Source organism: Enterobacter sp. 5-4 (assembly GCF_000612205.1).
GTDB lineage: Bacteria > Pseudomonadota > Gammaproteobacteria > Enterobacterales > Enterobacteriaceae > Enterobacter > Enterobacter roggenkampii.
The window spans coordinates 57365-115035 of the sequence record NZ_JFHW01000025.1 but is presented as its reverse complement, the minus strand read 5'-3'; the positions used below and the strand labels follow the sequence as shown (position 1 = coordinate 115035).

Genomic DNA, 57671 nt, shown 5'->3' with positions numbered 1-57671 from the left:
GAAGCGTCACGACCTCTACCTGAGTACGCTGGTGGTACGTCCCGGAGATAAATCCAAATCCGCCACGCCGAAACGTGCGGTCGGTCTGCTGCATCTGCCGATGGGCGATGAAAATCGCCGTCTGAATATTGCGCTCGATAACCCGCAGAAAATGCGTCCAAACCAGACGCTCTCGGTGAAGGTGAAAGCCAGCGTGAAAGAGGGGGCCGTGCCGCAGAAGGTGAACGTGCTGGTCTCGGCGGTGGACAGCGGCGTGCTGAACATTACCGATTACGTCACGCCGGATCCGTGGCAGGCTTTCTTTGGCCAGAAGCGTTACGGCGCGGATATCTACGATATATACGGCCAGGTCATTGAAGGGCAGGGCCGTCTGGCCGCGCTGCGCTTCGGTGGCGATGGGGATGAACTGAAGCGCGGCGGCAAACCGCCGGTGAACCACGTCACCATCATTGCCCAGCAGGCACAGCCGGTTACGCTGGATGTCAACGGGGAAGGCACGATTACGCTGCCGATTGGTGATTTCAACGGCGAACTGCGTCTGATGGCGCAGGCCTGGACAGAAGACGATTTCGGCAGCAGCGAAAGCAAGGTTGTGGTGGCCGCGCCGGTTATTACTGAGCTCAACACGCCGCGCTTCCTGGCAAGTGGAGACACCTCACGCCTGACGCTGGATCTCACCAACCTGACCGACCAGCCGCAAACGCTGAACGTTGCCCTGACCGCGACAGGCAAACTGTCGCTGGAAGGTGGACAGCCGCAGCCGGTGCAGCTGCCTCCGGGGGCGCGGACCACCCTGTTTATTCCGGTGCGTGCGCTGGAGGGGTATGGTGACGGAGAGGTAACAGCACAGGTTACCGGCCTGCAGCTTCCGGGCGAGACCTTTGCACCACAGCAGAAGAGCTGGAAAATCGGCGTGCGTCCGGCATTTCCGGCACAGACGGTGAATACCGGTGCCATGCTCAACCCTGGCGAATCCTGGACCGCACCGGCGCAGCACAGTAACGGTTTCTCTCCTGCCACTCTGCAGGGGCAACTGCTGCTGAGCGGCAAACCACCGCTCAACCTGGCGCGCTATATTCGCGAACTGCAGGCCTATCCGTATGGGTGCCTGGAGCAGACCACCAGCGGCCTGTTCCCGTCGCTCTACACCAACGCGGCGCAGCTGACGGCGCTTGGTATCAAAGGTGATACGGACGATAAACGCCGTGCCGCCATTGATATCGGTATTTCCCGTCTGCTGCAGATGCAGCGTGAAGACGGTGGTTTTGCGCTGTGGGATAAAAACGGTCCGGAAGAGTACTGGCTGACGGCCTACGTGACCGACTTCCTGGTGCGGGCGGGCGAGCAGGGCTATAGCGTGCCTGCCGATGCGGTAAATAACGCCAATAGCCGTCTGCTGCGCTACCTGCAGGACCCGGGCATGATGTCCATTCGCTATAGCGATGATACTCAGGCCAGTAAATTTGCCGTTCAGGCCTATGCCGCGCTGGTGCTGGCTCGTCAGCAAAAAGCGCCGCTGGGCGCGCTGCGTGAAATCTGGGATCGTCACGATCAGGCGGCGTCCGGCCTGCCGCTGATGCAGCTGGGCATGGCGCTCAGGCTGATGGGCGATGCCCCGCGCAGCCAGCAGGCGCTGGATCTGGCGCTCAAAACGCCGCGCAACGACAGCAAAACCTGGATGGCCGATTACGGCAGCCAGCTTCGCGATAACGCGCTGATGCTCTCCCTGCTGGAGGAGTACAAACTGCTGCCGGATGCGCAAAATACGCTGCTGAATGCCCTGTCTGAACAGGCCTTCAGCCAGCGCTGGTTGTCCACTCAGGAGAGCAACGCGCTGTTCCTGGCCGGACGTTCGCTGCAAACTCTGTCAGGTGCATGGCAGGCGAAAACCTCCCTGTCAGATTCCGCATCAGGTGGCGATAAAGCGCAGGTACAAAACGTGAGCGGCGACCAGCTTGGCGCGCTGCAGGTCACCAATACCGGAACGACACCGCTCTGGGTACGTTTGGACAGCACCGGTTATCCGGAATATGCCCCTCAGCCGAGCTCGAACGTGTTGCAGGTCGAACGTCATATCCTGGCAACCGACGGCAGTACGAAATCACTCTCTTCGCTGAAGAGCGGCGAGCTGGTGCTGGTGTGGCTGGAAGTTAAAGCCAGCCAGAACGTGCCGGACGCGCTGGTGGTAGATCTCCTGCCTGCGGGGCTGGAGCTGGAAAACCAGAACCTGGCAAGCAGCAGCGCCAGCCTGCAGGACAGCGGCAGTGAGGTGCAGAACCTGCTCAGCCAGATGCAGCAGGCGGACATTCAGCATATGGAATTCCGCGACGACCGCTTTGTGGCGGCCGTGCCGGTAAATGAAGGTCAGCCGGTCACGCTGGTTTATCTGGCGCGCGCCGTGACGCCGGGAACCTACCAGGTGCCGGTTCCGATGGTCGAGTCTATGTATGTGCCGCAGTGGCGGGCAACGGGTGCGGCCAGCGGCCCGCTGATTGTTGTTCCGTAATATGCGAATGGCACGTCTGACACGCTCCCGCTGGCTATGGCTGGCGGGAGCGCTTCTCGTTTTAGGGGGGCTGATTATCGCTGCCGACCGCCTGTGGCCGTTGCCGCTGAAAGAGGTTAACCCTGCCCGGGTGGTGGTGGATGAGAAGGGCACGCCGCTCTGGCGTTTTGCCGATAGCGATGGGATCTGGCGCTATCCGGTGACGATCGAAGAGGTCTCTCCCCGTTATCTTGAGGCGCTGATCCAGTATGAAGATCGCTGGTTCTGGGATCACCCCGGCGTAAACCCGCTCTCTGTCCTGCGCGCCGCCTGGCAGGATCTCAGTTCCGGGAAAGTCATCTCTGGCGGAAGCACGCTCACCATGCAGGTCGCGCGACTGCTGGACCCGCATCCGCGCACCTTTGGCGGCAAAATTCGCCAGCTCTGGCGTGCCATGCAGCTGGAGTGGCATCTTTCCAAACGCGAAATCCTGACGCTCTATCTCAATCGCGCCCCCTTTGGCGGTACGCTGCAGGGCGTGGGAGCGGCAAGCTGGACGTATCTGGGCAAGCCGCCGTCGCAGCTCAGCTATTCCGACGCGGCGCTGCTGGCGGTGCTGCCGCAGGCACCGAGTCGATTACGCCCGGACCGCTGGCCTGAACGGGCCGAAGCGGCGCGCAATAAAGTGCTCGACCGCATGGCGACGCAGGGGGTCTGGTCCGCAAAGCAGGTCAAAGAGTCCCGTGAAGAATCAGTATGGCTGGCGCCCCGGCAGATGCCGCAGCTGGCGCCGCTCTTTGCTCGGATGATGCTCGGCAAAAGTCGCGACACGAAAATTGTCACCACGCTGGATGCCGGACTGCAGCGGCAGCTGGAAGAGCTGGCGATGAACTGGAAATCCCGCCTGCCGGCCCGCAGCTCGCTGGCGATGATCGTGGTCGATCATACCGATATGAAAGTGCGCGGTTGGGTTGGGTCGGTGGATATCAACGATGACACGCGTTTTAGCCATGTGGATATGGTCAATGCGATCCGATCCCCAGGATCGGTCTTAAAACCCTTTATCTACGGCATGGCGCTGGACGATGGCCTGATCCATCCCGCCTCGCTGCTTCAGGACGTTCCCCGAAAAACCGGTGATTATCGTCCCGGGAATTTTGACAGCGGGTTCCATGGACCGGTCAGCATGAGTGAAGCGCTGGTCCGCTCCCTCAACCTGCCGGCCGTTCAGGTGCTGGAAGCCTACGGACCAAAACGATTTGCCGGGATGCTAAGCAACGCAGGCTTGCCGCTGATCCTGCCTGCGGGGGCACAGCCGAATTTGTCTCTGATCCTCGGCGGGGCGGGCGCGCGGCTGGCAGATATCGCTGCGGCCTATAGTGCCTTTGCCCGACACGGTAAGGCGGGAAGGCTGCGGTTACAGCCGGGCGATCCGCTGACTGAACGCCCGCTGTTATCGCCAGGCTCGGCGTGGATTATTCGCCGTATTCTTGCCAATGAAGCGCAGCCGCTGCCGGACAATGCGCTGCCACAGATTGCGCCGCTGGCGTGGAAAACCGGCACCAGCTACGGGTACCGTGATGCCTGGGCCATCGGTCTGAATGCCCGTTATGTGATAGGCATCTGGACCGGACGACCGGACGGCACGCCCGTGGCGGGACAGTTTGGGTTTGCCAGCGCGGTTCCGCTGTTAAACCAGGTCAATAATCTGCTTCAGTCACGTTCAACGGTAGACGAAGCCCGCCTGCCGCGCGATCCGCGTCCGGAGAGCGTCGGGCGGGGCGTGATCTGCTGGCCGGGCGGCCAGTCGCTACCGGAAGGCAGTGAAAACTGTCGACGTCGCCTGTCGACCTGGCTGCTGGAAGGGAGTGAACCGCCCACGCTGCTTCTCCCTGAACAGGAGGGCATACGCGGCATTCGTTTCCCGGTCTGGCTGGATAAAACCGGCAAACGCGTGGCCGCAGATTGCCCGGATGCTACTGAAAAAGTCCTGGATGTCTGGCCGCTGCCGCTGGAGCCGTGGCTGCCCGCTTCGGAAAAAAGAGCGGCGCGTCTCCCGGCAGCATCAACAGTTTGTCCGCCTCTGGATAACAGCAATATCGCGCCGCTTATGCTGTCAGGGGTCAGAGAGGGGGCCGTCATCAAGCGTCTTCCGGGTGAGACAACTATAACGCTTTCTCTCTCAACCAGCGGTGGAGAAGGGCAGCGATGGTGGTTTTTAAATGGCGAGCCTTTAGAGGGACATGAATATAAATATTCACTGAAATTATATTTGCCGGGTGAATATCAATTAATAGTAATGGATGAAAACGGTCAAATAGCGACGGTGAATTTCGAAATGGCTTATTAAAATAATCCAGAAGGGTTAGCTTGATAATTATCAATGTTCGGTTCTGCAAAAAAACGAGAATGCGTTTTTATTTGAAGGAACGAGCAATGAAAAAAAATAATAAACTGAGAGAGAGTCTTAATCCCGCTCTCTCCCGGCGTCACTTTATTCAGGCCGGGTCCGCGCTTGCCGCTCTGCCGTTTGTGGTAAAAGGCGGAAAAGCGCAGGCGGCGACAATGCCTGCGGCAGTGAACGAACCCGAAGAAAAAGTCATTCAAACCTGCAGCACCTTTGACTGTGGCGGGAAATGCGATATTCGGGCGCACGTCAGCGACGGCGTGGTCACACGCATCTCTACGCGTCCGGATAATGAACTGGATCCTCAAATGCCGGTGATGCGCGCCTGCGTTCGCGGACGCGCGTATCGGAAATTTGTTTATCATCCCGATCGGCTTAAATATCCAATGAAACGCGTGGGTAAACGTGGCGAAGGAAAATTCGAACGTATTACCTGGGATGAAGCCACAACGCTTATTGCGAATCAATTAAAAACCATTACGCAAAAATACGGTGCTGCTTCGCGCTATGTGCATGTTGGCACCGCAGTTTCGGGAGGAACGTTCTCCGGCGATAAAATGGTTCGTCGTCTCCTCAACTTAACCGGCGGCTATCTCGAAAGCTATCACTCGGTCAGCATGGGCAACACCGCAGCGGCAACGCCCTATACCTACGGCACCGCCTCCAGCGGCAGCTCGCTGGACACGCTGCTGGACACCAAACTGGTCATCCTCTGGGGACATAACCCGACGGAAACGATTTTTGGTCACAGCAACTACTTCTTCCAGAAGATGAAGCAAAACGGCACCCGTTTCATCGTTGTCGATCCGCGCTATTCAGATACGGTGTCCTCCCTTGCTGACCAGTGGGTCCCGCTGCTGCCAACAACCGATAACGCCCTGATGGACGCCATGATGTACGTGATCGTCACGGAGAACTTGCACGATCGCGACTTTATTCAGCGCTATACCCTGGGCTTTGATGAAGACGCTATGCCGGAAGGCGTTCCGGCCAATGAATCCCTGATGGCTTACCTGAACGGGGCAAAAGATGGCGTAGCAAAAACGCCTGAGTGGGCAGAGAAGATCACCCACGTGCCTGCGCAAACCATTCGTCAGCTGGCGCGCGACTACGCAACCACCAAACCCGCTGCGCTGATCCAGGGCTGGGGACCGCAGCGCCATAACTGCGGCGAGCGCACCGCGCGCGGCTCGACGATACTGGCCACGCTGACGGGTAACGTCGGGGTGAAAGGCGGCTGGGCTGCAGGCTACGGCGGCTGTGCTAACCGTAAATTTGCCGCAGGCCCGGAGATGCCGGATAACCCGGTGAAAGCCAAAATATCGGTGATGAACTGGGTGCAGGCCGCCGACGATGCCTCTAAGGTAACGGCGGACGTCGGCCTGAAGGATGCCGAAAAGCTGGACAGCAATATCCGCATCCTCTTCTCGCTGGCGGGCAATTATCTGGCTAACCAGAACCCGGATCTTCATCAGGCAACCCGCGTGCTGGAAGACGAGTCGAAAATCCAGTTTATCGTCGCGAGCGATCTGTTTATGACGCCGAGCGCCCGATACGCCGATCTTCTCCTGCCGGAAACCAGCTTTATGGAACGCTGGAATATCGGCGAAACCTGGGGTACTGCAAGCTATCTGATCCTGTCGGAAAAGCTGATTGAGCCTGAATTTGAGCGCCGTTCAGACTACGACTGGCTGCGGGAGGTCGCTGCTAAGCTTGGCGTCGAACCGGCATTCAGCGAAGGGCGTGACGAAAAGGCGTGGATTGAGCACATCTGGGAGCAGACGCGGCTCTCCATGCCAGATGAAAACCTGCCGGACTTCGCGACGCTGCAAAAGACGCGTCAGCATCTCTTCAAAAGCGCGCCGTTTGTCGCCTTTGAAGACAATATTCGCGACCCGCAAAATCATCCGTTCCCGACGCCGTCCGGGAAAATTGAGATCTTCTCGAAGCGTCTGTACGACATGCAGCACCCGGAAATTCCGGCGCTGTCGCACTACGTGCCTGCCCACGAAGGGCCGGAAGACGAACTGGCAAAAACCTTCCCGCTACAGCTGATCACCTGGAAAGGGAAAAACCGCGCCAACTCTACCCAGTACGCCAACCCGTGGTTAATTGAAGCACAGCAGCAGAAGCTGTGGATTAACCCTCAGGACGCGCAGAAGCGCGGCATTGCGCAGGGAGATACCGTGCGTATCCATAACGCACGCGGCATTTGTGAGATCCCGGCGGAGGTTACGCCGCGCATCATTCCTGGCGTGGTAGCCATGCAGGCAGGTGCCTGGTGGCAGCCGGATGAGAAGGGCATTGATAAAGGCGGCTGCGCGAACGTGCTCAGTTCGGCTCGTATTACCGCGCTTGCGAAAGGGAATTCACATCAAACCATGCTGGTGGAGGTGGCAAAAGCATGAGTCAGTTTAAACACTACGCGCCGGTGAGCGACAAACAGCTGGGCTTTTATATCGACTCTTCACGCTGCTCAGGGTGTAAAGCCTGCCAGGTGGCATGCAAAGATAAAAACAACCTTGAGGTCGGACGTCGTTTCCGTCGCCTGTACGAAGTCAACGGCGGGAATTTCATCCCCACCGGGCAGGGCGGCGTCAGCAACAATGTGTTTGCCTACACGCTCTCTATTTCCTGTAACCACTGTGCAGACCCCATCTGCACTAAAAACTGTCCGACCACGGCGATGCACAAGCGTCCTGGAGACGGCATTGTGCGCGTTGATACAGATAAGTGCGTCGGCTGCGGCTACTGTGCGTGGTCATGCCCTTACGGCGCGCCACAGCTCAACGAGCAGACCGGGCAGATGTCAAAATGCGATTTCTGCGTGGATCTGCAGGCGAAGGGGGAGCAGCCCGTCTGTGTGGCAACCTGTCCACTCGAAGCGATTAAATTCGGGCCGATTGATGAACTGCGGGCGAAGTATGGTGCGGTCTGTGACGTGAAAGGCTTGCCTGATTCTTCCATCACAAAACCGAATCTGGTGATCAAAGCGCATCAGAGTGCAGAGAAAGAGGGCAAACGCCATGCATGAGTTACCGCTGCTGATTTTTACACTGTTCCTGCAGGGCTCGGTAGGCGTGACGCTCTGGCTGGCGTTCGGGGGGGCGCATGTTTTGCAGCGTAGCGCGCTTCTGCCTGCTGCCGGGGCGTTTGTGCTCGCAAGCCTCGGATTGCTCGCCTCGGCGCTGCACATGGGCTATCCGCTCAATGCTCTCAACGCGCTGCGCCATGTCTCCAGCTCCTGGCTGAGCCGTGAGATTATCTTTGCCAGCCTTTACCTGGCGGCGCTGGGGCTCGCGACGCTGCTGATGTTCGCCAAAAAGCCAGGCTGGAAGCTGCTTCTGGCGGCGGCGGGCCTTGTCGGGCTGGTGGATGTGTTCTGCATGGCGCAGATCTACATGCATGCGTCCGTGGTGACGTGGCAGCATATCAACACGCTGGTGCTGTTTATCGTATTGGTTCAGCCTGCATGGCGGTTGGGATGCGTTCCCGGGCTACTCTGCGTGCGGCGGTGGTCATTATCACGCTGCTGGTGCTTGTGCGTCTGGTGATGCAGCCCGTCTGGCTGGCCGACATCTCGGCTATGGACAACACCGTGGTGACGTTCCCTCATGCGCCATTACAGATGCTGCAACAACTGCGCACCGTGCATCTGCTGAGCTGGTGTGTGTCTGTCGTGGGTATGCTGTGCTTTGCTGCAGGCGGGTTAAAAGCGGCGCGAGGCACAATGCTGCTGGGCAGCGCCTTGCTGATTGCGGGTGAGCTGATGCTGCGCTTCGTTTTCTTCAGTATTGACTGATGGGCAGATTGACGTTTGGCCCGGCGATGGACGTGACGCATGCGTGCGTCCGTCGCCGTTTTCGCCATGCTTCCTGTTGCGCCTGCGCTGACGTTTGCCCCGTGCAGGCTTTTTCTTTTACGGACGCAGATATCTCGGTTGATGAGAACCGCTGTATTGAATGCGGTGACTGCCTGTTTGTTTGCCCCACTGAGGCCATCACCGGCATCACGCCGCGAAAACGCTTTTTGTGTGGCGATACGCTTGTCGGGCCTTTTACTGAACGTGCGCCGGATGTGAATGAACTGCTGCTCTGGCATGCACAGCACCATGTTCGTTTTATCAGTATCGACGTGGAGCAGTATCCTGACTGGCTGCTGGCGATTGCCCGGCTTAATCTTGTGCTTCGTCGACGCGGTGAAGCGGCATGGGCGTTTAAACTTTTCCCCGTCAACGAGGTTAATATCGCCCGCCGTGCGCTGATGCACGTTCCCCGTGAGGATGTCCGGACCTGTAGCGTCGTGCCCGGTCAGCGTGAACTGCGCAGAGCGTTTTCTGGGGTTAGTGAGGCAGAGATAGATCTCGACGCCGGAAAGTGCGTATTGTGCGGCGCGTGCTGGCGGAGTTGTACGGAAAACGCGATTCGGTTTGAGAACGCTGAACTGATCGTCGAAACCGGACGTTGTACCGGTTGCTGCGGCTGCGAAGCGGTATGCCAGCATGCGGCGATAAAAGTGACGCAAACAGAAGGAACGGCGAAAAACGTCGCCATACTGGCATATGAAGCCGTTTGCCTGACGTGCCACCGTCATTTCTGGTCATTTACGCCTGATGAAAAGCAGTGTCCGCTCTGTTTTCACCATCAACACGATATGCGAAACCCGGACTGTTGCTAATCTTCGTCTCATTTTAAAAAAATGTTATGCAGAACCATAGGCAATAGCGCTATAGCTCTTTATAATCCGCGCCACACCATACTCAGGTATGCAAAACAACAGAACATTGACAGAGGTTATCATGGCTATTGAACGTACTTTTTCCATCATCAAACCAAACGCGGTGGCAAAAAACGTTATTGGCAGCATCTTCGCTCGCTTTGAATCTGCAGGGTTCAAAATTGTTGGTACCAAAATGCTGCACCTGACCGTTGAGCAGGCGCGCGGCTTCTACGCTGAGCACGAAGGTCGCCCATTCTTTGACGGCCTGGTTGAGTTCATGACCTCCGGTCCAATCGTGGTATCCGTACTGGAAGGCGAAAACGCCGTACAGCGTCACCGCGACCTGCTGGGCGCAACCAACCCGGACAACGCGCTGGCAGGTACTCTGCGCGCTGACTACGCTGACAGCTTCACCGAGAACGGTACCCACGGTTCTGACTCTGTTGAATCTGCTGCACGCGAAATCGCTTTCTTCTTCGCAGAAGGCGAAGTGTGTCCACGTACCCGTTAATTTAACGGTTTCGTTTACACATTATTTTCGTAAATGCCGCGTCCAGACGTGGCATCCCTGCGCCAGACTTTGTACAATGCAACGCCCCGGACGAGCAGACCGCTTTCCGGGGCGTTTCTATTCAACCCTCCATGGGCCATAACGTGTAACAACGAGGCCGGTAAATATTATGTCTGAATTAGTGAATACCTCCGAAGTCGCCATTCCTGCGGTTCCCAATAAAAATGGAAAAATCAACCTGCTGGATCTGAACCGTCAGCAGATGCGCGAGTTCTTCAAAGAGATGGGCGAAAAGCCATTTCGTGCCGATCAGGTCATGAAGTGGATGTACCATTACTGCAGCGACAATTTTGATGACATGACTGACATCAACAAGGTCCTGCGCAATAAGCTCAAAGAAGTGGCTGAAATCCGCGCCCCGGAAGTGGTGGAAGAGCAGCGCTCCGCAGATGGCACCATCAAATGGGCGATTGCGGTGGGCGATCAGCGCGTTGAAACCGTCTACATTCCGGAAGAAGACCGCGCGACGCTGTGTGTCTCCTCCCAGGTTGGCTGTGCGCTGGAGTGCAAATTCTGCTCAACCGCGCAGCAAGGCTTTAACCGTAACCTGCGTGTTTCAGAAATTATCGGCCAGGTCTGGCGTGCTGCGAAAATCGTCGGCGCGGCAAAAGTGACCGGCACTCGCCCAATCACCAACGTGGTGATGATGGGGATGGGTGAGCCGCTGCTGAACCTGACCAACGTCGTTCCGGCGATGGAAATCATGCTGGATGACTTCGGCTTTGGTCTGTCCAAGCGTCGCGTCACGCTGTCGACCTCAGGCGTTGTGCCTGCGCTGGACAAGCTCGGCGATATGATTGACGTCGCGCTGGCGATCTCCCTGCACGCGCCAAACGATGAAATTCGTGACGAAATTGTGCCAATCAACAAAAAGTACAATATCGAAACCTTCCTCGCTGCCGTACGTCGCTATCTGGAGAAATCCAACGCCAACCAGGGTCGCGTCACTATCGAGTACGTGATGCTGGACCACGTCAACGACGGTACCGAACATGCGCATCAGCTGGCTGAACTGCTGAAAGATACGCCATGTAAAATCAACCTGATCCCGTGGAACCCGTTCCCGGGCGCGCCGTATGGCCGTAGCTCGAACAGCCGTATCGACCGTTTCTCCAAGGTGCTGATGGAGTATGGTTTCACCACCATCGTGCGTAAAACGCGTGGTGATGATATTGATGCCGCATGTGGACAGCTGGCTGGTGATGTTATTGACCGTACCAAGCGTACCCTGCGTAAACGCATGCAGGGCGAGACGATCGCGGTTAAAGCTGTTTGATTATTATGCACTCACGGCGCATTATCTGCGCCGTGAGACATAACCTTACTGAATAATCAGTCAGATTCGTGAAGACTGATCAATAATTACGGTGCGTTTCATCCGACTTTCGGGCAGTATGTAACGACGTAACAACAGTTTAGCCGTACGGGCAGGGCTGTACTGTCATCTCCGGGCTGACAGTCTTATACTCTGTGTTCAAGGTTAACTGACCAGAAGTTTCGCGGTGCGGGTGGCATTGTGACTCACCGGCGCCTGAACCCTTTTTTTCACGTACCAGTAGTTGTAGCGAATGAATACTGAAGCCACTCACGACCAACATGAAGCACTCTCCACTGGCGTTCGTCTTCGCAACGCCCGTGAACAACTCGGACTCAGCCAGCAAGCCGTCGCAGAACGCTTGTGCCTGAAGGTTTCCACGGTTCGCGATATTGAAGAAGATAAGGCACCCGCCGATCTGGCTTCAACGTTCTTGCGCGGTTATATCCGCTCTTACGCAAAACTGGTGCACATCCCCGAAAACGAATTACTGCCAATGATGGAGAAGCAGGCGCCGGTCCGTGCAGCAAAAGTTGCGCCGATGCAGACCTTCTCCCTGGGGAAACGTCGTAAAAAACGTGATGGCTGGCTGATGAGCTTTACCTGGCTGGTGCTGTTTGTGGTGGTCGGTCTGACCGGTGCGTGGTGGTGGCAAAACCACAAGGCGCAGCAGGAAGAGATCACCACTATGGCCGATCAATCCTCCGCCGAACTCAACCAGGCCGGAGCGGATAACGCCCAGAGCGTGCCGCTGAATACCGACGGTGCAGCGACTTCCAGCGAGCCACAGACCGCAGCGCCAGATGCGACAGCGACCAATGCTGCGCAGGCTCCGGCAGCAACGGCTAACACCGCTGCGCCTCAGGCTCAGGATCAAAACGCGGTGGTTGCCCCTTCTCAGGCGAATGTTGATACTGCGGCGAACGCGCCTGCGGCTACTCAGCCTGCAGACAATACCGCAGCGTCTCTGCCAACCAGCCCGGCGGGTACGGCGACACCCGCAGCCGATCCTAACGCGCTGGTAATGAACTTCAGCGCCGACTGCTGGCTGGAAGTGACTGACGCGACAGGTAAAAAACTGTTCAGCGGCCTGCAGCGCAAAGATGGCACGTTAAACCTAACGGGCCAGGCGCCTTATAAACTTAAAATCGGCGCTCCGGCAGCGGTACAGATCCAGTATCAAGGAAAACCTGTCGACCTGAGCCGCTTTATCAGAACTAACCAGGTTGCACGTCTTACCGTTAATGCCGAACAATCAGCAGTACAGTAACAGACGGGCAACGCGGGAGATTTTTCATGCATAACCAGGCTCCGATTCAACGTAGAAAATCGAAACGGATTTACGTTGGGAATGTGCCAATCGGCGATGGGGCACCTATCGCCGTTCAGTCGATGACCAATACGCGCACCACCGATGTGGAAGCGACGGTCAATCAAATCAAAGCATTAGAACGTGTCGGCGCGGACATTGTTCGCGTCTCCGTCCCGACCATGGATGCGGCTGAGGCGTTCAAACTGATCAAACAGCAGGTCAGCGTTCCGCTGGTGGCGGATATTCACTTCGACTACCGCATCGCACTGAAAGTGGCCGAATACGGCGTCGATTGCCTGCGTATTAACCCGGGCAACATCGGTAACGAAGAGCGTATCCGCATGGTCGTGGACTGCGCTCGCGATAAAAATATTCCTATCCGTATCGGCGTTAACGCCGGTTCCCTGGAAAAAGATCTGCAGGAAAAATACGGTGAGCCTACGCCGCAGGCGCTGCTCGAATCCGCGATGCGTCACGTCGATCATCTCGATCGCCTTAACTTCGATCAGTTCAAAGTCAGCGTAAAAGCGTCCGACGTGTTCCTGGCCGTAGAATCTTATCGCCTGCTGGCAAAGCAGATCGATCAGCCTCTGCACCTCGGGATCACCGAAGCGGGCGGCCTGCGTAGCGGCTCGGTAAAATCCGCGATCGGTCTGGGGCTGCTGCTCTCTGAAGGGATCGGTGACACCCTGCGCGTCTCGCTGGCGGCCGATCCGGTCGAAGAGATCAAGGTTGGTTTCGATATTCTGAAATCACTGCGTATTCGCGCGCGTGGGATCAACTTCATTGCCTGCCCAACCTGTTCACGTCAGGAGTTCGATGTGATCGGGACGGTGAATGCCCTTGAGCAACGTCTGGAAGACATTATCACCCCGATGGACGTCTCCATCATCGGCTGTGTGGTAAACGGTCCGGGTGAAGCGCTGGTGTCAACTCTGGGCGTAACCGGCGGTAACAAGAAAAGTGGTCTCTATGAAGATGGCGTTCGTAAAGATCGTCTGGATAATAGCGACATGATCGACCAGCTTGAAGCCCGCATCCGCGCCAAAGCCGCCATGATGGACGAAACACAGCGTATCAGCGTTCAGCAGGTTGAAAAATAACGTGATGGGAAGCGTGCCGCTTCCCATGTATGATTGAACCCATTCTTTGGGTTTTTTTTGTATATAGAAAGAGAATAAACGTGGCAAAAAACATTCAAGCCATCCGCGGCATGAACGATTATCTGCCTGGCGAAACCGCCATCTGGCAGCGCATTGAAGGCACACTGAAGCAGGTGCTCGGCAGCTACGGTTACAGCGAAATCCGTTTGCCGATTGTAGAGCAGACCCCGTTATTCAAACGCGCGATCGGTGAAGTGACCGACGTGGTTGAAAAAGAGATGTACACCTTTGAGGACCGCAACGGCGACAGCCTGACCCTGCGTCCGGAAGGTACGGCGGGCTGCGTACGCGCCGGCATCGAACATGGTCTTCTGTACAATCAGGAGCAGCGCCTGTGGTATATCGGCCCGATGTTCCGCCACGAACGTCCTCAGAAAGGTCGTTATCGCCAGTTCAATCAGCTGGGTGTGGAAGTCTTTGGTCTGCAGGGCCCGGACATCGACGCTGAACTGATTATGCTGACCGCCCGCTGGTGGCGTGCGCTCGGTATCGCCGATCACGTTTCCCTCGAGCTGAACTCTATCGGTTCTCTGGAAGCGCGTGCGAACTACCGCGATGCGCTGGTGGCGTTCCTGGAACAGCATAAAGAGAAACTGGACGAAGACTGCAAACGTCGCATGTACAGCAACCCGCTGCGCGTTCTGGATTCCAAAAACGCCGATGTTCAGGCACTGCTGAACGATGCGCCTGCGCTGGGTGATTACCTGGATGAAGAATCTCGCGAACACTTCGCGGGCTTGTGCAAGCTGCTTGAAGCGGCTGGCATCGCCTACACCGTAAACCAGCGCCTGGTGCGCGGTCTGGACTACTACAACCGTACCGTGTTTGAGTGGGTGACCACCAGCCTCGGCTCTCAGGGCACCGTGTGCGCGGGCGGCCGTTATGACGGTCTGGTAGAGCAACTTGGCGGTCGCGCTGCGCCTGCGGTTGGCTTCGCGATGGGTCTTGAGCGACTTGTTTTGCTGGTTCAGGCAGTTAATCCGGAATTTAAAGCAGATTCTGTTGTCGATATATACCTGGTGGCCTCAGGCGCGGAAACGCAGTCTGCGGCAATGCAGCTTGCCGAACGCATGCGCGATGCGCTGCCGGGCGTTAAGCTGATGACCAACCATGGCGGCGGCAACTTCAAAAAACAGTTTGCTCGTGCCGATAAGTGGGGCGCAAGTATCGCACTGGTGCTGGGTGAGTCCGAAGTGGCTAACGGCGAAGTGGTGGTGAAAGACCTGCGCTCTGGTGAGCAGACAACGGTAACGCAGGACGGCGTTGCGGCGCACTTGCGCACTCTATTGGGCTAAGGAGAAGGACTGCGTGGAAATTTACGAGAACGAACACGATCAGGTCGACGCGATTAAACGCTTCTTTGCTGAAAACGGCAAAGCGCTGGTTGTTGGGGTTATTTTAGGTGTCGGTGCGCTGGTAGGCTGGCGTTACTGGAACAATCATCAGGCGGATTCCGCGCGCGGCGCGTCCCTGTCCTATGAAAATACCGTGAGCGCAATTCGTGCCGATCAGCCGCAAACGCTGACGGCGGCAGAAAAATTTGCGGCTGACAACAAAAACACCTACGGTGCACTGGCTGCGCTGGAAGTGGCTCAGCAGTACGTTGATAAGAACGAACTGGATAAAGCCGTTGCTCAGCTGTCTCAGGGCCTTGCTGCCGCCAGTGATGAAAATCTGAAAGCGGTGATCAATCTGCGCCTGGCACGTATTCAGGTTCAGCAGAAAAAAGCTGACGATGCGCTGAAAACGCTCGATACCATCAAAGGCGAAGGTTTTGCTGCCATCGTTGCCGATCTGCGCGGTGAAGCACTGCTGAGCAAAGGTGACAAAGCGGGCGCGCGTAAAGCGTGGCAAGCTGGCGTAGAGAGCAATGCCTCACCTGCGCTGAGCGAAATGATGCAGATGAAAATAAATAATTTGTCCGTCTGAGAGGGACCCGATGCAATTGCGTAAATTACTTCTGCCAGGACTGCTTTCTGTTACGTTATTGAGTGGTTGTTCACTGTTCAGTGGCGAAGAAGACGTTGTGAAAATGTCCCCACTGCCGACGGTTGAAAACCAGTTTACCCCATCCACCGCGTGGGATGTCTCCGTGGGCAATGGGATTGGTGATTTCTATTCCAACCTTCATCCTGCGTATGCAGACAGCGTTGTCTATGCGGCCGATCGCAAAGGTACCGTAAAAGCGGTGAACGCGGATGACGGAAAAGAAGTGTGGTCCGTTAACCTGGCGGAAAAAGACGGCTGGTTCTCCCGTAAGCCTGCACTGCTGTCTGGCGGCCTGACCGTTGCCGGTGGCCACGTCTACGTGGGCAGCGAAAAAGCGCAGGTGTATGCCCTGAACAGCAGCGACGGTTCCATTGCCTGGCAAACGACCGTGGCGGGTGAATCCCTCTCTCGTCCGGTGGTGAGCGATGGCCTGGTGCTGATTCATACCAGCAACGGCCAGCTGCAGGCGCTGAACGAAGCGGACGGCCTGGTGAAATGGACCGTTAACCTGGATATGCCTGCGCTCTCTCTGCGTGGCGAATCTGCCCCGGCTACCGCATTTGGTGCTGCCATTGTCGGCGGCGACAACGGTCGCGTAAGCGCCGTGCTGATGCAGCAGGGCCAGATGATCTGGCAGCAGCGTATCTCTCAGGCCACTGGCTCAACGGAAATTGACCGTCTGAGCGACGTGGACACAACGCCGGTCATCGTTAACGGTGTGGTTTACGCGCTGGCCTACAACGGCAACCTGACCGCGCTGGATCTGCGCAGCGGCCAGATCATGTGGAAACGTGAGCTGGGCTCGGTGAATGATTTCATCGTTGAAGGTAACCGTATCTATATGGTTGACCAGAACGACCGTCTGCTGGCCCTGAGCACCGAAGGCGGCGTGACGCTGTGGACGCAAAGCGATCTGCTGCACCGTCTGCTGACTGCGCCAGCGCTGTACAACGGTAGCCTGGTTGTGGGCGACAGCGAAGGGTATATGCACTGGATCGATCCGGATAATGGCCGCTTTGTTGCACAGCAAAAAGTCGACAGCTCTGGTTTCCTGACCGACCCGGTCGTGGCCGACGGCAAACTGCTGATTCAGGCAAAAGACGGCACGCTGTACGCGATCACGCGTTAATTACCCGGCGGTTGTAGTATACTAAACGGCTCCTGTTCACTCAGGAGCCGTTTTGACATTTTTAAAAACGCCGCGAAAGCGACGTTATTTTGAATTTTATGAGGCTTCAAACATGGTACCTGTGGTCGCGCTTGTCGGGCGCCCTAACGTTGGAAAATCCACTCTTTTTAACCGTTTAACACGCACCCGTGATGCGCTGGTTGCGGATTTCCCGGGGCTGACGCGTGACCGTAAGTACGGTCGTGCAGAGGTGGAAGGACGCGAGTTCATCTGTATTGATACCGGTGGTATTGACGGCACAGAAGACGGCGTGGAAACCCGCATGGCGGAACAGTCGCTGCTGGCGATTGAAGAAGCGGACGTGGTGCTGTTCATGGTGGACGCGCGCGCTGGCCTGATGCCGGCGGACTCCGCTATCGCTAAACACCTGCGTTCACGCGAAAAGCCAACCTTCCTGGTGGCGAACAAAACCGACGGCATCGATGCCGATCAGGCCATCGCAGATTTCTGGTCACTGGGTCTGGGTGAGATCTACCCTATCGCAGCATCGCATGGCCGTGGCGTCACCAGCCTGCTGGAAACCGTTCTGCTGCCGTGGGTTGACGAAGTGAACCCGCCGGAAGAGGTGAACGAAGACGCGGAATACTGGGCGCAGTTTGAAGACGGCGAAGCGGGCGAAGAAGAAGAGCCTGAAGACGACTTCAACCCGCAGGATCTGCCGATCAAGCTGGCCATCGTAGGCCGTCCAAACGTAGGTAAGTCTACACTTACTAACCGTATTCTGGGTGAGGAGCGCGTGGTCGTTTACGATATGCCGGGCACCACCCGCGACAGTATCTACATCCCGATGCAGCGCGATGAGCGTGAGTATGTCCTCATCGACACCGCCGGGGTGCGTAAGCGTGGGAAAATCACCGATGTGGTGGAAAAATTCTCCGTTATCAAAACCCTGCAGGCGATTGAAGATGCCAACGTTGTGCTGCTGGTTATCGACGCGCGCGAAGGGATCTCCGATCAGGACCTCTCTCTGCTCGGCTTTATCCTCAATAGTGGGCGCTCACTGGTTATCGTGGTCAACAAATGGGATGGCCTGAGCAATGAAGTGCGTGAGCAGGTGAAAGAGACCCTCGACTTCCGTCTGGGCTTTATCGACTTTGCTCGCGTACACTTCATCTCTGCGCTGCACGGCAGCGGCGTGGGTAACCTGTTCGAATCCGTGCGCGAAGCGTACGACAGCTCCACCCGTCGTCAGAGCACCGCCATGCTGACCCGTATCATGAATATGGCTGCGGAAGACCATCAGCCGCCGCTGGTGCGCGGCCGTCGCGTGAAGCTGAAATACGCCCACGCCGGTGGTTATAACCCGCCAATTGTGGTGATCCACGGCAACCAGGTGAAAGACCTGCCGGATTCCTACAAGCGCTATCTGATGAACTACTTCCGTAAATCGCTGGACGTGATGGGCACGCCTATCCGTATCCAGTTCAAGGAAGGGGAAAACCCGTTCGCCAACAAGCGCAACACCCTGACGCCGAACCAGATGCGCAAGCGTAAACGTCTGATTAAGCACATTAAGAAAAGCAAATAAGCTTTGCTGAACGCACGAAAGCCCGCGACTATCGCGGGCTTTTTTTGCCCATTCATACCGCCGGTTTTCTCTGTGTGAAGTCAATCACTATTCACTTTTAACCAAGTTTAAATCTAAGAAAGTAGACAATCGTCGAATTTTCATCTTAAAGTCCAGGGTCCGGTACTAGACAAAACTAGCGCCTGGTTATCAAATGGTTAACCAACTTTTCGCCGCATGTAAAAAATCGGCCAGATACGTAACTGGCCGGCGTACATGCTGGTGTTTACAAGCACGACGACATACCTTTCGGGAGAATTATGCAATCCTCTGTTAATCAAAAAGAAAGCCGAACGTTCTTCGGCCATCCGTATCCGCTCGGTTCCCTGTTCTTCACCGAGATGTGGGAGCGTTTCTCGTTTTACGGCATTCGTCCGTTACTGATCCTGTTTATGGCCGCCACCGTCTATGACGGCGGGATGGGCCTGGCGCGTGAAAACGCCTCGGCGATTGTCGGTATCTTTGCCGGTACCATGTACCTGGCCGCGCTGCCGGGCGGCTGGCTGGCGGATAACTGGCTCGGCCAGCAGAGAGCCGTCTGGTACGGTTCGATCCTGATTGCGCTCGGTCACCTGTCGATTGCGCTCTCGGCCATCATGGGCAATAACCTGTTCTTTATCGGCCTGATGTTCATCGTGCTTGGCTCCGGGCTGTTTAAGACCTGTATCTCGGTAATGGTCGGTACCCTGTATAAAAAAGGCGACGCGCGCCGTGACGGCGGTTTCTCGCTGTTCTATATGGGCATCAACATGGGCTCGTTCATTGCCCCGCTGATTTCCGGCTGGCTGATCAAAACCCACGGCTGGCACTGGGGCTTTGGTATTGGCGGTATCGGGATGCTGGTGGCGCTGATTATCTTCCGCGTGTTTGCCGTTCCGGCAATGAAACGCTATGACGGCGAAGTCGGCCTCGACTCCACCTGGAACAGCCCGGTGGTGAAGCGTAACGGCGTGGGCGCCTGGCTGCTGGCGCTGGCGGCAGGCGTGGCAACGATCGTGACGCTGATTGCGCAGGGTGTGATTGTGATTAACCCGGTCGCGGTAGCCAGCGTGCTGGTCTACGTGATTGCGGCATCCGTTGCCCTCTACTTTATTTATCTGTTTGTTTTTGCAGGACTGAACCGTAAAGAGCGCGCCAGACTGCTGGTCTGCTTTATTCTGCTGATCTCCGCGGCGTTCTTCTGGTCCGCGTTCGAGCAGAAGCCAACCTCGTTCAACCTGTTTGCCAACGACTACACTAACCGCATGATCGGCGATTTCGAAATCCCGGCGGTGTGGTTCCAGTCAATCAACGCCCTGTTCATCATCCTGCTGGCACCGGTGTTCAGCTGGGCGTGGCCGAAGCTGGCGAGCATGAACATTCGTCCGAGCAGCATCACCAAGTTTGTTATCGGTATCCTGTGTGCCGCAGCGGGCTTTGGCCTGATGATGCTGGCGGCACAGAACGTGCTGAGCAGCGGTGGGGCGGGCGTATCGCCGTTCTGGCTGGTGGGCAGTATCCTGATGCTGACGCTCGGCGAGCTGTGTCTCAGCCCGATTGGCCTGGCGACCATGACGCTGCTGGCGCCGGAGAGAATGCGCGGCCAGATGATGGGGCTGTGGTTCTGTGCGAGCGCGCTGGGTAACCTGGCGGCGGGTCTGATTGGCGGCCACGTGAAGGCCGACCAGCTGGATATGCTGCCGGATCTCTTTGCGCGCTGCTCCGTCGCGCTGCTGATTTGTGCCGCGGTACTGATCGTCCTCATTGTTCCGGTACGTCGCATGCTGGAAAATGCGCAGACTAAACCGGCTGCTAACGCCTCATAAACCTCGGGCTTGCCGGGGCAGGCGTTATGCCCCGGCATCGATTCCCTGAGGTGAAACTATGCAGTTAGGATTTGTCGGTCTTGGTGCGGTCGTGGAAACCGCGTATCTGCCCGCCTTACGTCGCCTTTTTGGTCACACTGTTCATTGTTTTGGATTTGATGTTCTCCCCACCAGGCAGCCTGAAGGCGTCACGCGCTGCGCTTCGTTTACGGACCTTCTCGCCGTACCGCTTGATACTCTCTTTATTACCACCGCATCGCTGCACCACCTCGAGGTGCTGGAACAGGCCATAGCCTCGGCCGTTCCGCGGATTGTGATTGAAAAACCGATCGTCGCCACGCTTCCCCAAATCGAAAAGCTCAACGCGCTGCTGGCAAACCCCGACGCTGCTTCCCGCGTGCTGGCGCTCGATCACTGGATGGCGCGCATCGAAACGGTAAAGCGGTCACTGGTTGGCAGCGTCTCTGACATCGTCAAAATCGACGGCTTTTTGCAGGAGCCGAGCGGAGTTAACGCCGCAGGGGAACCCATCGCGCTTAACTTTGCTACCGGCGAGCCGGACGCGCGTACGCTTCGCCACCCGGACGGCGTAATCCTGGATATCGGTACGCACGTGCTGGCGATGCTGCGCGAAACGGTGCGTTATCTGGGCGGAAGTGATGAGATGACGTTGCAGGTGGTCACGGCTAAAGACCGCCTGGGCCGCGCTATCGCAAAAGGAGACCTGACCACGGCGGAGGGCGAGGCGCATCTTCAGGGCCGCATCAGCGGCGTGCCGGTGGATATCTGGCTTAACAAATACGCGGGACCCGCGGGCGGGCAAAAAGGATTACGGCTCTGGTTGCGCGACGGGCGCATCATTAGCCACGACCGGCGCGGCGCGGAGGATGTGCTTGAGCTGATTGAGGGTCAGAACATTCAGCGCTGGCATATTCCCGGGACACTCTACGAGCACTGTCTTGCCGGGCACATTCTGGGCACCAACAGTCTTTTTGAACGGGATCCGCACGAGGTGAGCCGCACGACGCGTCGCCGAATCGAGGAAGTTGAGCTGCTGCTGACCTTGCAGCAACAGCTACGTGGCCCGCACTGACCGCGACGTGGTAAAATTATTGCAGACCAGAATGCTTTTAAGGAGTCACCATGACGATTACCTGCCCGGATTGCCAGGCACCGCTTGAGCCCCAGAACGGGGTGGCGCATTGCGAGAGCTGTAATAAGGATATTGCGCTTGAAGCCCGCTGCCCGGAGTGCCATCAGCCACTCCAGGTCTTAAAAGCCTGCGGGGCGGTGGACTACTTCTGCCAGAACGGCCACGGCCTTATCTCCAAAAAACGCGTGGAGTTTGTTCGGGCCGAAGGTTAATCGCACACGCAGCCTTCGCCTTTCTGCCACAGCTCGACTAGCGACTCGGGAGCTTCCTGCTCCGGCACCAGCACGATGATATCGGCGTAGTGCGCCTGATTTTGCCCGGTCCAGATAATCTGGATGCGGAAATAGCGCTGGTCGCCGCTGCCGGGTGACGAGGCCTGCCCCGGCGGCTGACCGCGCGGAAAGGCCTGCTCCAGGATGCTGACCAGGCGCTGGCGCTGGGCCTCATTGAGCGAGGAGAGCGCGATGGTGCGCTGGCCGCTCAGCTTGGGAATATAAGCGACGCCGCCTTCCCGGGCCACCTCAACCACGGCGTCATCCGTCAGTTCCGGAACCTGCATTTACAACACTCCCACCTGTTCCCAGGCTTGTTTTATGGCCGCCCCAACGTCGCCGCCGGAGCGTTTCTCTCCGTGTGCTACCGTCAGTTTTGCGAAGGCCTCAAAATCCGCATCCTGCGCCAGATTGCGATCGCAAACCGTGTCGTACCAGGCATAACCCGCTTTTTCCCAGGCGTAACCGCCGATCGCCGTCGCGGCCAGATAAAATGCCCGGTTGGGGATGCCGGAGTTCAGGTGCACGCCGCCGTTATCCTCACGCGTTTTGATGAAATCCTTCATGTGTGCAGGCTGCGGGTCTTTGCCGAGCAGCGGATCGTTGTAGGCGGTGCCCGGTTCAGACATCGAGCGCAGCCCTTTGCCGTTGATGCCTTTTGCCAGCAGCCCTTCACCAATCAGCCAGTCTGCTTTATCGGCGGTTTGCTTCAGATGGTACTGCTTCACCAGCGAGCCAAACACGTCCGACAGCGACTCGTTCAGCGCGCCGGACTGCTCAAAGTAGATAAGCCCGGCTTCGGTCTCGGTCACGCCGTGGCTCAGCTCATGCGCCACGACGTCTATGGCGATGGTAAAGCGGTTAAATATTTCCCCGTCGCCGTCGCCAAATACCATCTGCTGACCGTTCCAGAAGGCGTTCTGATATTCCCGACCGTAGTGAACGGTGCCGGTTAAAATAAGCCCTTTGTTATCGAGCGAATCGCGCTGATATTCCTTCCAGAAGAAATCATGGGTAATACCCAAATACTCGTACGCTTCGTCTACCGCCACATCGCCGTTCGACGGCTGACCTTCATAACGCACCTGCGTACCCGGCAGCTCCTGGGTCTGCTTCGCGTCGTAGATATCACGCTCCAGCTGTCCGGCTTTATTCACGTGCGGCGCGGCGGGTTTGCCCGGCATATGGGCCATCAGCGTCTGGACGTGGGTTAAGGTCTGGCGGGCACAGCGCTGCTGCGGTTCGGAACCGCTTTCGATAATACGACGAAGAATATACGGGGGAATAACGCTATGAAGATGGGGCATGCTGCTCTCCTTATTAAAAAAGGGAATAGCAGCAGTATAGTAAGTAACCGGCGAAGAATTATCCGGTTTTACGCTGACGCGTCTTTTTCACCGGTTTAATTGATTTCACTTCGCTTTCTACCCAGCCGTCTGACAGACGCGTCGTCAGCACGTCGCCGGTATTCACCTGTTTGGTTTGCTTCAGCACCTTGCCGTCCGTTGCCGTCGTCACGCTATAGCCGCGCGCCAGCGTGGAGAGAGGGCTGACCGCTTCAAGGTGGGTCACCGCATTGCCAAAGCGTTCGCGGGTGGCGCTCAGTCGCGCGCGGAGAGTTTCCGCCAGACGGTACTCAAGCTGCTGAATCCGCGTTTGCGCACGATAAATTTTCGGCTGCGGGTTCTGCTGGTTCAGACGCTGCGTCACGCGCTGCTGGCGCGACACCGCGCGCTTGATCTGGGTGTCCATCGCCACGTTCATGCGCTGGCGCAGGCGCTCCAGTACGGTCTGCTGACGCGCCAGGCGCAGCTGCGGGTGCTGCTGCTGTAGACGGTGATGAAGCTGGGTAAAGCGCCGGGTCCGGTTGGCGAGGTAGTAGTCCATCGCCATCTCCAGACGCTGCTGGCCGCTCTGGATCTGACGCAGCAGCTCCAGCTGGTTGCGGCTGACCACTTCCGCCGCCGCGGACGGCGTCGGCGCGCGGAGATCCGCGACAAAATCGGCGATCGTCACGTCCGTTTCGTGGCCGACGGCGCTCACCACGGGGATAAGGCTGGCAAAGATTGCCCGCGCCACGCGCTCGTCGTTAAAGCTCCACAAGTCTTCCAGCGAGCCGCCGCCGCGTCCGACGATTAAGACGTCGCACTCCTGACGCGCGTTCGCCAACTCAATGGCGCGCACAATTTGGCCCGGCGCATCGTCACCCTGCACGGCGGTCGGGTAGATGATGACGGGCAGGGAAGGGTCGCGACGCTTCAGGACGTGCAAAATATCGTGCAGTGCCGCACCGGTTTTCGAGGTGATGACCCCCACGCAGTGGGCAGGGGAGGGCAGCGGCTTTTTGAACTGCTGGTCGAAAAGTCCCTCTTCCGAGAGCTTAGTCTTTAACTGTTCATACTTCTGCTGCAGCAGACCTTCGCCCGCAGGCTGCATGCTCTCGACGATAATCTGATAATCACCGCGCGGCTCATAGAGGGTGATATTGGCGCGCACCAGAACCTGCTGGCCGTGCTGTGGACGGAACGTCACGCGGCGGTTGCTGTTGCGGAACATCGCGCAGCGCACCTGGGCGGTGTCGTCTTTTAAGGTAAAATACCAGTGTCCGGAGGAGGGCTGCGTGAAGTTAGATATCTCACCGCTGATCCAGACCTGCCCCATTTCCTGCTCAAGCAGCAAACGCACCGTCTGATTAAGGCGGCTGACGGTATAAATTGAGGGGGATTGAGAGGATAACATGTGAGCGGGATCAAATTCTAAATCAGCAAGTTATTCAGTCGATAGTAACCTGCTGAGAGGCAATCGCAAGCTTTTTTATAAAAAAGTGTAGATGCAATCGGTTACGCTCTGTATAATGCCACGGCAATATTTAACCACCCAGGTCAGAGATATTGCCCATGCTACGTATCGCTAAAGAAGCACTGACGTTTGACGACGTCCTCCTCGTTCCCGCTCATTCCACCGTTCTGCCGAATACTGCCGATCTCAGCACGCAGTTGACGAAAACCATTCGCCTGAACATTCCTATGCTCTCTGCGGCAATGGACACCGTGACTGAAGCGCGCCTGGCAATTGCCCTGGCACAGGAAGGTGGCATTGGCTTTATTCACAAAAACATGTCTATCGAACGTCAGGCGGAAGAAGTTCGCCGCGTGAAGAAACATGAATCCGGCATCGTGTCCGATCCACAGACCGTTCTGCCAACCACCACCCTGCACGAAGTGAAAGCCCTGACCGAGCGTAACGGCTTCGCCGGTTACCCGGTGGTGACCGAAGAGAACGAACTGGTGGGCATCATCACCGGTCGTGACGTGCGTTTCGTGACTGACCTGAACCAGCCTGTCAGCGTGTACATGACGCCAAAAGAGCGTCTGGTTACCGTTCGCGAAGGTGAAACCCGCGACGTGGTGCTGGCAAAAATGCACGAAAAACGCGTTGAAAAAGCGCTGGTTGTTGACAGCAACTTCCACCTGCGCGGCATGATCACCGTTAAAGATTTCCAGAAAGCAGAACGTAAGCCTAACGCCTGTAAAGACGAGCATGGCCGTCTGCGCGTTGGCGCTGCGGTTGGCGCAGGTGCCGGTAACGAAGAGCGCGTTGACGCGCTGGTTGCCGCGGGCGTTGACGTCCTGCTGATTGACTCCTCTCACGGCCACTCTGAAGGCGTTCTGCAGCGTATCCGTGATACCCGTGCCAAATACCCTGACCTGCAGATCATCGGCGGTAACGTAGCCACTGGCGCAGGCGCTCGCGCGCTGGCTGACGCTGGCTGCAGCGCGGTGAAAGTGGGTATCGGCCCTGGCTCTATCTGTACCACGCGCATCGTGACCGGCGTGGGCGTTCCGCAGATCACCGCGGTGTCTGACGCGGTTGAAGCGCTGGAAGGCACCGGTATTCCGGTTATTGCTGACGGCGGTATCCGCTTCTCTGGCGACATCGCGAAAGCGATCGCTGCGGGCGCAGCGGCGGTGATGGTAGGCTCCATGCTGGCCGGTACCGAAGAATCCCCGGGTGAAATCGAACTCTACCAGGGCCGTTCTTACAAATCTTACCGCGGTATGGGCTCACTGGGCGCGATGTCCAAAGGTTCCTCTGACCGTTACTTCCAGACCGATAACGCCGCTGACAAACTGGTGCCGGAAGGTATCGAAGGTCGCGTTGCCTATAAAGGCCGTCTGAAAGAGATCATCCACCAGCAGATGGGCGGCCTGCGCTCCTGTATGGGTCTGACCGGCTGTGGTACCATTGACCTGCTGCGTACTAAAGCGGAATTCGTACGCATCAGCGGTGCGGGTATCCAGGAGAGCCACGTTCACGACGTGACGATCACCAAAGAGTCCCCGAACTACCGTCTGGGCTCCTGATTAATTTCCGCGCCCGGCTTCTGCCGGGCGCTCTGTTTTTGTTTCACTTGCCTCGGAATTAGCGTCAATGACGGAAAACATTCATAAACATCGCATTCTCATCCTGGACTTTGGTTCTCAGTACACTCAGCTGGTGGCGCGTCGCGTGCGTGAACTGGGCGTTTACTGTGAACTGTGGGCGTGGGATGTCACGGAAGCACAGATTCGCGAATTCAATCCAAGCGGCATCATCCTGTCCGGCGGCCCGGAAAGCACCACCGAAGAAAACAGCCCGCGCGCGCCGCAGTACGTATTCGAAGCTGGCGTGCCGGTATTCGGGGTTTGCTACGGTATGCAGACCATGGCAATGCAGCTGGGCGGCCACGTAGAAGGCTCCAGCGAGCGCGAGTTCGGCTATGCGCAGGTTGAAGTGGTTAACGACAGCGCGCTGGTGCGCGGTATCGAAGACTCCCTGACCGCAGACGGCAAACCGCTGCTGGACGTGTGGATGAGCCACGGCGACAAAGTCACCGCTATCCCGTCTGACTTCGTGACCGTTGCCAGCACCGAGAGCTGCCCGTTTGCCATCATGGCGAACGAAGAAAAACGTTTCTACGGCGTGCAGTTCCACCCGGAAGTGACCCATACCCGTCAGGGTATGCGCATGCTGGAGCGCTTCGTGCGTGACATCTGCCAGTGTGAAGCCCTGTGGACCCCGGCAAAAATCATCGACGACGCCGTTGAGCGTATCCGCCAGCAGGTTGGCGATGACAAAGTGATCCTCGGCCTCTCCGGCGGCGTGGACTCCTCCGTCACCGCGATGCTGCTGCACCGTGCCATCGGCAAAAACCTGACCTGCGTCTTCGTGGACAACGGTCTGCTGCGTCTGAACGAAGCGAAGCAGGTCATGGACATGTTCGGCGACCACTTCGGTCTGAACATCGTTCACGTGGAAGGCGAGCAGCGCTTCCTGGACGCGCTGAAAGGCGAGAACGATCCGGAAGCGAAACGTAAGATCATCGGCCGCGTGTTCGTTGAAGTGTTCGACGAAGAAGCGCTGAAGCTGGACGACGTGAAGTGGCTGGCGCAGGGTACCATCTACCCTGACGTGATCGAGTCTGCGGCCTCCGCAACCGGTAAAGCACACGTCATCAAATCTCACCACAACGTGGGCGGCCTGCCGAAAGAGATGAAGATGGGCCTGGTTGAACCGCTGCGCGAGCTGTTCAAAGACGAAGTGCGTAAGATCGGTCTGGAACTGGGTCTGCCGTACGACATGCTCTACCGTCACCCGTTCCCGGGCCCGGGTCTGGGCGTGCGCGTGCTGGGTGAAGTGAAGAAAGAGTACTGCGACCTGCTGCGTCGTGCGGACGCGATCTTCATCGAAGAGCTGCACAAAGCTGACCTGTACAACAAGGTAAGCCAGGCGTTCACCGTGTTCCTGCCGGTTCGCTCCGTTGGCGTGATGGGCGATGGCCGTAAGTACGACTGGGTTGTTTCCCTGCGTGCGGTAGAAACCATCGACTTTATGACCGCGCACTGGGCGCACCTGCCGTATGACTTCCTGGGACGTGTGTCTAACCGCATCATCAACGAAGTGAACGGTATTTCCCGCGTGGTGTATGACATCAGCGGTAAGCCACCGGCTACGATTGAGTGGGAATAATCCCCCTGCATTAAAAAAAGCCCGCATGATGCGGGCTTTTTGTCATTTACGTACGCAACCTGCGCCCACTTTTCTCCTCAAACAGGAAGACCCTGGAGAGCTCGGCTTCCAGCAATACCGCATCGCCAGGGCTGACATCCAGTTTTTCATGCGACACGACAATCATCTCCTGGTCGCCCACGCGAACCAGAATCTCCTGCCCTTCGCCGGTCATCTCGACCAGTACAATTTCTGCTGCTATCCCGGTATTGCTGATTCGAAGGTGATGTGGACGAATAGCGCAGACGATCTTCATCCCGTCAATATAGGACTTGAGCGGGCAGGGGAAGCGGTAGCCGTTCGCCAGCACCACGCTACCGGCCTGGATTACGCCTTTTAGGGTGTTGATCTCCGGGGTGCCAATAAATCCTGCGACAAAGAGGTTGTCCGGATTATGATAAAGCTCTTCCGGTGTCCCGACCTGTTCAATATTGCCTGCATTCAGCACCACGATGCGATCCGCCATGGTCATTGCTTCGGTTTGATCGTGGGTGACATAGATTGTCGTGCGCCCGATTCGCTGGTGGAGCTTGCGAATTTCGCCGCGCATTTTATGGCGCAGCTTAGCGTCCAGGTTGGACAGCGGTTCATCGAACAAAAAGGCTTTCGGATCGCGGACAATGGCCCGGCCCATTGCGACGCGCTGGCGCTGACCCCCGGAAAGCTCACGCGGCACCCGGTCAAGGAGATGTGTCAGCCCGAGAATTTCAGCCGCTTCTTCAACCCGCGCCATGCGCTCTGCTTTGGGCACGTTGGCGAGTTTTAAGGCAAAGCTCATGTTGTCCCGCACTTTCATGTGCGGGTAGAGCGCGTAGCTCTGGAATACCATCGCAATATCGCGTTTTTTTGCGGGCAGGGTGGTCACCACTTCGCCCTGCATGAGCAGCTCGCCAGAGGTGATATCCTCAAGTCCGGCTATCATCCGCAAAAGCGTGGATTTACCGCACCCGGAAGGGCCGACCAGCACAATAAATTCACCTTCATGAATATTCAACGAGATGTCTTTGATGATGCTGACGTTGCCGTAGGATTTACCCAGGTGGTTCAATACGATTTGGCTCATGTTACTCTCCTCGACCGGCGCGATGCTCCGGTTGCAAAAACGGGGTGACGTGCTGGCGGTATTCCTCTGCGGCACAGAGATCCTGCTGAATAATGCGCTGCGCTGTTTCAGTAAAGCGTCGCGCGGCGTCGCGAAGATCGAGGCGGTTGGCGTGTTCAATCCCGGCAAGCACGTCCGGCTCGATAATGGTGTTACCGTGGAGGGCACCGAGAATGGCTCCGCTCATGACCCCGATAGAATCTGTGTCGCGCCCCGAGTTGATGGAATCTTCTACCGCGCCACGGAAGTCACCTTCCCGAAGCAGGCAGAACGCCAGCGCCATGGGGAGTTCTTCGATCGACATCAGACGTGAAGGCTGGTACGCCATGGTTGGCACCCCGGCTTTTTCCGGTCCGTGCATCAGGTCATCACCCATTGGAGACCAGGGCAGAAGCGCCTCGTGGAGCGCATCGACAACCTGCAGGTAATCCCAGGGTTGCCCGCGGTAGCAGCAGGCGACATCCAGCGTGGCGTTGATAGCCTTACGCGTGCCGTCTTTTGCCAGCTGCAGGGCAATATCAATGATGGCATCCAGGGTGATCCCCGGGATGAACGCCGCCGAGACGCAGGCGGCGAACACGCCGGCTGCTTCCAGCCCATAGCTCTGCTGGTGCCCCAGCGTAAAGTTGATAGCCTCCTGATAGGCGGCGGTGGGGTTACAGGCGTTAATTACGCCGATGGGCGCGGCGTACATGGCGGCACCGCAGTTGACCATATTACCAACCCCGCCCTGACGAGGATCGCAGGCCGCAAGTTGCAGACGATGAAATATCCATTTTTCTGGGTAAAACAGGCGCTCAATGACCAGCGCTTCTCTGTCCAGCTCCGGCACCCAGCGGGGTTCCCAGGCGATTTTCCGGACAAACGGTCCCGCCATGTCCCAGGCATCAATATGGCGGCCCAGCTCGTCGTACACTTCCATCAGACACAGCGTCATTAACGTGTCATCGGTAATGATCCCATTACCGCGAATGCGGTTATTGCGACGTGAGGACGGCTCGTCCATCCGGTGCCAGCGCTGGTTGATGGAGGTGACTTTGCCATATTTTTCCTGAATCTGACGGGCGGACAGTTTCTCGACCGGGCCACCCAGCGCATCACCAAATGCAACGCCGTAGAGCATGCCAAGAACCCGGGAGCTGAAAGATAAGTTATCTGTCATTTTAATTTTTCCTGTGCGTATTGAGTCATGGCGTTACCCCCGGCAGATTTCCAGGCATTGACGTATTGATCCCACATATCGAACGAGGCCTTGCCTGAGACAAATTTGTAGGCCCATTCGTTATAAATGCTGCTGGTGGAATCGAGCGCGGCCGCAAAGGTTGACGGGAAAATAAACGCGTTGTCTGCCGCAAAATAGCGTTGTGAATTGTCGATGTAGCGCAGCATGGCGGGCGAGCGCCACTCCACAGGCGGTTTCCAGTTTGCGGCATAGATAAATCGCGGATACCAGGCATTAATCTTTGGCGTGACGGTAACCGCATCGCCTTTACGAACGTAGTGAGTGCCTTCAAACCCCATCTGCTCCATCATTTGCCCTTCCGGACTTGCCAGGAAATCAAGCAAAATCATGACCTCTTTCTTATGCTTCGACAGCGTCGACATTGCGAAACCGCGGGTCTCCATCGACACATCCACCGCCGCCAGACCTTGCCCTCCCGGACCTTTGGGGGGATCGAGCAGCATCAGCGTGGCATCCGGGTGGACCTGGCGCATTTTCTCCTGATAGACCCCCACGTTCCCCGGTGATGAGACGGAAACGACGCCCACTTTACCGGTGTAAAACTGATCTTCTTTCAGCTCCCAGTTGGTGGTGATGTACTGCGAAGAGAGCAGTCCTTTCTCATACAGTGAGTGGTAATACTGCAGCTTGTCGCGCTCCTGCGGACTAATCTGCGCGTGTGTCCACTGACCCTGCGCGTCCTTAAGCCACGTAGCGCGGAGCCCAAACGCCGGATTTAAAAAACCATCCAGATCGCGGAGATCTTTTTCAGAGGTGATCCCGGCCGTATCCGCTTTGCCATCGCCATTGAAATCACCGCTGTGAATGGCGCTTAACAGCGTCACGTACTCCTCCAGCGTTTTGGGGGACGCACCGAAGCCACTTTTTTGCAGCCAGTCTTCGCGGATCACCGGTTGGCGCGCCCGCAGCGGATAGACATAAAGCAGCGTCGGATGGTTTTGCAGCCGCAGTTTGTTGTGCGGCCACAGCGCCTCTTTCAGATAATGGGTCTTTGCGATCCACGGACGCCAGTCCTCAAGAATGCCTTGCTCAACCATTTTCTGATCGCTGCCGTTGAAGTAGATCAGATCCGGGATAGTGCCGGAAAGCAGCATCACGTTCAGCACGTCGGAATAGCCGGAGGAGGAGAGATTCACGATCTCAATTTTGATATCGTGACCCTGCCGCGCCAGCGCCTGTTCTATGCGGTGGATATGCTCCACGTCTTCCCGGTTGGTGGTGAGCAGGTCTTTCTCCACCACCCTGATCGTCACCGGCTCTGCCTGCGCAACCTGACACAGTAGCAGACTGCCCAGCAGGACGCGGGTAAGGGTATTGAATACGTTCATCGTCATCGCTCCTTGTTAACCCTTCACCGCACCGGACATGGTGCCTTTGGTGAAGAAGCGCAAAATAATGGGGTAGATGGCGATAAGAGGGGCTATCGTCAGCGTGATCATGCCGGCTTTGAGCGCCTTGATACTGATCTGGCTGGCATCAGTGTAGTTAGACATACTTTCCACACCGACCATGGATAACTTATCTCCCTCAACGACAAACTGACGCAGCACAACCTGCAGCGGCCACTTGTCCGGATCGTTGAGATACACCATGGCGCGGAAAAATTCGTTCCAGTGCAGCACCATATAAAACAGCGTGATCATGGCAATAGAGGATTTGGCAACCGGCAGAATGACGTGCCATAGCGTCTGGAAAGGATTCGCGCCATCCAGCTCGGCGGCTTCCAGCAGCTCTTCCGGGATCTCTTCGAACAGACGCACCAGAATGATCAGGTACCATGCGAAAACAGCGCGATAGAGAATGACCGACCAATAGCTGTTCAGCAGGCCCAGTTTCTTCATCACCAAAAAATCGGGAATGATGCCCGGCTCAAAAACAATCGTGAAGAGCACGAACATAAACAGCAGGCGGCGCCCCGGCAGGCGTTTTTGCGCCAGCGCCCAGGCCAGCAGCACGGTGAAAATCACGTTGACGATCGTGCCCACCACGGTGATGAGCATCGCGTTTCCAAACCCGCGAAGAACGGCCTTATTGCTCAGCAGCAGCTTCCAGACATCGAGCGAGAAACCCTCCGGGATAATGGCAAGGCCACTCATGCCTGCGACCTTCGCCGGGCTTGAGAAGGAGACGGCTACCAGATTCAGAATAGGCTGAAGCGTAACGATGACCAGCAACAGCAGAACGGAGAGAATAAGAACATATTCAATGCGTTCAAATGGGGTGCTTCGAGATGACCAGCGCATTACCAGACTCCTTTACCCGTCAGGCGTTTAGAGACGTTGTGAGCCAGCACGATAAGGACCATGCCAATCACGCCTTTGAATAACCCTGCCGCCGTTGCTAGTGAGAATTCGCCGGTGCGCAGGCCCATGCGGTATACATAGGTGTCGATGATATCTATCTGCCCGTTCACCACGTCGTTGCTCATGTTGAACACCTGATCAAAGCCCTGGCTCAGGAACAGCCCGACGTTGAGGATGAACAGCGTTGCGATAGTGGGCGTAATGGCTGGCAGAGTGATATGCCAGATTTTTCGCCAGCGGCCTGCGCCGTCCATCTCCGCCGCTTCGTACAGCTGCGGGTCAATGGCCAGAATTGCCGCGATATAGAGCAGAGAATCCCATCCGGCGCTGCGCCACATTTCAGTGAAAACCAGCACCCAGCGAATCGTGCCAGTATCCGTCATAAACGGAATCGGGTCGTATCCCATAGATTTAATGACGTCGTTAATCGCGCCATCGACGGGCGACAGCGTGGCGATAGCAATACTGGCAATAACAACCCATGATAAATAGTGCGGTAAATAAATGACCGACTGGACGAATTTACGATAACCGGATGAACGCACCTCATTGAGCAGCAGGGCGAGAATAATGGGTACCGGGAAAATAAAGACCAGTTTCATCGCGCCAATGATGACCGTATTCTGTATCACCTGCCAGAAAACGGGAGAAGACATCAGCGTGGTGAAATATTGCATGCCTACCCAAATATTGGGAGGAATGATCCGGTATTGCTCAAAAGCGATTTTCGTTTCCCAGATGGGTAAATAGTGCCAGATAAAAAAGTAAATCACTCCCGGCAGCGCCATCACATAAAATGGCCACCACCTGCGCATCTTTTGACGAAAGCGTGCGGCGCGAGTAACGGTTCGTTGCTGTGATATGTGGCTTGCAAGGGATATCCGCTCGCTGGGTTTTGTTTCAGTTAAAGCCTTCATCGAACTTACTCCCATTACTTTAATGGTTGCAGCGAATGCAATGTATAACCTGCATCGGACGTAAAAAAGCGAAAAAAACGTGGTGTTAATTTTTCTCAATGTGGATGGCGATGTTTTCATATTGCGTCAGACGAGTGAGCACATCTTTGTACTCTGGCATATTTGACGCTCCTTCTTTTTCGACGGCCAGGGAGGCAAAGGCGCAGGCAAATTTTGCGGCCTGAACGAGAGACTCTCCTTTGGCCATACTGGCCGTAAATGCACCGTTAAAGGCATCTCCCGCCCCTGTTGTATCCACGCATAACGCTTTTAGCGCAGGAATATGAATAAACTGCTCGCCGTCATAAATAAGCGCGCCTTTGGCTCCCATCGTGATAATGACGCAGCCCACGCCTTTGGCTTTTATCGCTTTTGCTGCCGCTTTCGCGCTGGCCATATCAGTAACGGCAATACCCGATAGCAAAGATGCTTCTGTTTCATTAGGCGTAAGAAAATCAACGTTTTTCAGACAGCTTGCCACCTCAGAAGAGAAGGGGGCCGGGTTTAAAACCACCTTAATATCGCAGAAACGAGCAAGTTCAATGGCCCGGAACGTGGCGGGTAAATTATTTTCCAGCTGGGTTAAAAAGATATCCGAGTTTTTTAACTCCGGAATAATGGCTTCAACCTCATCTGCGGTAATCGATTGATTAGCTCCCGGGCTAATGGCAATCATATTTTCACCGTCGCCCTGACAAACATAAATAAGCGCCGTACCGGTTTTCTTGTCTTTGTCCTGATAAAGCATAAAGCTGTTAATTGCCGACGAGGTAAGATGCTCATAGGCCATCTGGCTAAACTGGTCGTTTCCTACTTTCCCGACAAAGTGCGTTTTCACATTACATTTACTCACAGCCAGCGCCTGGTTCGCACCTTTTCCCCCCGGCCCGATAATGGTATTTTCTGAAAATATCGATTCACCGCTTTGTGGAAAACGATCCACATTCGCAATAATATCGACGTTGAACGACCCTAAAATACAGACTTTGCCTTTCATCTTTCGCCCTTTATGTCGAGATTTGGCTGTTTTTTTTGACTGAGCAGATTCAAAAAAATGAATGATATTGCTATCAAGGTTATTGACGGACTGGGTGTGAAAAATACGGCGCTTAATAAGGGCGCCACCATGGCAACGCTCAACGCTCCCTTCTTTCGATAATATATTCAGGTCACTGCGAATAGTTTCGCGGGTGACGCCAAAAATTTTAGCGAGATGGCTTACCGTCGCGCGCTCATATCGGTTGAGGTAGGTCAGTATTGCGTAATGACGTTCTTTATTGAGCATGATGTCACCTCTGAAAGTTATATTATTGTTTCAGTGGTGTTAATTCCTTGAGGGTATTCACAGATTGATTGGCAAAGCAAAAGGAATCGGAAATGAAATGGCAATTAGATTATGAAAATCAATTGATTAAATGTTGTTACGGAGGGGAATTATTTTATTGTTTTTCGTGATGGAGGAGAGCATTCACTGATTAAATCCGCGGCCCGGGGGACCGGACCGGAAGTGAGCTATTTTTCGCTGTTATCCCGGCGATACGCCAGCGCCACCACCAGCGATTGCACCAGGCACAGCGTCGCCGACTGAGACCGAAACGCATCCACCTGCGCCTCTTTCACCACAAAGCAGAGATCGCTGAACGTCGCCAGCGGGCTGATCTGGCTGTCCGTAATCACAATCTGCCGCGCGCCGACGCTGGCGGCGGTTTCGCTGACCATCACCGTCTCTTCCGCGTACGGCGAGAAGCTTATCGACACCACGATGTCGCGCGCCTTAATGCGGCTGATTTGCTCGCGCAGCATCCCGCCCATGCCGTCGAGCAGGATAGGGCGGCACTCCAGATGGCTCAGAGCATAGGTGAGGTACGCGGCGACGCTAAAGGATCGACGCAGTCCGGCGATGTAGATGGTGTCGGCGTCGGCCAGCAGCTGTACCGCGCGCTCCAGCATCTCCGGCTCGGCGCGGGCGGCCAGCTGCTGCAGCGCCTGCGCGTTCGAGCGGGCAAACTCCTGCAGGATATCGAGCGGCGTTTCCGGCACGGCCTCGCTCTCCATCTCGCGGAACAGCCGGGCGCGGTCGCTGTAGCTGGCGGTCTCCTCCACCAGGTTCATGCGAAACAGCTGTTTCATTTCGTTGAAGCCGGTGAAGTCAAAGGCGTTGGCAAAGCGGATCAGCGTCGAGGGCGGCACGTCGGCGCGCTCGGCAATAACGGCAACCGTATCAAACGCCACGCTGTTGGTGTTGTCCAGCACGTAGCGGGAGACCTGCTGCAGCCTCTTGCTCAGGCTATCGTAGCGATCGCGGATTTGCTGCTGCAGTTCGTTCAGGCTGGTTGCTGTCGTCATGTTATCCCCCAAATACAGTCATATGATTCTAAACGCAAAACCGCGTCTTTTAAATGTCGGCCATCCATCTGGCAGCAAAAATGAAACAGAAGATTCAGTCATTTCCTCGCCCGAGAACCCTTAATAGCGCACGCGGCGTCAGTGGTGCTGGCTGTTAACATAAAAATCCATCCTTGATCACAATAATCATCATTTATTTTATTTCAACTTAAAATGGAATATTTGTTTCATATATAGTGTTCAGTACACAGTGTTCAGGTCAAGTCACGTATCAACAGCGAGAGGTTAAGGATGGAGACGGTAGCGAATTTTATTCACGGCGAATGTGTCACCGGTTCAGGCCAGCGCGTTCAGGCGATCTTCAACCCGGCCACCGGCGAGCAGATCCGCCAGGTGGTGATGAGTACGGCACAGGAAACGGAGCAGGCGATCGCCGCCGCGCAGCAGGCGTTTCCGGCGTGGGCGCGTCATGCTCCGCTTAAGCGCGCGCGCGTGATGTTCCGCTTCAAGGCGCTGCTGGAAGAGAATATGGAACGTCTGGCCCGTCTCATTAGCGAAGAGCACGGCAAGGTCTTCTCCGATGCGGTGGGCGAACTGACCCGCGGCCTGGAAGTGGTCGAATTTGCCTGCGGCATTCCGCATCTGCAAAAGGGTGAACACTCGGCGAACGTCGGGACCGGCGTTGACAGCCACTCGCTGATGCAGCCGCTCGGGGTCTGCGCCGGGATCACGCCGTTTAACTTCCCGGCGATGGTGCCGATGTGGATGTTCCCGATTGCGCTGGCGACCGGGAATACCTTCGTGCTGAAACCGTCGGAAAAAGACCCTTCGCTGGCGCTCGCGCTGGCGCAGCTGCTGAAAGAGGCCGGCCTGCCGGACGGCGTCTTCAACGTGGTGCAGGGCGATAAAGAGTCCGTTGACGTGCTCCTGACCGACCCGCGCGTGCAGGCGGTGAGCTTTGTCGGCTCCACGCCGATTGCCGAATACATTTACCAGACCGCGTCCGCCCACGGTAAGCGCTGCCAGGCGCTGGGCGGTGCGAAAAACCACTGCATTTTAATGCCGGATGCCGACATGGAGATGGCGACCAACGCCATCATGGGCGCGGCCTACGGCGCGGCGGGGGAACGCTGCATGGCGCTCTCGGTGGTACTGGCGGTGGGCGATAACACCGCCGATGACCTCTGCGCCCGGCTGGAAAAACAGATTGCCGCGCTGCGCGTCGGGCCGGGGCTGGACCAGACGCCGGAAAACGAAATGGGGCCGCTCATCTCCTCCGCGCACCGCAGCAAGGTGCTGGGCTACATCGACAGCGGAGAAGCGCAGGGGGCGACGCTTCGCGTGGACGGTCGCGGCTTCAGCGTGAAGGGCCACGAGCAGGGCTATTTCGTCGGGCCGACGCTGTTCGATAACGTCACCCCGGAGATGACCATCTATAAAGAAGAGATTTTTGGTCCGGTGCTTTCTGTGGTGCGCGTAGCAGATTACGCCAGCGCGGTGGACCTGATTAACCGCCATGAATATGGTAATGGCTCGGCAATCTTCACCCGCGACGGCGGCTGCGCGCGCCGCTTCTGCGAAGAGGTGCAGGCGGGCATGGTGGGGGTCAACGTGCCGATCCCGGTGCCGATGGCATTCCACAGCTTCGGCGGCTGGAAGCGTTCCATCTTCGGCGCGCTCAACGTCCACGGCAACGACGGCGTGCGCTTCTACACCCGAATGAAAACCATCACCGCGCGCTGGCCGGAAATGCAGCAGGAGACAGGCGCTGCGTTCTCCATGCCGACGCTGGGCTGACAGGAGATTTTATGCAAACCGAACGTATGACCATGGCCCAGGCGCTGGTCCGGTTCCTGAATCAACAGTACGTCAGCGTGGATGGCCACGAAACGCCCTTCGTGGAGGGCGTCGCCACCATCTTTGGACACGGCAACGTGCTGGGTATCGGCCAGGCGCTGGAGCAGGATCCGGGCCATCTGCAGGTGATGCAGGGCTGCAACGAGCAGGGCATTGCCCATATGGCGACGGGATTTGCCAAACAGCACCGCCGTCAGCGCATCTTTGCCGTCACCTCCTCCGTCGGGCCGGGCGCCGCCAATATGGTCACGGCGGCGGCAACCGCCACGGCGAACCGCATCCCGCTGCTGCTGCTTCCGGGCGATATCTACGCCAGCCGCCAGCCGGACCCGGTGCTGCAGCAGATCGAGCAGTATCACGACCTCAGCATCAGCACCAACGACTGCTTCCGTCCGGTCTCCCGCTACTGGGACCGCATTAACCGCCCGGAGCAACTCATGAGCGCGATGCTCAGCGCGATGCGAACGCTTACTGACCCGGCAGATACCGGTGCGGTGACGATTTGCCTGCCGCAGGACGTGCAGGGGGAAGCGTGGGATTATCCGCTGAGCTTCTTCGCGCGTCGCGTGCACCACATCGAGCGTCGTCCGCCCGATCCGCAGCGTCTGGCGCAGGCGCGGGCGCTGATCGCCCGCAAGCGTCGCCCGCTGGTGGTGTGCGGCGGCGGCGTGCGCTATTCCGGCGCGCATGAGGCGTTTCGCGACTTTGTCGAGACGCTGCAGCTGCCGTTTGCCGAAACCCAGGCCGGAAAGGGGGCGCTGGTAAGTGACCACCCACTTAACCTCGGTGGCGTAGGGGTGACGGGCGGGATGGCGGCCAACCAGCTCGCCCCGCAGGCCGACCTGGTGATCGGCATCGGCACGCGCCTGACCGACTTTACCACCGGCTCCAAGGCGCTCTTTTCCCATCCGGACGTGGAATTCCTGCTGCTGAACGTGGCCGAGTTTGACGCCCTGAAGCTGGACGCCACGGCGCTGATTGCCGACGCTCAAACCGGGCTCGAGGCATTGACCCACGCGCTTGGTGATTACCGCAGCGGCTGGGGAGAGGCGATCGCTGAGGCGAAATCCGCCTGGCGCGACGAGTGCCGTCGCCTGTGGGATCGCCAGTGGCGTCCGGGCGACGCGCCCGAAGTGGCGGGGCACCTGGACGCGCAGCTGGCGGAATACGGCGAGGCGCTCAATACCCGCCTGACCCAGACGCGGGTGCTGGGGCTGATCAATCAGCATGTGGAAGATAACGCCATCGTGGTGGGCGCGGCCGGTTCGCTGCCGGGCGATTTACAGCGCCTCTGGCAGGTCAAAACGCCGGACAGCTATCACCTGGAGTACGGCTATTCCTGCATGGGTTACGAGATTGCGGCAGCCATCGGCGCGAAGCTTGCCCGGCCCCAGCAGCCGGTATACGCCATGGTGGGGGATGGCTCCTACATGATGCTGCACTCCGAGCTGCAAACCGCCGTTCAGGAGGGCATTAAGGTCACCGTTCTGCTGTTTGATAACGCCAGCTTCGGCTGCATTAACAACCTGCAGATGGGGCACGGCATGGGCAGCTTTGGCACGGAAAACCGCCATCGCAATCCGGAAACCGGACGGCTTGACGGGCCGCTGGTGAAGGTCGATTTTGCGCAAAATGCGGAAAGCTACGGCTGCCGCGCGTGGCGGGTGAACGATGAGCAAAGCCTGCTGGCGGCGCTGGAGGCGGCCCGCGCCCATCCTGGCCCGACGCTGCTGGACATCAAGGTGCTGCCGAAGACCATGACCCACGACTACGCCTCCTGGTGGCGAACCGGCGATGCGCATGTGGCGAAGTCGTCTGCCGTGCGTGAGGCCGCGGAGCAAACGCAGTCGCAGGTGAAAAAAGCCCGTCAGTATTGAGTTTTCCCGAAGTAACGAAATTTTCATTTCATTTTCCCCTCACCCTAACCCTCTCCCCAATGGGGAGAGGGTTAGGGTCGGTGCGCTCTTTTCCCCTCGCCCCTTTGTGGAGACTGCCGGGGTGAGGGGCTAGCAGCACCTTCTTCCATGTTGTGAGATTGATAACAAAATTTATCTCATTCATCTCAAAAGTGTTAACCCGCACTCAAAAACATAATTTTCACTATTTATAAAAATGAAATAAATGTTTTATTTATAGGGTCGTTAGTTCACAGCATTCACCAACACCGGGAGCCGTTATGTTTAACATTGCTTTACTGGGCGCTGGCCGAATTGGCCAGGTACATGCAGCTAACATCGCCAGCCACGGCGCGACCACGCTCTGGTCCGTGGTTGACCCGAATCAGGAATTTGCCACCCGCCTCGCCACGCAGTATCAGGCCCGCCAGCAGAGCCTGGATGAAGCGATGACCGACCCTAACGTTCACGCCGTGCTGATCGCCTCCGCCACCGATACCCACGCGGACCTGATTGAAATGGCCGCCCGCCACGGCAAGGCCATCTTCTGTGAAAAGCCGGTACACCTCGACCTCGCCCGCGTGCGCGACTGCCTGAAGGTGGTCAAAGAGTACGACGTGCCGCTGTTCATCGGCTTTAACCGCCGCTTTGACCCGCAGTTCCGCCGCGTGAAAACCGACGCGCAGGCCGGGCGCATCGGCAAGCCGGAATCGCTGCTCATCATCTCCCGCGATCCGTCTCCGCCGCCCGCGGAGTACGTGCGCGTCTCCGGCGGCATGTTCCGCGATATGACCATTCATGACTTTGACATGGCGCGCTTCATCATGGGCGAAGAGCCGGTGTCGGTGTATGCCCAGGGCAGCAACCTGGTCGAGCCGGCGATTGGCGAGGCGGGGGACATCGATACCGCGTTTATCGTTCTGAAATATGCCTCCGGCGCGATGGCGACCATCGTTAACAGCCGCCGTTCATCTTACGGCTACGACCAGCGCCTGGAACTGCACGGCTCCGAAGGGCTGCTGTGCGCGGGCAACATTCTGGAAAACCAGGTGCAGCACTACGGCAAACAGGGCTGCACCAGCGCGCTGCCGGAACACTTCTTCCTGCAGCGCTACAAATTCGCTTACGCCGCGGAATGGGAACACTTTGTTGCGGTCCTGCGCGGCGAAGCGGTGCCTGACTGCAGCGGCGATGATGGTGAACGTGCGCTGTACCTCGCGGATAAAGCGCTGGAGTCACTGCGCAGCCAGCGCGAGATCGTCCTCTAAACACAACCACCCTACACAGAGAGACATAATAATGAAAAAACTGATCGTAGCCGCCCTCATCGCCATGACGTCCGGGGCCGCCCTCGCCGAAAACGAGCAAATTGTGTTCAGTACGCCAAACCTGGCCATGCCGTTTGAAGTTCACATGCAGCGCACGGCGGTAAAAGCCGCAAAAGAGATGGGCGTGAAGCTTCAGGTACTGGACGGGCAGGGCAGTTCACCGAAGCAGGTGGCTGACCTGGAAAACGCCATCACCCGCGGGGCGCAGGGCTTTATCGTCTCCCCGAACGACGTGAACGCGGTCTCCAGCGCGGTGGATGAAATTCAGGATGCGAAGCTGCCGGTGGTCACCCTTGACCGCTCCGTCGACAGCCAGAAGAAGGTGCCGCACTTTGGCGCCAACAACTACAAGGGCGGTCAGGCGATTGGCGATTTTGTGAAAACCAAATTTCCCGACGGGGCGGAAATCATTCTGCTGACCGGCCAGCCGGGCTCCTCCTCCAACATCGAACGCACCAAAGGGATCCGCGACAGCCTGAAGGCGGGTGGCGATAAGTACAAGATCGTCGCCGATCAGACCGGCAACTGGATGCGTTCTGAAGGGATGCGCATCGTGGAAAGCGTGCTGCCCTCGCTGCCGAAACGCCCGCAGGTGATCCTCTCCGCCAACGACGACATGGCGCTGGGGGCGATCGAAGCCCTGCAGAGCCAGGGCGTGAAGCCGGGCGAAATTCTGGTCACCGGCTTTGACGCGGTACCGGAAGCGCTGGCCCGCGTGCGCGACGGCTGGCTGGCGGTGACGGCGGACCAGCGTCCGGGCTTTGCGGTGCAGACGGCGATGAGCCAGCTGGTGGCCAACGTGCGCGAGAAGAAGGCCATCACCGGGGCCGACTACCCGCCGACGCTGATCACCAAAGAGAACCTGCAGCAGGCTGAGCGTATCGGTGAGGCCGGTAACTGATTTATCCGCAGCCGTCGCTGGCGCGGCGGCTCACTCTAAAGGAGGAGCAGACCGATGTCGCAACCCTTACTGAAAGTGACCGACCTGGCAAAAAGTTTTTCCGGCGTCTGGGCGTTAAGCAGCGCCCAGCTGACCGTCGGCGCGGGCGAGATCCACGCTCTGCTGGGGGAAAACGGGGCGGGTAAATCCACGCTGCTGAAGGCGCTCGCGGGGGCGCAGCCGCAAACCCGCGGGGATATCTGGTTCAACGGCGAAACGCTGCCGGTGGACGACTCCCCGGTGGAGCGCCAGAACAAGGGCATTATTACCATCTATCAGGAATTCAACCTGCTGCCCAACATGACCGTCGCGGAAAACATGTTTCTCGGGCGCGAGCCGCGTAAACGTAACCTGATCGTCGACGAAAAGGCGGTCAATCAGGAGGCGCAGGTCATTCTCGACTATCTGCAGCTGAACGTTGCGCCGACCACGCCGGTCGCCCGTCTGAGCGTGGCCCAGCAGCAGATGGTGGAGATCGCCCGGGCGCTGACCCTCAACGCCAGGCTAATCATTATGGACGAACCGTCCGCCGCGCTGAGCGACAGCGAGGTGGAAAGCCTGCACCGCGTGGTGCGCGAGCTTAAAAACCGCGGCGTGAGCATTATCTATGTCACCCACCGCCTGCACGAGGTTTTCCAGCTCTGCGACCGCTTCACCGTTTTCCAGGACGGCCGTTTCACCGGCACCGGCGCGGTGGCGGAGACCAACGTCGAACAGCTGATCCGCCTGATGGTCGGGCGCGACGTGGCCTTTAATCGCCGTCCCGCCAGCGAAACGCATCATGAGGACAAACCCGTCCGCCTGGCGGTGAAGGGGCTGAGCCGCGAAAAGCCACCGCTGGATCCGCACGGCATCGCCCTGCACGACATCAGCTTCCACGTCCACGCCGGGGAGGTCTTAGGCATTGCCGGACTGGTGGGCGCCGGGCGCACCGAGGTGGCCCGCTGCCTCTTTGGCGCAGACGCGTTTACCTCGGGCAGCTTTGAGCTGGACGGCGTGCCCTACCAGCCGCGCGACCCGCTGTATGCCCTTGACCAGGGCGTGGCGCTGGTGCCGGAAGATCGTAAAAAAGAGGGGGCAGTGCTGGGGTTGTCGATTCGCGACAACCTGTCGCTCTCCTGCCTCTCCTCGCTGCTGCAGTGGCGCTGGTTCGTGAATACCCGCAAAGAGGACGATCTGATCGAGTCCTACCGCAAGGCGCTGCAGATCAAGATGGTCAACAGCGCGCAGGAGGTGCGCAAGCTCTCCGGCGGTAACCAGCAAAAAGTGATCCTCGCGCGCTGCATGGCGCTCAACCCGCGGGTGCTGATCGTCGACGAGCCGACGCGCGGCATCGACGTGGGGACCAAATCAGAAGTGCACCAGGTGCTGTTTGACATGGCGAAAAAGGGCGTGGCGGTGATCGTGATCTCCTCCGATCTGCCTGAAGTGATGGCGGTGTCAGATCGGATCATCACCCTGAGCGAAGGGCGAGTGACCGGCGAGATCCACGGTGACGACGCTAACGAAGAACGGCTGATGACGATGATGGCCATCAACCACAACGCCCTGAACGCGGCATAACGGAGTTTCTCATGACGCAGATGATTTCTAAAACGCAGGCCCCGGTCAAACGCGCCGGACGCATCGATCCCATCGCCTTCTTCGAGCGCTTCGGGGTGCTGATTTTCATGATCCTGCTGCTGATCTTCTTCCAGTCGCAGAACAGCAACTTTTTCTCTGAACGCAATATTTTCAACATCCTGACCGAAGTCTCCATCTACGGGATCATGGCCGTGGGGATGACCTTTGTCATCCTGACCGCCGGGATTGACCTCTCCGTGGGCTCCATTCTGGCGGTGTGCGCCATGACCGCGGCGTACGTGATTAAGGGCGACAACTTCACCACCGTCGACCCGAACGCCTGGGGCGGCATGAGCTGGCTGATTGGGCTGGGGATTTGTCTGGCGATGGGGACGGCGATTGGCTTCCTGCACGGTCTGGGCGTGACCCGCCTGCGCCTGCCGCCGTTCATCGTGACCCTCGGCGGGATGACCATCTGGCGCGGCCTGACGCTGGTGATCAACGACGGCGCGCCGATCGCTGGGTTCGATCAGGGCTACCGCTGGTGGGGGCGCGGGGAGCTGCTCGGCATCTCCATTCCGATCTGGATCTTCGCCATCGTCGCCCTCGGCGGCTATCTGGCGCTGCACAAAACCCGCTGGGGCCGCTTCGTTTACGCCATCGGCGGCAACCCGGAGGCAGCGCGCCTGGCGGGGGTGAACGTCAAGCGCGTGCTGGTCAGCGTCTACGTGCTGATTGGCTGCCTGGCGGGGCTGGCGGGCTTCATTCTGAGCGCGCGTCTGGGGAGCGCCGAGGCGGTGGCCGGGATCTCCTTTGAGCTGCGCGTCATCGCCTCGGTGGTGATTGGCGGCACCTCGCTGATGGGCGGCTACGGGCGCATCGGCGGCACCATTATCGGTTCCATCATCATGGGGATTCTGATTAACGGCCTGGTGCTGATGAACGTCTCGGCCTACTACCAGCAAATTATCACCGGGTTAATTATCGTTCTGGCGGTGGCGTTTGATACCTACGCCAAGAGCCGTCGCGGCGCACTGTGAGGATCACGATGAAAGAGGTTCGTATTGGATTGATTGGCACCGGATATATCGGCAAGGCACACGCTATCGCCTATGCCCAGGCTCCGACGGTGTTCAACCTGCGGGGCAGGCTGGTGCGCGAGATGGTAGCGGAAGTCACGCCGGAGCTGGCGGCAGCGCGCGCGCAGGCGTTTGGCTTCAACCGCTCCACCGGCGACTGGCGGGCGCTGGTGGCCGACCCGGCGATTGACGTGGTGGATATTTGCTCACCCAACCACCTGCATAAAGAGATGGCGCTGGAGGCGATCCGCCACGGCAAGCACGTCTACTCGGAGAAGCCGCTGGCGCTGAACGCCCATGACGCGCGCGAGATGGTCGACGCCGCGAAGCGGGCCGGGGTGAAAACGCTGGTGGGGTTCAACTACATGAAGAACCCGACGGCGCAGCTGGCGAAGGAGATTATTGCCCGCGGCGAGATTGGCGAAGTGATCCACTTCTACGGCACCCACAACGAAGACTATATGGCCGACCCGCTCTCGCCCATTCACTGGCACTGCTTCAAAGAGACCGCCGGGCTGGGGGCGCTGGGTGACCTGGCGGCGCATATCGTCAACATGGCCCAGTACCTGGTCGGGGAGATCGAGCAGGTCTGCGGTGACCTGAAGATTGTTGTCCCGGCACGTCCGGCGAAGGCCGGGTCGTCAGACATGATTGCCGTCGAAAACGAGGACCAGGCCCACGCGATGGTGCGCTTCGCGGGCGGAGCGCAGGGCGTGATTGAAACCTCCCGCGTCGCCTGCGGCCGCAAGATGGGGCTGTCGTACGTCATCACCGGGACGAAAGGCGCCATCAGCTTTACCCAGGAGCGCATGGCGGAGCTGAAGCTCTATCTGCATGACGATCCGGTAAACCGGCAGGGGTTCCGCACCCTGCTCGTCGGCCCGGCACACCCGGACTACGCCGCGTTCTGCATGGGCGCAGGCCATGGGATTGGCTTTAACGATCAAAAAACGGTGGAGGTGCGCGACCTGGTGGACGGGATTGCCGCCGACGCGCCGATGTGGCCGGACTTCGAAGAGGGCTGGAAGGTATCGCGCGTGCTGGACGCGATCGCGCTCTCGCACCGGGAAGGCCGCTGGCTGAACGTGAATGACATTGTCTGATGAGGTATCAACGTGGAAAAGCAGTTTGATGTGATATGCATGGGCCGCGTGGCGGTAGACCTCTACAGTCAGCAGATTGGTGCCCGTCTGGAGGATGTGTCGAGCTTCGCCAAATACCTCGGCGGCTCGTCCGGCAACGTGGCGTACGGCACCGCGCGCCAGGGGCTGCGCTCGTCGATGCTGGCGCGCGTCGGCGACGAGCATATGGGCCGCTTCCTGCGCGAAGAGCTCAGCCAGGTGGGCTGCGATACCAGCCATCTGATTACCGATAAAGACCGCCTCACGGCGCTGGTGCTACTCGGCATTAAAGACCGGGACACCTTTCCTCTGATTTTTTATCGCGATAACTGCGCGGATATGGCCATTACGGCCAGCGATGTGGACGAAAGCTACATTGCCTCCGCACGGTGTCTTGCCATCACCGGGACTCACCTTTCTCATCCTCAGACCCGCGAGGCGGTGCTGACGGCGCTGGGCTATGCCCGCCGTCACGGCGTGCGCACGGTGCTGGACATCGACTACCGTCCGGTGCTGTGGGGGCTGACCTCCTTAGGCGACGGCGAAACGCGTTTTATCGCCGCGGATAAGGTCACCCGCGAGCTGCAGGAGGTGCTGCACCTCTTCGACGTCATTGTCGGCACCGAGGAGGAGTTTCACATTGCGGGCGGCAGCACGGAGACCCTGCAGGCGCTGGGGCAGGTGCGTGCGGTGAGTCAGGCCACGCTGGTCTGCAAGCGCGGTGCGCTCGGCTGCTCGGTTTATACCGACGCCATTCCGCCCCGGCTGGACGACGGCCTGACGGTGACCGGCGTGCGCGTGGAGGTGCTGAACGTCCTCGGCGCGGGGGATGCGTTTATGTCCGGCCTGCTGCGCGGCTACCTGAACGACGAGGGCTGGGAGCAGGCGTGTCGCTATGCCAACGCCTGCGGCGCGCTGGTGGTCTCGCGCCACGGCTGCGCCCCGGCGATGCCGAGCAAAATCGAGCTGGATGACTATCTCTCCCGCGCTGCGAACGTGCCGCGTCCGGATCTCGACCCGCGTCTGAATCATCTGCACCGGGTCACTACCCGCCGCCGCGAATGGCCGGAGCTGTGCGTGATGGCCTTCGATCACCGCAGCCAGCTTGAGGATATGGCGCTGCAGTGCGGGGCGTCGCTCAAACGTATTCCGGCGCTCAAGCAGCTGATCCTGCAGGCCAGCCGCGAGGCGGCGAGCCGGGCCGGGCTGGAGGGCAAAGCCGGCCTGCTGTGCGACGGCACCTTTGGACAGGACGCGCTGAACGCCATCACCGGCGAGGGGTGGTGGATTGGTCGCCCCATTGAGCTGCCTGGCTCGCGTCCGCTGGAGATGGAGCACGGCAACATCGGCACCCAGCTTATCAGCTGGCCGCAGGAGCACGTGGTGAAGTGCCTGGTCTTTTTCCACCCGGAAGATGCCCACGGCCTGCGCCTGGAGCAGGAGCAGAAAATCGCTGAGGTGTACCACGCCTGCTGTCAGTCCGGGCACGAGCTGCTGCTGGAGGTGATCCTGCCTGCGGCCATGCCGCGCAGCGACGAGCTCTACCTGCGCGCCATCTCCCGCTTCTACAACCTCGGCATTTACCCGGACTGGTGGAAGCTGCCGCCGCTTTCCGCCGAGGGCTGGACGGCACTGAGCGAGATTATCGAACGCCGTGACCCGCACTGCCGCGGGGTGGTGATCCTCGGCCTGGATGCCCCTGCAGAACAGCTGCGCGCCGACTTCAGGGCCGCAGCGGGGCAGCCGCTGGTTAAAGGCTTCGCCGTAGGGCGCACGCTGTTCGGCGATGCCTCCCGCGCGTGGCTGAAACACGATATTAACGATGCGCAGCTGGTGGCGCGCATCCGGGACAACTACCTGCAGCTTATCGCCTGGTGGCGCGAGCGCGGACACGCATAATGGAGACGACAATGAGTGTACAACTGGGCATTAACCCGCTGACGTGGACGAACGACGATCTGCCTTCTCTGGGCGCAGAGACGCCGCTGGAGACCTGCCTGAGCGAAGGGAAAGAGGCCGGTTTTGCAGGGTTTGAACTGGGCAATAAATTCCCGCGCGAAGCGCGGCTGCTTGGCCCCATCCTGCAGCGCCATGACCTGCAGCTGGTCTCCGGCTGGTACTCCGGCCGACTGCTGGAGCGCAGCGTGGAGGAGGAGATCGCCGCCGTGCAGTCCCACCTGACGCTGCTGCGCGAGCTGGGGGCAAAGGTGCTGGTCTTTGCGGAAGTGAGCGGCTGCATTCACGGCGAGCAGCAGACGCCGGTGCATCTGCGTCCGCGTTTCCCGCAGGCACGCTGGAAGGAGTATGGCGAGAAGCTCACGGAATTTGCCCGCTACACCCAGCAGCAGGGGGTGCAGATTGCCTATCACCACCATATGGGGACGGTGATTGAGTCCGCTGACGACGTGGACAACCTGATGACCCATACCGGCGAAGAGGTTGGGTTGCTGCTGGACACCGGTCACCTGACCTTTGCCGGGGCCGAACCGCTGGCGGTGGCGCAGCGCTGGGCGTCGCGTATCAACCACGTTCACTGCAAAGACGTGCGTGCCGACGTGCTGGCGGACGTGAAAAACCGTAAAACCAGCTTCCTTGATGCGGTACTGAGCGGCGTGTTTACGGTGCCGGGCGACGGCTGCGTGGATTACCCGCCGATCATGCGGCTGCTGAAGGCGCAGGACTATCACGGCTGGTTGGTGGTGGAGGCGGAGCAGGACCCGGCGGTTGCCCATCCGCTGACCTATGCCCGTCTGGGGTATAACAACCTGAGCCGCCTGGCGCGCGACGCCGGGCTTATTTGAGGAGGTGACATGTCACGTCTGTTATCACGCTGGCAACAGCCGAACGCGGAGGGGCGGACCCAGTACGTCACGCCGGAACGCGCAGGGTGGGGATACGTCGGCTTTGAGGCGTATGAGCTGCATGAGGGGCAGCAGCTGACGCTGCCCGCCGTCAGCGAAGAGCGCTGCCTGGTGCTGGTCGCCGGACGCGCCTCCATCAGCACGCCTTCCGCGCAGTTTAACGACATCGGCGAGCGGATGAGCCCGTTCGAGCGCATCAAGCCGTGGGCGGTGTACGTTACCCCGCAGGAGACGGTGCAGGTGAAGGCGCTGACGAGGCTCGAGCTGGCGGTCTGCGCCGCCCCCGGCAAGGGCACGTATCCGACGCGGCTGATTGCGCCGCAGGATATCGACGCTGAGGCGCGCGGCAAGGGCCACAACCAGCGCTACGTGCACAACATTCTGCCGGAAGATAAGCCCGCCGACAGCCTGCTGGTGGTGGAGGTCTGGACCAACGAGGGCTGCACCAGCTCGTACCCGAGCCACAAGCACGACACGGATAACCCGCCCCGGGAGACTTACCTGGAGGAGACCTACTACCATCGCCTCAACCCGGAACAGGGGTTCTGCATGCAGCGGGTTTACACCGACGACAGAGCGCTGGATGAGTGCATGGCGGTCTACAACCGTGACGTGGTCATGGTGCCGAAGGGCTACCACCCGGTGGCGACGATGGCCGGGTATGACAGCTATTATCTCAACGTGATGGCCGGGCCGGTGCGCAAATGGATGTTCACCTGGGAAGAGGACCACGCGTGGATTAATCGGGATTATCCCGTGGATGGCGGGCACTGAGGCTATTTTTTGCCGGGTGGCGCTGCGCTTACCCGGCCTACAATTTACAAAATACTATTTTGCTTCAATCGCCTGCTCAATCGTCCGGGCGATAGCCTCCGGCTGGCTCACCATCGACACGTGGCTCGCGGAGACCTCGGTGGTTTTCGCATGGATCGTCTTCGCCATCGCACGTTCAAGATCGGGGTTGATCATTCGGTCATTTTTGCTGACCACAAACCAGCTCGGCTTATCATGCCACGCCGCGTGGGTCACCTTTTCACCAAACGCATCGGCCTTAATTGGCCCCTGCGTGGCCGCGATTGCAGTTTGTTCCTCGGGCTTCACGTCCGGCGCGAAATCCTTCCTGACGGCGTCCGTTGGCAGATATAAATAGCCGTCCGCCGTTTTGGCGATGCCCGCGCTGCCCGGCGGCGGCGGGTAGCTTCCCGCGAGGTCCGCCGTCGACTGGCCGGCATCCGGCGCGAACGCCGCCACATACACCAGCGATTTCACCCGCGCATCGTTGCCCGCTTCGCTAATCACGGTGCCGCCCCAGGAGTGACCCACCAGCACGACATCCCCCTGCGCGCGGGCGATGGCCCGCTTTGTGGCGGCAACGTCATCGTTAAGCGACGTGAGCGGCAGCTGGACGGCAATGACCTCTGCGTGCTGTTTCTGCAACAGGGTAATCACCTTATTCCAGCTGCTGCCGTCGGCAAACGCGCCGTGCACCAGCACGACGCTGGTTTTGCTCTGTGCAAAGGCGCTGGCGGAAAGCGCCAGCAGGCCTGCCGTCAGTACAGTCAGTGCTTTCATCTTCAGACTCCTTAAAAATGGTGGACCGCCGCGTGGGGCGGTACGGTGAATTCGATGGTTTTGTGGTCGAGCGGCTTGTGCGTCGGGTCGGCCAGAATAATCGTCACCTTGTGTTTACCGGCGGGGAGTCCCACCAGAATCACCGGCTCTCCGCTGGCGTCAGCCCAGTGCCACGGCGCGTCATCCACCACCACGTGAATGTGCCCGATGCGCGGGGTGACCTTGAGCGCTTCAGGTCCGAATACCGGCTCGATGCGCAGGTTTTTGGCACGGTACTGGATAAACACCGCGCCTTTACTCAGCGGGCCGGAAAGCGGCGGATCGACGATCAGTTTTGCCGGCGGTTGCGGCTGCGCCAGCGGGGCAACGGCGGCGGGGCCGTTAACGTCCGCGGCGCTCAGGTTGTCCAGCGGCGTGGCCTGGGCATGTGTTACAGAGGCCAGGACGAGCAGGGGTAAAATTGCGTAACGACGAATCATGGTTCTCTCCTCATCGGTTCTGAATGACAACAGGGAAAGAAAACCATTTTTATGTATCGGAGATATTTGCCGGAGGGGGCGTTTTGTACCCGTTTGTCAGCGCGTCGCGCGGGATACAGTGCGATACAGTTTGCCTCCCGGGACGGCGCACGATCGCTATCGCCAGCCCGGCAATCACCAGCGTTAACCCCGTCGACACTCCCATTGCACCCGCGATCCCCAGCGTTTTGTTCAGCCATGCATAGGCAAACGGTGCGGCTGCGGCCATCAGCTGGCCCGGGATAAGCAGCATGCCCGTGCGGCGGGCATAGCTTTCCGCGCTAAACAGCTCCAGTGGCAGTGTGGCTTTTACTATGGTGACCAGCCCGTTGATGGCGCCGTAGCCCAGCACAAACCCGGCCGCGCACCAGACAAACAGGGCGCTGCTTATTCCCACAAGAAAACACAGCGGCATAGCAAGAGCGGTAAAGAGCGTAAGTTTGAAGGGGGTTAAGCGGCCACCTGCCAGCACCTCCAGCGAGCGCGCGCCCGTCTGGCCGATCCCCCACAGCATGCCGATGGCGACCGGCAGGCCAAAGTGGGCAATAAACTCCGGCAGATGGGTGGAGGTGCCGTTAGAGACAAAGGTGATAAGGGCGATGAAGGCCGCATAAAGCCAGGCTTTACGCCGCTCGTTGCGCAGGGGCGGCGCGATGGCCTTCGTGTTTTCCGTCAGCCGCTGCCGGGGAAGCGTGCGGATCAGCACTGCGCTCAGCAGGCCAAGCAGGGCATAAATGCGTAACGCGTCCTGCCAGCTCATGATGTGAAGCAGGCCATCGCCCAGCGGCCAGAAGACGGCGGAGGCCAGCCCGCCCGCCAGCGTGACGCGTGAGATCGTTCTTCGCGCCTGCTGCCCGTAGAGGTTGACCAGCGCGGCGAACAGCGCATCGTACAGCGACAGGCGCATCCCAGTGCCGGCGACAATCCAGGCGCCGTACCAGCCATAAAGCGTCCGTGTATACGCCATTTCTGCGCAGCTTGCGGCGATCAGCAGCGTTCCGACCATCACCACTTTTTGACCGCCAAAGCGTGCCAGCAGGCGGGCGACAAAAGGAGATACCGCCGCCATCACCAGCATCGCCAGCGTCAGGCCGAGGTAAATCTGCGGTGACGACCATCCCCGGTCGGCTGAAATGGCCCGCGCAAAGGTGCCGGGCATATAAAACGAAATCCCCCAGTTGATGAGTTGATTACACCCGGCGGTGAGGGCGAGGCGACGAGGAAGGACAGAGGTTTCCATGAGTTTTCATTCCGTTATGCAGTTGTCCTGAGCATAACGGGCGCGGTATTGTGCTGGCAGGACTGCAACCTTATGCGCGGTATAAGAGAAACTTTGAATGACGACGCTTAATCTGGGCTATCTCGCCACCTTCCGCCTGGTTCACCAGCGCGGCAGCTTTTCAGCGGCAGCGGACGTTCTGGGCCTCTCCCAGCCCGCCGTCAGCCTGCAAATACGCCAGCTGGAGCAGTTTCTGCAAACGCGGCTGGTGGAGCGTACCGGGCGAGGGATTAAGGCGACGGCTGCCGGAGAAACCTTGCTGGCGCACGGGGAGCGTATTCAGCAGGTGGTGGATGACGCCATCCGGGCCGTGAATGCGTTTAGCCACGACGTGAGCGGCACCATTACCCTTGGCACGGGGGCGACGGCCTGCATTCATCTTCTGCCGCCGCTGCTGGAGCAGCTACGCCGCGACTATCCGCTCCTGAGCGTGGGAGTCACGACGGGCAACACCCTCGACATCGTCAGGGCCATTGAAGAGAACCGTCTCGATATGGGGCTGGTGACGCTGCCGGTGAGCGGCAGAGCGCTGGACGTCATGCCGGTGATGGACGAAGAGTTTGTCTTTATCGCCTCAAGGGAGCAGCAGGACGCTTTCAGGGAGTTAACCCCGGAGGCGCTCCATGCCCAGCCGCTGATCGCCTTTGAGACAGGCAGCGGGACCCGGGCGCTGATCGATGGCTGGTTTGCCGCCCATGGGGTAGCGATGGCGCCGGTGATGCAGCTTGGCAGCATCGAGGCGATCAAACGCATGGTTCGCGCGGGGCTGGGCTACAGCATCGTGCCGAGAATGGCGGTAGAACAGGATGCCGATCGCGAGGGGCTATGCGTGATGTCGCTGACGCCCATGCTGCAGCGGCAGCTGGCGGTGGTGATGCGGCAGGATAAAATCCTCAGCAAAGGGATCGCGGCCTTTATTCGGCTCGTACAGCATCCTTCGGGGGGTTAGCGGTCAGCGGTGTCGACGGTCAGACTGGATTGCTGTGACTGGGTTTTGTCCTGATGGTGGTACCAGGCGCCAATCGAAGAGTAAACGAAGCGGCCAAAGAAAAACAGGAAACTGATAAGCAGTATGATGCGGGTCATTCGGGTGTTAAATCGATGTCGTTTGCGCATACGCGTGACCTGACTCACTCTGTTTTTCCTGGATAAGCCCTCCCGGGCGATAAGGATATTAAGGCACAGCGGGAAGATGGGGTCAATTCTGTGATGTGTAAATAACCGTCAACGTTTGCATTAACTATTGTTATTGAAATTAATAATTGCATTTACCATATTGATAATATGAAGAAAATTATTTCACAAAATTCTTCTGCAAGGCTTATTTGCGTGAAATAGTTTGATTTAAGTCAACGGATTCCCAGCTCTGATATTTAAAATCCCTCCTCCACACTGTTCACTCTGCACGTCGCGGGGTGGCGCCAGGTCAGGTTGGATGCCTGTCTTTATTTTCCCTCTGGAGAAAAAGGGGTTTAACCGGGCATCTATGAAGATTTTCGCTTTCCTGAAAAACAATAAATACCGTTGGTGGGCATTGCCGCTACTATTACCGGTGGTTTTGCTTCCCGTGCTGAGCGTGGCAAATACGTTCACGCAGCTGGGGGACGGTATCGCGGCGCTTTATTATTTACCGCTCTCCTTTTTGCTCTCGCTAATGATGTTCTTTGGCCTGGAAGCCCTTCCCGGGATCGTGTTGTCGCTGTTTATCCGCTATTACCCGTCGGTCGGGATGTTCGAAACGGTTGCCGGGGTGCTCCATTTTATTGTCCCTTTAGTCCTCAGCTGGGGCGGCTACCGGGTGTTTGCGCCCAGACGCAATATGACGGCGTACGGCGACATCCGGCTGATGGCGCAGCGCATCTTCTGGCAGGTTATCTGCCCCGCGACGCTGTTTCTGGTGCTGTTTCAGTTTGCGGTGTATCTGGGCGTGTATGAGAGTCGCCAGAGCCTCGCGGGGTTGAACCCTCTTAACATTCGTACGCTCATTAACTACCAGGCGCTGCTGGTCAGCGGGCTGACGGGCGTGCCGTTGAGCTATCTGCTGATCCGCCTGATCCGTCATCCGCGCTATATCAAAAGTCTTCTCTCGCAGATCCGTTTCCAGATAGATAAAAAGGTGACGGCCGCAGAGTTTTCGCTGTGGGCGATTGCGCTTGGCGGGCTGCTGTCGCTGCTGCTGCTCCCGATAAATGAAAACAGCTCCATCTTCACCACTAACTATACCCTGTCGCTGCTGATGCCGGTGATGCTCTGGGGCGCGATGCGTTTTGGCTATAAGCTGATTTCGCTGATCTGGACCCCGATACTGCTGGTGTCCATTCACTATTTTTACCGCTATATCCCAGTGAACGCGGGGTACGATATTCAGCTGGCGATCACCTCTTCCAGTTACCTGGTCTTTTCGTTTGTGGTGATTTATATGTCGATGCTGGCGACCCGGCAGCGCGCGGTGAACAAACACGCCCGCAGGCTGGCACTGCTCGATCCGGTTGTCCATATGCCTAACCTGCGGGCGCTGTCGCGCGATCTGGCGAAGAATCCGTGGTCGGCGCTCTGCCTGCTGCGCATTCCGGAGCTGGAAATTTTGGGCCGAAATTACGGCGTGCAGCTGCGTATTCAGTACAAACAGCAGCTGGCGCAGTGGGTTAACGGTACGCTCCAGCCCAATGAGCAGGTGTATCACCTCACCGGATATGACATGGCGGTGCGGCTCAACGCGGAATCGCACCAGCAGCGGATTGACGCCCTGGACGAGCATATCAAGCAGTTCCGCTTTGTCTGGGACGGCATGCCGCTGCAGCCGCAGGTTGGCGTAAGCTACTGCTATGTCCGGTCCCCGGTTAACCATCTTTATCTGGTGCTGGGGGAGCTGGCGGTGGTGGCCGATCTGTCACTCTCCTCTAATCACCCGGAAAATCTTCAGCAGCGCGGTGCCGTCCATTTGCAGCGCAGCCTGAAGGATAAAGTCGCGATGATGAGCCGCCTGCAGAAGGCGCTCGACAACGACGAATTCATCCTGCTGGTTCAACCCGTTCGCGGCCTGCGTGGCGATTGCTATCACGAAGTCCTGCTGCGGATGCCGGATACCAATGGGATACTGATCTCCCCCGATCAGTTCCTGCCCGTCGCGCAGGAGTTTGGTTTGTCCTCCCGGGTGGATCTGTGGGTGCTTGAGCATACGCTGCGCTTCCTGGCCGCGCATCGGGAAAGACTGCCCGGCCAGCGCTTTGCTATTAATCTGGCGCCTTCAACAGTGTGCCGGGTGCAGTTCCCGCTTGAGGTGAGCCGCGTGCTGGCGAAATACGCTATTGAGCCGTGGCAGCTGATCTTTGAAGTGACGGAGTGCAGCAACTTCTGCAACGCGGAGCAGGCGCTGCATATCCTCAGTCAGCTGCAGAAAATGGGGGTACGCATTGCGATTGATGATTTTGGTACCGGCTATGCAAGCTACGCGCGGCTAAAAAGCGTGGACGCAGATATTCTTAAAATCGACGGCGACTTCATCCGAAATATCGTCAACAACAGCCTGGATTATCAGATTGTGGCGTCTATCTGCCATCTGGCGCGCATGAAGAAGATGCTGGTGGTGGCGGAATATGTCGAGACCGAAGAGATACGTAGCGCGGTTCACGCGCTAGGTATCGATTATGTGCAGGGCTATCTGATTGGCAGACCGGCACCGCTTGAGTCACTGCTGGAAACAGAGGCGTCCTGCGCGGACGCCTGAACCGTTACGCGGCGACGTCGGCGCTCTCTTCCTCGATTTTGAGCAGCCAGCCGGTGACCGCTTCCCAGTACTGCTGCTCCTTTTCCAGGTCCAGCAGGACCAGCGCGTTCTGGCTGAACCAGTCGTGCGGGAAGCTCAACGTCCAGTGATGGTCGTCGGTTTTCAGCTTCAGCGTGGGCGGCGTGGTGGTCGCCTGACGCTGGTTATTGAGCAGCACGCCCAGACGCAGGAGCTGAATCAGCGGCAGGAACTGCTTTTTCTTAAACAGCGTGAAGCGCGGCAGGTCGTCGAGCTTGATGGCTTTGCGGTGATAGCGCACCAGGGTCGCCATCATGGTTTGCTGCTCCTGGTTGAAGCCAGGCAGATCGCTGTTTTGCAAAATATAGGCCGAATGGCGGTGCATCCCGCTATGGTTGATATTCAGACCCACCTCGTGCAGCATCGCGGCCCATTTCAGCAGCGCGGCAAGCTGCGGGTGCGCCAGCTTCGGATTCTGCTCTTCCCACTGTTCATACATCTGCACCGTGGTGTCCAGCACGCGCTTCGCCTGCTCGCGGTCGATGTTGTACTGGTTGGCCAGGCTTTGCGCGGTGCGGCTGCGAATATCCTGATGGCGGAAGCGGCCTTCCATTTCGTACAGCACGCCTTCGCGCAGCGCGCCGTCGGACAGGCGCAGCTCTTTAATGGCCAGCGCATCAAACACGCCGCAGAGAATGGCCAGCCCCGGCACGAAGACCGCCTTACGCTCGTCGGAAAGCCCCGGCAGGCTTAAGGCGTCAAAACTTTTATGCTTCAGCACTTCGTCGGTCAGCAGCGTCAGGCGTTCGGGCGTGATGAACCCATCTTTTTCACCCATTGCCAGCAGCACTTCATGCGCCGCCTTGATGGTGCCCGACGCGCCCAGCGCCACGTTCCAGCCCTGAATGCGGTACTGCCAGGCCAGGTTTTCCAGCTTCTGGACAGCCGCCATACGTGCACGCTGGAAGTTCTCGCGGGTGATGGTGCCGCCCGGGAAATACATCTGCGCGAAGCTGACGCAGCCCATACGGCGGCTTTCCACCAGGCGAGGCTCAAAGTCTTCGCCGATCACCAGCTCCGTAGAACCGCCGCCGATGTCGATCACCAGCTTGCGCCCTTTTTCCGGCTGGGTGTGCTCGACGCCCATGAAGATCAGACGCGCTTCCTCGTTACCGGAGATGATCTCAATCGGGTAGGGGATCACCTTTTCGGCCCGCTTGAGAAACTCTGGCGCATTCAGCGCCTGGCGCAGGGTGTGGGTGCCCACGATGCATACGCTGGAGGGCGAGAAGCCCTGCAGGCGTTCAGCAAACAGCGACAGGCAGTTTAACCCGCGCTCCATCGCCTCTTCGCTGAGCATGCTGCGTTCATCAAGGCCATCCGCCAGGTGTACGCGCTGCTTCAGACGACCGATGATCTGCAGCGCGCCATCCACCTCACGGGCGATGACCATGTGGAAACTGTTAGAGCCAAGATCGACCGCGGCGAATTCCTGCGGGCGTGGGGTCTTATCATTTATCGGCATAGGTTAATCGGGTTGCTCGAGTGATTTGATATAGTCGTAAATCGCCAGTTGCGACCGTACTTTACGGCGGTTGCCGCGCGGTACATAGCGGTTACTGAGTTCTTTGTCGATATAGCGCGCTTTCACCGTATCGCTGAACAGGATCTCGATAATGTCGAGAATACGCTGTTTCAGACGCGGATCCAGCAGCGGGGTTGCGACTTCAATTCGGTAGTCAATATTGCGCGTCATCCAGTCTGCCGAAGAGAGATAGACCTGTTTGTCGCCTGCATTATCGAAAATATAGACCCGATCGTGTTCCAGGTAACGGTCAACAATGCTGATCACCCGAATATTATCGCTGATGCCTTCCAGTTCCGGGATCAGCGAGCACATGCCGCGGATCAGCAGGTTAACCGGTACGCCAGAGCTGGACGCGGCGTACAGCCTGTCCACCAGTCCTT

General features: G+C 58.2%; 46 protein-coding genes and 1 pseudogene (2 of these 47 running past the window's edge). 31 read left to right on the top strand and 16 right to left on the bottom strand.

All coding sequences use genetic code 11. The features are described 5' to 3' along the window. From AA74_RS0116460 to AA74_RS0116380, 17 genes and pseudogenes are all read left to right on the top strand, one after another. On the top strand, window positions 1–2506 hold the 3' portion of the coding sequence (locus AA74_RS0116460; RefSeq protein ID WP_025912823.1) for an alpha-2-macroglobulin. Its footprint begins 2447 nt before the window's first position; 2506 of the gene's 4953 nt are visible here — the last part of the coding sequence; the start codon falls outside the window, past its left edge; it ends in the stop codon at window positions 2504–2506. 1 nt (window position 2507) lies between these two features. Beyond that, window positions 2508–4835 carry a peptidoglycan glycosyltransferase PbpC gene (gene pbpC / locus AA74_RS0116455; RefSeq protein WP_025912822.1) on the top strand — a complete coding sequence of 776 codons (2328 nt, stop codon included), beginning with the start codon at window positions 2508–2510 and terminating at the stop codon, window positions 4833–4835. Between the two features lie 86 nt (window positions 4836–4921). Then, entirely contained in the window at window positions 4922–7300 is a 2379-nt protein-coding gene (locus tag AA74_RS0116450; RefSeq protein WP_025912821.1) for a DMSO/selenate family reductase complex A subunit, read from the top strand. Further along, complete coding sequence (locus tag AA74_RS0116445) at window positions 7297–7926, top strand: DMSO/selenate family reductase complex B subunit (protein ID WP_025912820.1); 630 nt, start codon at window positions 7297–7299, stop codon at window positions 7924–7926. The genes AA74_RS0116450 and AA74_RS0116445 overlap by 4 nt, the downstream gene beginning before the upstream one ends. After that, a pseudogene (locus AA74_RS01000000122260) lies at window positions 7919–8694 on the top strand (dimethyl sulfoxide reductase anchor subunit family protein). The gene AA74_RS0116445 and the pseudogene AA74_RS01000000122260 overlap by 8 nt, the downstream one beginning before the upstream one ends. Beyond that, on the top strand, window positions 8694–9569 hold the full coding sequence (locus AA74_RS0116435) for a 4Fe-4S binding protein (protein ID WP_025912819.1): 876 nt from the start codon (window positions 8694–8696) through the stop codon (window positions 9567–9569). The pseudogene AA74_RS01000000122260 and the gene AA74_RS0116435 overlap by 1 nt, the downstream one beginning before the upstream one ends. A gap of 121 nt (window positions 9570–9690) precedes the next feature. Continuing rightward, on the top strand, window positions 9691–10122 hold the full coding sequence (gene ndk / locus AA74_RS0116430) for a nucleoside-diphosphate kinase (RefSeq protein WP_003860625.1): 432 nt from the start codon (window positions 9691–9693) through the stop codon (window positions 10120–10122). A gap of 169 nt (window positions 10123–10291) precedes the next feature. Then, entirely contained in the window at window positions 10292–11458 is a 1167-nt protein-coding gene (locus AA74_RS0116425; RefSeq protein ID WP_014171168.1) for a bifunctional tRNA (adenosine(37)-C2)-methyltransferase TrmG/ribosomal RNA large subunit methyltransferase RlmN, read from the top strand. Window positions 11459–11750: 292 nt separating this feature from the next. Continuing rightward, a complete protein-coding gene (gene rodZ, locus AA74_RS0116420; RefSeq protein WP_025912818.1) occupies window positions 11751–12767 on the top strand; it encodes a cytoskeleton protein RodZ in 1017 nt (338 codons plus the stop codon). Between the two features lie 26 nt (window positions 12768–12793). Next, window positions 12794–13912, top strand: a complete 1119-nt coding sequence (gene ispG / locus AA74_RS0116415; RefSeq protein ID WP_023308814.1) for a flavodoxin-dependent (E)-4-hydroxy-3-methylbut-2-enyl-diphosphate synthase — start codon at window positions 12794–12796, stop codon at window positions 13910–13912. 80 nt (window positions 13913–13992) lie between these two features. Next, the gene (gene hisS / locus AA74_RS0116410; RefSeq protein ID WP_025912817.1) at window positions 13993–15267 is read left to right on the top strand and encodes a histidine--tRNA ligase; all 1275 of its coding nucleotides are present in this window, start codon (window positions 13993–13995) and stop codon (window positions 15265–15267) included. Between the two features lie 13 nt (window positions 15268–15280). Then, window positions 15281–15901, top strand: coding sequence for a YfgM family protein (locus AA74_RS0116405; RefSeq protein ID WP_008502136.1), 621 nt, complete (start codon window positions 15281–15283; stop codon window positions 15899–15901). 10 nt (window positions 15902–15911) lie between these two features. Next, window positions 15912–17090 (top strand): outer membrane protein assembly factor BamB, encoded by a 1179-nt coding sequence (gene bamB, locus AA74_RS0116400; protein WP_008502135.1) that lies wholly within the window; start codon window positions 15912–15914, stop codon window positions 17088–17090. 112 nt (window positions 17091–17202) lie between these two features. Continuing rightward, window positions 17203–18678, top strand: coding sequence for a ribosome biogenesis GTPase Der (gene der / locus AA74_RS0116395; RefSeq protein WP_025912816.1), 1476 nt, complete (start codon window positions 17203–17205; stop codon window positions 18676–18678). A gap of 299 nt (window positions 18679–18977) precedes the next feature. Beyond that, the gene (locus AA74_RS0116390; RefSeq protein ID WP_008502133.1) at window positions 18978–20522 is read left to right on the top strand and encodes a peptide MFS transporter; all 1545 of its coding nucleotides are present in this window, start codon (window positions 18978–18980) and stop codon (window positions 20520–20522) included. A 58-nt stretch (window positions 20523–20580) separates the two neighbouring features. Beyond that, entirely contained in the window at window positions 20581–21615 is a 1035-nt protein-coding gene (locus AA74_RS0116385) for an oxidoreductase (protein WP_025912815.1), read from the top strand. Between the two features lie 50 nt (window positions 21616–21665). Beyond that, window positions 21666–21887: a zinc ribbon domain-containing protein gene (locus AA74_RS0116380; protein WP_025912814.1), complete on the top strand. Its 222-nt coding sequence runs from the start codon at window positions 21666–21668 to the stop codon at window positions 21885–21887. Here the strand turns inward: AA74_RS0116380 and AA74_RS0116375 are convergent. From AA74_RS0116375 to xseA, 3 genes are read right to left on the bottom strand one after another with little or no spacing between them, the layout of a single operon-like run. Beyond that, window positions 21884–22234, bottom strand: a complete 351-nt coding sequence (locus tag AA74_RS0116375; RefSeq protein WP_025912813.1) for a protealysin inhibitor emfourin — start codon at window positions 22232–22234, stop codon at window positions 21884–21886. The two genes, AA74_RS0116380 and AA74_RS0116375, sit on opposite strands and share 4 nt — an antisense overlap. Continuing rightward, on the bottom strand, window positions 22235–23254 hold the full coding sequence (locus AA74_RS0116370) for a M4 family metallopeptidase (RefSeq protein ID WP_025912812.1): 1020 nt from the start codon (window positions 23252–23254) through the stop codon (window positions 22235–22237). A gap of 58 nt (window positions 23255–23312) precedes the next feature. Continuing rightward, window positions 23313–24686 (bottom strand): exodeoxyribonuclease VII large subunit, encoded by a 1374-nt coding sequence (gene xseA, locus AA74_RS0116365; protein ID WP_025912811.1) that lies wholly within the window; start codon window positions 24684–24686, stop codon window positions 23313–23315. A gap of 158 nt (window positions 24687–24844) precedes the next feature. On the opposite strand from xseA, the gene guaB reads away from it, so the two are divergent. Then, a complete protein-coding gene (guaB, locus tag AA74_RS0116360; RefSeq protein WP_008502128.1) occupies window positions 24845–26311 on the top strand; it encodes an IMP dehydrogenase in 1467 nt (488 codons plus the stop codon). A 67-nt stretch (window positions 26312–26378) separates the two neighbouring features. Beyond that, window positions 26379–27956, top strand: coding sequence for a glutamine-hydrolyzing GMP synthase (guaA, locus tag AA74_RS0116355; protein WP_025912810.1), 1578 nt, complete (start codon window positions 26379–26381; stop codon window positions 27954–27956). A 46-nt stretch (window positions 27957–28002) separates the two neighbouring features. Here guaA and AA74_RS01000000122255 read toward each other — a convergent pair whose 3' ends face one another. The 7 genes from AA74_RS01000000122255 to AA74_RS0116315 form a co-directional block, all read right to left on the bottom strand. Beyond that, entirely contained in the window at window positions 28003–29058 is a 1056-nt protein-coding gene (locus AA74_RS01000000122255; RefSeq protein ID WP_025912809.1) for an ABC transporter ATP-binding protein, read from the bottom strand. A 1-nt stretch (window position 29059) separates the two neighbouring features. Next, window positions 29060–30259: an ADP-ribosylglycohydrolase family protein gene (locus AA74_RS01000000122250; protein WP_032667598.1), complete on the bottom strand. Its 1200-nt coding sequence runs from the start codon at window positions 30257–30259 to the stop codon at window positions 29060–29062. After that, complete coding sequence (locus tag AA74_RS0116335) at window positions 30256–31668, bottom strand: extracellular solute-binding protein (RefSeq protein ID WP_025912806.1); 1413 nt, start codon at window positions 31666–31668, stop codon at window positions 30256–30258. The genes AA74_RS01000000122250 and AA74_RS0116335 overlap by 4 nt, the downstream gene beginning before the upstream one ends. Before the next feature lie 15 nt (window positions 31669–31683). Beyond that, the gene (locus AA74_RS0116330) at window positions 31684–32583 is read right to left on the bottom strand and encodes a carbohydrate ABC transporter permease (protein WP_021241831.1); all 900 of its coding nucleotides are present in this window, start codon (window positions 32581–32583) and stop codon (window positions 31684–31686) included. Next, window positions 32583–33320 (bottom strand): sugar ABC transporter permease, encoded by a 738-nt coding sequence (locus AA74_RS0116325; RefSeq protein WP_231433847.1) that lies wholly within the window; start codon window positions 33318–33320, stop codon window positions 32583–32585. The genes AA74_RS0116330 and AA74_RS0116325 overlap by 1 nt, the downstream gene beginning before the upstream one ends. A 325-nt stretch (window positions 33321–33645) precedes the next feature. Continuing rightward, window positions 33646–34884: a PfkB family carbohydrate kinase gene (locus tag AA74_RS0116320; RefSeq protein WP_025912804.1), complete on the bottom strand. Its 1239-nt coding sequence runs from the start codon at window positions 34882–34884 to the stop codon at window positions 33646–33648. A 227-nt stretch (window positions 34885–35111) separates the two neighbouring features. After that, window positions 35112–35945 (bottom strand): MurR/RpiR family transcriptional regulator, encoded by an 834-nt coding sequence (locus AA74_RS0116315; RefSeq protein ID WP_021241828.1) that lies wholly within the window; start codon window positions 35943–35945, stop codon window positions 35112–35114. Window positions 35946–36236: 291 nt separating this feature from the next. Between AA74_RS0116315 and AA74_RS0116310 the strand changes: the two genes are divergently transcribed. The 10 genes from AA74_RS0116310 (at window position 36237) to iolB (ending at window position 49363) form a co-directional block, all read left to right on the top strand. After that, window positions 36237–37742: a CoA-acylating methylmalonate-semialdehyde dehydrogenase gene (locus AA74_RS0116310; protein WP_025912803.1), complete on the top strand. Its 1506-nt coding sequence runs from the start codon at window positions 36237–36239 to the stop codon at window positions 37740–37742. An 11-nt stretch (window positions 37743–37753) separates the two neighbouring features. Next, window positions 37754–39679 carry a 3D-(3,5/4)-trihydroxycyclohexane-1,2-dione acylhydrolase (decyclizing) gene (gene iolD, locus AA74_RS0116305; protein ID WP_025912802.1) on the top strand — a complete coding sequence of 642 codons (1926 nt, stop codon included), beginning with the start codon at window positions 37754–37756 and terminating at the stop codon, window positions 39677–39679. A gap of 299 nt (window positions 39680–39978) precedes the next feature. Beyond that, window positions 39979–40965 (top strand): inositol 2-dehydrogenase, encoded by a 987-nt coding sequence (gene iolG, locus AA74_RS0116300; RefSeq protein ID WP_025912801.1) that lies wholly within the window; start codon window positions 39979–39981, stop codon window positions 40963–40965. A 31-nt stretch (window positions 40966–40996) separates the two neighbouring features. Continuing rightward, window positions 40997–41926, top strand: a complete 930-nt coding sequence (locus tag AA74_RS0116295) for a sugar ABC transporter substrate-binding protein (protein ID WP_008502118.1) — start codon at window positions 40997–40999, stop codon at window positions 41924–41926. Window positions 41927–41980: 54 nt separating this feature from the next. Further along, the gene (locus AA74_RS0116290) at window positions 41981–43528 is read left to right on the top strand and encodes a sugar ABC transporter ATP-binding protein (protein ID WP_025912800.1); all 1548 of its coding nucleotides are present in this window, start codon (window positions 41981–41983) and stop codon (window positions 43526–43528) included. Window positions 43529–43539: 11 nt separating this feature from the next. Continuing rightward, entirely contained in the window at window positions 43540–44568 is a 1029-nt protein-coding gene (locus AA74_RS0116285; protein WP_008502116.1) for an ABC transporter permease, read from the top strand. A gap of 8 nt (window positions 44569–44576) precedes the next feature. Continuing rightward, on the top strand, window positions 44577–45710 hold the full coding sequence (locus tag AA74_RS0116280; RefSeq protein ID WP_025912799.1) for a Gfo/Idh/MocA family protein: 1134 nt from the start codon (window positions 44577–44579) through the stop codon (window positions 45708–45710). Window positions 45711–45722: 12 nt separating this feature from the next. Beyond that, window positions 45723–47627 (top strand): 5-dehydro-2-deoxygluconokinase, encoded by a 1905-nt coding sequence (iolC, locus tag AA74_RS0116275; RefSeq protein WP_032667596.1) that lies wholly within the window; start codon window positions 45723–45725, stop codon window positions 47625–47627. Window positions 47628–47638: 11 nt separating this feature from the next. After that, a complete protein-coding gene (gene iolE / locus AA74_RS0116270) occupies window positions 47639–48529 on the top strand; it encodes a myo-inosose-2 dehydratase (protein WP_025912797.1) in 891 nt (296 codons plus the stop codon). A gap of 9 nt (window positions 48530–48538) precedes the next feature. Continuing rightward, entirely contained in the window at window positions 48539–49363 is an 825-nt protein-coding gene (gene iolB / locus AA74_RS0116265; RefSeq protein WP_025912796.1) for a 5-deoxy-glucuronate isomerase, read from the top strand. A 54-nt stretch (window positions 49364–49417) separates the two neighbouring features. Here the strand turns inward: iolB and AA74_RS0116260 are convergent, their stop codons facing one another. The 3 genes from AA74_RS0116260 to AA74_RS0116250 are packed head-to-tail and all read right to left on the bottom strand — an operon-like array spanning window position 49418 to window position 51919. Further along, a complete protein-coding gene (locus AA74_RS0116260) occupies window positions 49418–50161 on the bottom strand; it encodes an alpha/beta fold hydrolase (protein WP_023294274.1) in 744 nt (247 codons plus the stop codon). An 11-nt stretch (window positions 50162–50172) separates the two neighbouring features. Then, on the bottom strand, window positions 50173–50640 hold the full coding sequence (locus tag AA74_RS0116255; RefSeq protein ID WP_025912795.1) for a DUF6130 family protein: 468 nt from the start codon (window positions 50638–50640) through the stop codon (window positions 50173–50175). A gap of 49 nt (window positions 50641–50689) precedes the next feature. After that, complete coding sequence (locus AA74_RS0116250; protein ID WP_025912794.1) at window positions 50690–51919, bottom strand: MFS transporter; 1230 nt, start codon at window positions 51917–51919, stop codon at window positions 50690–50692. Between the two features lie 97 nt (window positions 51920–52016). On the opposite strand from AA74_RS0116250, the gene AA74_RS0116245 reads away from it, so the two are divergent. After that, window positions 52017–52907, top strand: coding sequence for a LysR family transcriptional regulator (locus AA74_RS0116245; protein ID WP_025912793.1), 891 nt, complete (start codon window positions 52017–52019; stop codon window positions 52905–52907). Here the strand turns inward: AA74_RS0116245 and AA74_RS0116240 are convergent. After that, window positions 52904–53092 (bottom strand): YfgG family protein, encoded by a 189-nt coding sequence (locus AA74_RS0116240; protein WP_021241815.1) that lies wholly within the window; start codon window positions 53090–53092, stop codon window positions 52904–52906. The genes AA74_RS0116245 and AA74_RS0116240 overlap by 4 nt on opposite strands. Window positions 53093–53444: 352 nt before the next feature. Between AA74_RS0116240 and AA74_RS0116235 the strand changes: the two genes are divergently transcribed. Next, entirely contained in the window at window positions 53445–55685 is a 2241-nt protein-coding gene (locus AA74_RS0116235; protein WP_025912792.1) for an EAL domain-containing protein, read from the top strand. Window positions 55686–55689: 4 nt separating this feature from the next. Here AA74_RS0116235 and ppx read toward each other — a convergent pair whose 3' ends face one another. Further along, complete coding sequence (gene ppx, locus AA74_RS0116230) at window positions 55690–57228, bottom strand: exopolyphosphatase (protein WP_008501646.1); 1539 nt, start codon at window positions 57226–57228, stop codon at window positions 55690–55692. Window positions 57229–57231: 3 nt separating this feature from the next. Next, window positions 57232–57671: the end of a polyphosphate kinase 1 gene (ppk1, locus tag AA74_RS0116225; protein ID WP_008501645.1), read on the bottom strand. Its footprint extends 1621 nt past the window's final position; only the last 440 of its 2061 coding nucleotides appear in the window; its start codon lies off the right edge, out of view; its stop codon occupies window positions 57232–57234.

Excerpts from the sequence above, each read along its gene's own strand:
- iolD (WP_025912802.1), top strand. The coding sequence starts at position 37,754 with ATGCAAACCGAACGTATGACCATGGCCCAGGCGCTGGTCCGGTTCCTG.
- xseA (WP_025912811.1), bottom strand. The coding sequence starts at position 24,686 with ATGTTATCCTCTCAATCCCCCTCAATTTATACCGTCAGCCGCCTTAAT.
- AA74_RS0116390 (WP_008502133.1), top strand. The coding sequence starts at position 18,978 with ATGCAATCCTCTGTTAATCAAAAAGAAAGCCGAACGTTCTTCGGCCAT.
- AA74_RS0116295 (WP_008502118.1), top strand. The coding sequence starts at position 40,997 with ATGAAAAAACTGATCGTAGCCGCCCTCATCGCCATGACGTCCGGGGCC.
- iolG (WP_025912801.1), top strand. The coding sequence starts at position 39,979 with ATGTTTAACATTGCTTTACTGGGCGCTGGCCGAATTGGCCAGGTACAT.
- AA74_RS0116445 (WP_025912820.1), top strand. The coding sequence starts at position 7,297 with ATGAGTCAGTTTAAACACTACGCGCCGGTGAGCGACAAACAGCTGGGC.
- AA74_RS01000000122255 (WP_025912809.1), bottom strand. The coding sequence starts at position 29,058 with ATGAGCCAAATCGTATTGAACCACCTGGGTAAATCCTACGGCAACGTC.
- AA74_RS0116425 (WP_014171168.1), top strand. The coding sequence starts at position 10,292 with ATGTCTGAATTAGTGAATACCTCCGAAGTCGCCATTCCTGCGGTTCCC.
- AA74_RS0116450 (WP_025912821.1), top strand. The coding sequence starts at position 4,922 with ATGAAAAAAAATAATAAACTGAGAGAGAGTCTTAATCCCGCTCTCTCC.
- AA74_RS0116380 (WP_025912814.1), top strand. The coding sequence starts at position 21,666 with ATGACGATTACCTGCCCGGATTGCCAGGCACCGCTTGAGCCCCAGAAC.
- AA74_RS0116325 (WP_231433847.1), bottom strand. The coding sequence starts at position 33,320 with ATGCAATATTTCACCACGCTGATGTCTTCTCCCGTTTTCTGGCAGGTG.
- AA74_RS0116260 (WP_023294274.1), bottom strand. The coding sequence starts at position 50,161 with ATGAAAGCACTGACTGTACTGACGGCAGGCCTGCTGGCGCTTTCCGCC.
- iolE (WP_025912797.1), top strand. The coding sequence starts at position 47,639 with ATGAGTGTACAACTGGGCATTAACCCGCTGACGTGGACGAACGACGAT.
- ispG (WP_023308814.1), top strand. The coding sequence starts at position 12,794 with ATGCATAACCAGGCTCCGATTCAACGTAGAAAATCGAAACGGATTTAC.
- AA74_RS0116290 (WP_025912800.1), top strand. The coding sequence starts at position 41,981 with ATGTCGCAACCCTTACTGAAAGTGACCGACCTGGCAAAAAGTTTTTCC.
- AA74_RS0116245 (WP_025912793.1), top strand. The coding sequence starts at position 52,017 with ATGACGACGCTTAATCTGGGCTATCTCGCCACCTTCCGCCTGGTTCAC.
- pbpC (WP_025912822.1), top strand. The coding sequence starts at position 2,508 with ATGCGAATGGCACGTCTGACACGCTCCCGCTGGCTATGGCTGGCGGGA.
- bamB (WP_008502135.1), top strand. The coding sequence starts at position 15,912 with ATGCAATTGCGTAAATTACTTCTGCCAGGACTGCTTTCTGTTACGTTA.
- rodZ (WP_025912818.1), top strand. The coding sequence starts at position 11,751 with ATGAATACTGAAGCCACTCACGACCAACATGAAGCACTCTCCACTGGC.
- AA74_RS0116315 (WP_021241828.1), bottom strand. The coding sequence starts at position 35,945 with ATGACGACAGCAACCAGCCTGAACGAACTGCAGCAGCAAATCCGCGAT.
- AA74_RS01000000122250 (WP_032667598.1), bottom strand. The coding sequence starts at position 30,259 with ATGACAGATAACTTATCTTTCAGCTCCCGGGTTCTTGGCATGCTCTAC.
- AA74_RS0116435 (WP_025912819.1), top strand. The coding sequence starts at position 8,694 with ATGGGCAGATTGACGTTTGGCCCGGCGATGGACGTGACGCATGCGTGC.
- AA74_RS0116280 (WP_025912799.1), top strand. The coding sequence starts at position 44,577 with ATGAAAGAGGTTCGTATTGGATTGATTGGCACCGGATATATCGGCAAG.
- guaA (WP_025912810.1), top strand. The coding sequence starts at position 26,379 with ATGACGGAAAACATTCATAAACATCGCATTCTCATCCTGGACTTTGGT.
- AA74_RS0116250 (WP_025912794.1), bottom strand. The coding sequence starts at position 51,919 with ATGGAAACCTCTGTCCTTCCTCGTCGCCTCGCCCTCACCGCCGGGTGT.
- AA74_RS0116235 (WP_025912792.1), top strand. The coding sequence starts at position 53,445 with ATGAAGATTTTCGCTTTCCTGAAAAACAATAAATACCGTTGGTGGGCA.
- guaB (WP_008502128.1), top strand. The coding sequence starts at position 24,845 with ATGCTACGTATCGCTAAAGAAGCACTGACGTTTGACGACGTCCTCCTC.
- AA74_RS0116310 (WP_025912803.1), top strand. The coding sequence starts at position 36,237 with ATGGAGACGGTAGCGAATTTTATTCACGGCGAATGTGTCACCGGTTCA.
- AA74_RS0116385 (WP_025912815.1), top strand. The coding sequence starts at position 20,581 with ATGCAGTTAGGATTTGTCGGTCTTGGTGCGGTCGTGGAAACCGCGTAT.
- ppx (WP_008501646.1), bottom strand. The coding sequence starts at position 57,228 with ATGCCGATAAATGATAAGACCCCACGCCCGCAGGAATTCGCCGCGGTC.
- AA74_RS0116370 (WP_025912812.1), bottom strand. The coding sequence starts at position 23,254 with ATGCCCCATCTTCATAGCGTTATTCCCCCGTATATTCTTCGTCGTATT.
- AA74_RS0116320 (WP_025912804.1), bottom strand. The coding sequence starts at position 34,884 with ATGCTCAATAAAGAACGTCATTACGCAATACTGACCTACCTCAACCGA.
- AA74_RS0116255 (WP_025912795.1), bottom strand. The coding sequence starts at position 50,640 with ATGATTCGTCGTTACGCAATTTTACCCCTGCTCGTCCTGGCCTCTGTA.
- iolB (WP_025912796.1), top strand. The coding sequence starts at position 48,539 with ATGTCACGTCTGTTATCACGCTGGCAACAGCCGAACGCGGAGGGGCGG.
- AA74_RS0116335 (WP_025912806.1), bottom strand. The coding sequence starts at position 31,668 with ATGAACGTATTCAATACCCTTACCCGCGTCCTGCTGGGCAGTCTGCTA.
- AA74_RS0116330 (WP_021241831.1), bottom strand. The coding sequence starts at position 32,583 with ATGCGCTGGTCATCTCGAAGCACCCCATTTGAACGCATTGAATATGTT.
- ndk (WP_003860625.1), top strand. The coding sequence starts at position 9,691 with ATGGCTATTGAACGTACTTTTTCCATCATCAAACCAAACGCGGTGGCA.
- der (WP_025912816.1), top strand. The coding sequence starts at position 17,203 with ATGGTACCTGTGGTCGCGCTTGTCGGGCGCCCTAACGTTGGAAAATCC.
- AA74_RS0116285 (WP_008502116.1), top strand. The coding sequence starts at position 43,540 with ATGACGCAGATGATTTCTAAAACGCAGGCCCCGGTCAAACGCGCCGGA.
- AA74_RS0116375 (WP_025912813.1), bottom strand. The coding sequence starts at position 22,234 with ATGCAGGTTCCGGAACTGACGGATGACGCCGTGGTTGAGGTGGCCCGG.